Below are 57671 nucleotides of genomic sequence, written 5' to 3' on the forward strand. Positions count from 1 at the left end.
CGGCCCCAGAGAAATTCGCATTAAAGCCTTTAAGATTGAGCATTTAAGCCACCAGCAACGCTGGGAGTTAGCCGCGCAATTAGCAGCGAGAATGGCTTATTCAATGGCTGAAGCACACGAAATTGCCCAATGGCATGGTTACCGTAGTTGGCGTCCATGGTCAGAAGAAGTATCGGCCTATTCGCCAGAAGATCTTTACTCAAACATGCTAGGTGCAAAAATTGGCTTAGCGTTGGTGGTAAATAACTTAAGCATGACTAGAGAGCTCTATAACCAGCACATGAGCCAATGGTTAAGCGCGTCTATTGCGCAATTGGAGCCAGTATCAAAGCAGCAGACTAATGCCATGTTTGATGCTATAGACGGCCACTGGTGGGATTCAAATCAAGCGCTGCCCAGTAAGTTTATGCTACTAAAACGGCACTATCGCTTAGGCAAAGAACAGCATCCGTACTTAGTGCCCGAGCAGCTTGCTCAGCAAGATGCTAACTGGCCATTGCTTGAACCACTCTTTGCCAAAACAGCTAGCCCTATGCCACTTTCGCTGCCCGCGATTGTTCATGGTATCGATATGGGCGGCGTTGCCCAACAGTGGCTAGAAGTAGCACCCAAGTACCAAGCAAGCTTTAGCCATATACCCAGCCACCTTTGGCAAAACGGTTTTAGCAACCGCAAGTTTTTGGCGATATCTGCTTATAACCAGCTGCAAGATGAGTTAGAACTGCAAGCCCATATTGGCGGCCAGTTAAATGATTAAACTGGTTTATTTTATTGCCGCTGTAAGTGGCGGTGCCTTAGCTTCAGCAGATTTAGCCGAACAGCAGCAAAGCCAAGCCGATGGCAGCTTTATCGATAACATTCTAGAAAAGCTTGGTGCCGACGGCGGCTACGATAGCAGTAAAGCCATCGACTTTAGCGTACTGCCCGGTCCATTTTATAATCCAGAGCTGTCATTAGGGGTGGGCATTTCTGCCATTGGATTGTACCAAATTGATGAAAGCGACCAAGTTAGCCAAACCTCTTCTTTGGTGATTAACGGCTTTGCTTCGATTAATGGCTCAATAGGCATGACCATCGACAACCGCAGCTTTTTCAAAGAAGACCAGTGGCGCCTTTATATTGATGCAGATATCGCCGACGCTCCAGATGTTTTCTACGGGGTAGGATATCAGCAAAACCATCAAGACAATAACCGGGTTGATTTTAATCATCGGGAATTTTCGTTACGCCCTATGTTACTTGGTCGTGTGGCTGACTCAGCCTTTATCGGCGCAGGCTTTGACTTTAGCTACGCGAAAGCCAGCGAGATTGACCCATCTCAAAGTGAAGTAGATAACAGCATTCTTGAATCCAGCTCTAGTGCAGTGGGCCTTACTCTCCAAGCGAACTACGACACCCGAGACGTAGTTCGTAATCCCTATGAAGGAAGATTATTGCAACTTGATGCTGGCTGGTATCACCCGCATATTGGTAGCAACGATAGCTTTCAAACACTTAGCTTTAATTACAGCGAGTATTACCGTTTAGGCCCACGAGATAGTGTGCTTGCTTGGCAATATAAAAGCCGCTTTAGCTATGGTGATGTGCCTTGGCACATGCTGTCTACCGTTGGTGGTGGCTCGGCCCTACGTGGCTATACCTCAGGCCGATATCGTGACAAACAAATGATGATGAGCCAAATAGAGTATCGCTGGGATTTACCCAGACGGCACGGCTTAGTATTTTGGCTAGGTGCCGGCGCAGTAGCCCCGACATTGGATGAATTTAGCAGCCAAGAAATACTGCCCAACGCCGGCTTTGGCTACCGCTTCGAAGTAAAAAGCCGAGTGAACTTGCGCTTAGACATGGGCTTTGGTGATGGTGAAAGCGGCTTCTACTTTAATGTAGATGAGGCTTTTTAAACCATAAAGGCATAACCTCAAACGATTTACGATTAGGAATTGCTTTGCATTTGGTATAATGAATTTATACACTTCGCCCTCGCCATAAGCTGTAGTAATGGAGCGCTTAAATGAAATCAGCAGAAAAACTAAGTAGTATTCGCACTCGCGTCCCCTTTCAGGTGGGCCGACGTAGCGATATTCCTGCTGAAATGCTCTCATTTACTGACCTAAACAGCGACAAAGAACACGTTGCTTTGGTATTTAAAAATGCCGATAGCCAACAAACTACCCCATTGGTGCGGATCCATTCAGAATGCCTAACCGGCGACGTATTCGGCTCATCTCGCTGTGATTGTGGTGAACAGCTAAACGAAGCTATCGAAAAAATGGCTGAGCAAGGCGGCATTATTTTATATATGCGCCAAGAAGGCCGCGGCATTGGTCTGTACAACAAGCTAGATGCTTATGAACTACAGATTAAAGGCGTAGATACTTATTCGGCGAATAATCAATTGGGCTTTGATGACGATTTACGCGACTTTAGTGAAGCGGCACAAATGCTTAAAGCTATGGGTGTGTCGGAATTAAAGCTACTTAGCAATAACCCCAAAAAACAAGCCGCTTTAGAGCAAAATGGTATTGCGGTAAAAGAGCTGCAAAGCACCGGTGTATATCGAAAAGTAGATAACCACTACTACTTAGAAACCAAAGCCAGCCGCGGCAAACACCGTTTAAAACTTACCAAAGACATGCAACCGTCTTAAAAAGCGCAATAATCTATAAAAACGACTAGCACTGCGCAATAATCCGAAATACTTCCTAACGACCACCTGAGACACTACGCTTTTAGTGACACCAGCAGGAGGCTGTAATGATAGGCTTTATTTATTTCGCAACCGTATTTATATGGGGCACCACTTGGTTAGCCATTGCCTATCAAATTGGCGACGTGCCGATTGCCAACTCTATCATGTACCGCTTTGCCCTTGCCTCCTTGGTATTGGTGCTGTTTCTGCTTATTACCAAACGCCTGCAAAGGCTTAGCTTAAAACAACACGGCAGCTGCTTATTGCTAGGTTTATGTTTGTTTAGCTGTAATTTTATGCTGTTTTACCATGCTGCCCAGTACATCCCAAGTGGCTTAATCTCAATAGTATTTTCCATCGCGACCATTATGAACATGGGCAACAGCTGGCTGTTTCATGGGCAAAAACCTAGCTTGCGTTTAATCTGCGGAGGCATATTGGGTATAAGCGGCATTATCCTGTTGTTTTACCCTGATATCAGCCATAGCGAAACCGCCGGCCAACAATTGCTTGGTCTAGTAATGGCGCTAGCAGGAACCTACTGTTTCTCACTGGGTAACATGCTCTCGGCCAAACAACAAAAACAAGGTTTATCGGTACTCTCTGTGAACGCTTATGGCATGGCTTATGGCGCAGCGCTGCTATTAGTTTGGGGCTTGTTAAGTGGCCAAGAGTTTGGTTTTAGCACCGAGCCGCTGTACTTAGGTAGTTTGATATATCTGGCGATAATTGGCTCGGTATTAGGCTTTAGCTTTTATTTGGTATTAGTGGGGAAATTAGGCCCGCAAAAAGCCGCCTATGCCACTGTGCTTTTCCCAGTAGTGGCGCTAGGTTTATCAACCGTTTTCGAAGGCTACCAATGGACATTAGTAAGCTTAAGTGGCGTTGCAATAGTGTTACTTGGCAACTTACTGGTATTTACCAAAGCCAGCCCATGGCAAAAGTGGCGCTTAAAGCTCGCTAAAGTTGAATGAATGGACAACATTTTTGAGCATCCCTGCACTTTAGTAACATACAAATGTGAGCATTAGCAGAATACACCAATAGTATTATTAAATATCACTTACAAGTTGTTCTATACTGATTAAGTTATTAATTTGCAAGGATAGCTTTCATGCTCAAATCTATATCGATTCGTAAAAAACTCTTTGTTCTTCCTTTACTGCTAGCAGCAGCAATGATGGGTGAAGTAATCCTTGTAACAAGCTCTCTGCAACAAAACCATGACGACGCACAAATAGTAAATATTGCCGGTCGCCAACGCATGCTTACTAAGAAATATTCTGCTGAAGAGTTGCATAGAAGCTACTTAAAAGAACAAGAATTTCCAGGCATTCTTAGTGCCGACAACACGGTAAAGCTATATGAAGCTTCACTCAGTGCGTTAATGAGGGGCGGTCAAACCTACGCAGATTTAGGCCTCAAACAGCCTATAAACTTACCCGCTCCCAGTTACCAACCCTTCATCGACCAACTTCAACTCGTTGAACGTTTATGGAAACAACAATTAACTGCAGCACATAAACTGGAAAACGACCCTACAGGCGCCAATGCCAACGCTTTTTTGGAAATAAACCACAAGAGTATGGCGGCCATGAACAAAGCGGTACTCATTTACGCCGATTACGCAGAACTTAAACTAAACAACCTCGTTAATAACAGCATCGGGCTCGCAGTGATTATGGTGATTTTGGCCTCGCTAGTAGCTTGGATCGTCATTAGAGACACCACTCAGCCAATTAATCTATTGGTAGGAATTAGCCGAAAAATTAGCCGTGGTGACTTAAAGTCATCAGCTGAACTTACCCAAATTATCAGCAAAAATGAATTAGGCATGTTGGCGCACCACATCGAGTTAATGCGTGAGTCGCTGCAAGAAGCATTAAACGAAATTCAACAGGCTTCTAGCAGCATTAACTTGTCGTCAAACCAGGTGTCGGAGTTATCCAGTCAAATTAGCCAAGCTAACCGCAACGAGCAACAACGCTTTAGCAATATGTATGAGAACTCTCAAACTCTTGAAGAATCCACCGCTCGCTTAAGCGAGATTGCCGCCGAAACCTTAACTATGGTGACCCAGTGTAACGAGTTATCCACTAACGCCTCAGCCTTAGTGGGCGAAAACATCACCATGATGACCACCACCTCGGAAGAAACAGTTAAAGCCAGCAGCTTTATTAAAGATCTAAGCAACACTGCTGAGCAAGTTTATGGCATTGTGGATGCCATTCGCGCCATTTCAGAGCAAACTAACCTACTTGCACTAAATGCCGCCATTGAGGCCGCCAGAGCCGGCGAACAAGGCCGCGGATTTGCCGTAGTTGCCGACGAAGTTCGCAGCCTTGCAGCCAGAACGGGAAGCTCCACTGATGAGATTGCCAAGTTAATTACCCAGCTTACCGAAGGGGTACAGCAAGTCGTTAACAGCATGGGAGAGGTAACAGAAAAGGTTGAGCTAAGCCGCGAAACCTCGAAGCAAACCGAACAAGGCATTCTCCAGGTAACCGATAAAATTCAATCTGTGGCGCAAGCGCAGCAAAGCATCGATGAACAAGTAGACCGCCAAAATCAGCAATTAGATATATTGAAAGAAACCCAAGCCGAGCTACAGGAAATCATTGAGGAAAGCCATAATAAGTCGGAAACCTCATCACTGGTTGCCGGGCAATTGGCGAGAGTATCTAGCAATGTCACCGACTTACTACAGCGCTTTTCTATCGAAGCGTCGCTTAAAGCAGAAACTAAACACGAAGACGAAAAACGCAGTCATCCACGCGTACCTACTGGCTTACATTTCTCACTAAGCCAAGGGCATTTAAAAACCCAAGGCTTAACCAAAGACATTAGTAAAGGCGGGGTAAAACTGGTTATTCCTGGCAGCATGCATTTAAACAACAAGCAATCAATTGTGCTCAATTTGGCTTACTTATATAAGGGAACCAACAAGCAATTTGATATAGCCGGTAAAGTGATGGATGAAACCAAAGACGAATCTGGAAAACTTCAGTTGCACATCCGTTTTGAACAAGCAAATACCGAGCAAAACAAAGCGTTAGACGAAATTTTTGAAGAGCATGGCCTGCAATCAAACTTCAATAACAATGGAACAAAACAGCGCTACTTAGACCCACACACCGATACAGTGCAATACAGCTCTTAGCTACCGCTAAACTAAAAAAGCCAAGCCTTACTGCAAATAGTAATGAGCTTGGCTTTTTCACACTTTAGGGAGTTTACAGCGCTAAAACGCTTAAGTGGTTATCCCACTGCCAAGCAGTTTGTTGGCGCTGCAGTTTATTGCTTGGCTGAATAAGCTGACCTTGCCCGGTTGAGGCGAACCACGAGTGTTGGCTAGCTGCTAAGCCACACACATCATCAATTTGCATGAGTTGCTCAAGCTCTCGGCTTTGTTCTGACCATACAGCCAACTTAGCACCGCGTGGAGAACTGGCGATAAGCTTGCCATTGCTGCTTACTATGCTGCCAATATATTGATTAAACAAAGCCCAATAATCGGCATCAGCATCCAGCGCTTGGCATTGCTCATTACCTTTGTGCGAGTATATGAGCGACGTAACTTCTTGCTCAGGGTTTTGTCCTTGGCAAGCTAACCACACGGTATCGCTGGTTTTAGAATAACTTAGATGGCGAATACTTAACTGCGGGTTGTTGAGTTCTCGGCGTTGCAGCAGTTTTCCGCTTGGGCTATCCAGATACAATAGAGCAGGCTTCATACTGTCGAGATTAAGCTTTTCTCGCCCTTGGGTATGAATGCCACCCACCGCAACCACCAAACGCTGCTGCGGCAATAACAGTAACTGGTGTGGGCCTAATCCGCCCAATGACCACTGAGCGCTTAAACTCCACCCGGAATCTTGCTGGCGATACACTAAAATCTGCCCTTCACTGCTAGCACTTAACCCCGCGGTCACGTAAAGCTGTGTGGCGTCTTCCGAAAAAACCGCATGCCCAAAAAAGTGTATACCTTGTGGCGGTGAAAGCTGTTGAATTACCTCACCAGACTCTGGCGAAAACAACATGATGTATTTGCCTGGCCGGCGAGCAACACAAGCGGCTACGGTCTGTTTAGGTTTGGCCAAGGCAACATAGTGGCCCCGAGCAGGCAAAGCTAACTGGTAACGCAGTTCACCTTGTATATTCATGGCTGCGACATAGTGCTTATTTGCTTGTTTGGCACAAGCAATCAGCAAACTTTGCGGGCTTAGGTCTGGCTCATTGCTTAAGCCTTTTGCTAAGGTGGGTAAGCTTAAGCAACTAGCCGAAGCCCCAAAACCCAGCAGCTGAAATAGCACCTGTCGGCGATTAAACTTAGTCGCCATCGTTATTGTTAAAGCCCAGTTCAATCGATAAAGCTTGAGGAATTTGGTTAGCAAACAAGCTATCCAGCTTGGCTAAGTGAGGTTCGGCTTGCTGCCAAACGGCAAGTTCGACTTTTTCATCACTGGGCTCTTGGCCTGGCATAAGTGGTATTAAGGCTGTAAATTGCTCACCCACCTGTTTTGCTAACTTACTGTCGCTGCTGGCTAAAAACGGCGCTAAATCCTGCTGGTAACGCATTTGCAACAGGCTTAACTGCTCGGCTAATAACTCAGCGCTAATGTTAGCTCGCCATGCCTCGCCTTGGTATGGGCGCAAGCGTTGGTGCTTGGCTGAATACATCGCGCGAAACTTTCGCAGCATAGTACTAGTTTGTAAGCGGTAGCTATTTAGCACATCACTGCGCAGCTGCTCTACTTTCAGCTTTTCCAATTCAGCGCTTTGTAGGCCGCTACTCACTAGCTCAGTTGCACTCACATAACGGTTCACCGCACCCGGCAATAATGAACAGCGTTGTTGGTCGCTTAAGGTTTCAAACAGTAAGTACTCTTGAACCCGCAGGTTACTGTGGGTATCGCTTAGTGGCATAGGCGCATTAGATAAAGCCGCTTTTACCTTACGCCCAGTGGTATCTTTTTTATCTGGCCAATAGCTAATCGCCCAATTAAGCTTAAGATCAACCAAAGGACCAAGGGCGCTAGATTGCAGCGGCAAATAGGCCAAATAGTTTTGCTTCCATAGCAATTGGCTAGCTAACAGAGCCTCTTGGCTAGGATGGGCACAGTAGCTCTCGATGTGTTGCTGATAACTACGCGCCTGTTCAAGCAGCTGCGCGCTAACCTTAGCAATTGACTGCTTTTCTTGCTCAAGCCATTGCTGTTGAGAGGTTGTGGCGCTGGCATTAGCACAACTTAAGCCCAATACTCCCAGCAAGCCCATGGTTAGGCCACGCAAAAACTGCTTCTTCATACTTCGTCCTTACAATGAATTCACAAAAGCCACTAGCGCTTCGCGCTGCGACTGATTCAAGTTAGCAAAGGCTTGTTTTGCTGCTTCGGCTTCGCCGCCATGCCATACAATCGCTTCGGTAACATTACGCGCACGCCCATCATGTAATAGCTGGCTATGGCCATTTACCGTTTCGGTAAGCCCTACGCCCCATAGTGGAGGGGTTCGCCATTGCTGGCCGCTAGCCAAATACTCGCCACGACCATCGGCCAAGTCTGGCCCCATATCGTGCAACAGCATATCGGTATACGGGTAAATAAGCTGCTCACTTAATGCCGGCAATTGTTCACGTTTTGCAGTGGTAAAACTGCGTTTGTGGCAACTGTCACAGTTAACTTGGCTAAACAGTTTATCACCTAATTCAACTTGTTCAGCATCCTTAATACGGCGTTTAGGCACCGCTAAATGCTGGGTATAAAACTCAACAAAACCAAGCAGTTTATCACTCACTTCCGAACCATCGGGGTCGACTCCAGAGGTCGCGTTTAAACAATCCTGTTGCGCAGCAGTACAGTGATCTTTAGTGAACATTAAACTGGTAATGCCAATGTCGCCGTTAAATGCTGCAGCGTTTTGCTGCATCAAGCTAGGCTGTCCTGCTTTCCAACCAAAGCGGCCTAAATTAAAGGCTTGTAGTTGAGCGTCCCACACTTGGTTAGCCACACCTCGAATACCGTCGTTATTGCTATCCTCGGGATCGGCATTGGCTAAAATGTCTCCGGCACTAATGCTTTCAAGTAAACCTAAACCTATCATCGGTGAAGCAATACGCGGAGAAAACATCGTATTGGGGTGCATCTCGCCATAGCCTAGCTGGTCAACAATCAACTGTGGCTTGCGTAATACAATACTGCTGCCGTCGGCAAACTTAAAAGGTTTATCGGTATAGGCAAAGCGAACCCGCGCTTCTGCGGCAACACCGGGTATGGCTTGGTCTTGAATTTGCCCGCCATAAGTAGGCTCTGGTACTACGCCGTTTTGAGCTTCTAGGGCTTTTTGTTGCTCTGTTTCTGCAGGAATGCTAATCCGCACCAACATCGATACAGCATTACTTGCCCCAACCGGTGCAGGGTGGCCTCGACCATCTTTAATGTGGCAGTTTTGACAACCATTGGTATTAAACAAAGGGCCTAAGCCATCTCGGGCGATAGTGGTAGCTGGAGCTACAACCCAAGGGTTACGGAAGAAGCTGTTACCAGTACTAAAGTTAAGCCGACCTTCAAAACCTAAATTCGCTGCCGGCATAGAAAACGCGTTGGCATCAGTTTGGGTTGTTGTGGTATCACCGCCCGGTTTTTTGGGGTTGGCTAACACCGCCGAACAAAACACAGCCGCTACAGCAATTATTATTGTTTTTGTTGGGTTAAATTTCACACTCACTCTCTCCATAGAATGGTACTTCAGAAAGCACAAAAGGGAGCCTAAGCTCCCTTAAATAAACAACCTATAATTAGAACTCGTGATCTGCAGTATCTGGGTTTAGGTTGTCTATACCTAATACTTTGGCGCTCGCTTCAATAGCGCGGGTTTGTTCAACCAAGGCTAAAATGGTTCCATTAATTAGTGCATGGCCATCACTATTGCTAGCAGCAATAAGTTGGTCGAAGTATACGCCTTGTTGCTCGGCGCTCGCTACCAATTTGGCTGTTTCTGCCATAGATTGCTCAAACATCTTCTTGTTGCTCTTTGCAACACTTGGGTCTTTTTGGGCAACTAACTCAGCTAAGCTTGGACCAGTTAAGGTTGAACCATCTAAACGCTCAAAGCTGCCAAAGTAAACATTGCTAATACCTTGGTTATTGTAGAAGTGAGAGTTGTGCGTATTGTCGCTGAAACAATCGTGCTCATCTTCGGTTGAATTAGCTTCTAAGGCTACCTTCATACGCTCGCCTGCTAGCTCGCCTAAAGACAAGCTGCCCATGCCAAACATCATACGGCGTAGCGCTTGTTCACTTGGTTCTGCCACTAGCTGCTGCTGGTATTCGCCATCTTTAGCCCACTGCTTGCTCATCCAAGCCAAGTCATCAACTAATAGCTGAGTTACAGCGCTTAGATATGCGGCGCGGCGCTCACAGTTCCCATTAGTACAGGCATCGCCTTTAGCAAAATCGGTGTAAGCACGTTCGCCTGCACCTGCTTTGGTGCCATGAAGATCTTGACCCCATAACAAAAATTCTACCGCGTGGTAGCCAGTAGCAACGTTAGCTTCTGAGCCCGCCAATTCATTTAAAGAAGCTAATAGCTCTGGAGTGATGTTGCTTAAATCAACCTTGTCTTCACCTACTTGCAGGCTAGTGTTGGCAACAATATTTGCGGTAGCGCCAGGGTTACCAAGCTCGTATTGGTAATCGGCGGCAACGTAATCGATTAAGCCTTCATCTAAAGGCCAAGCATTAAGCTGCCCTTCCCAGTCGTCAACAATTGGGTTACCAAAACGAAATACTTCACTTTGCTGGTAATACACGCGAGCCACTTTCCAAGCGTCTTTCGCTGCTAATAAGCTTTTTTCTGAAGGCGCTTCAATAAGCTGCTGTGTTGCTTGCTGTAGCTGTAAAGCACTGGCGTGCGAATCACTAAACACTGCATGAGCTAACTCTGCATAATGCTCTACGACTTGATCTTGTTTTACATCTGCAAACGATGCGTTTGCCAACAATACTGTTGAACCTACTACTACTTTAAATAAGCGCATTGCCATCCCTTTCAAAACACACATGATAATTATTCTCATTATCTTTATCATTGATAATAAGTAAACAAAAATATGTCATTTTGTAAAAATTAATAAAAAGTAGCGCCATTTAACAAAGCACAAAATCACCATATTGATGTAATTAAGTTGTCATATAATTCTCGTTAAATACCCGCGCATGAGAAATTCAGCATCTGGTGAGTAGGAAAGGTTGCCAAGCCTTTATGAACTATTTGGCAACATTTCCCGTTCTAATGATTTATACCAATTACACTAAGAAAGTGTTCAGAAATAACGCAGGGAAATACTCGAGAATAAGGCAGGATTATTCGATAAGTAGTTATTCTACAATCAAAAATTCTAACGCAGTTATCGAGTATTTTAACCAGATAGAATGAACAGTTATTTAGTACGATTGGTATTAGTTCACACACTTAAATGAGGGTAAAAAAGAGTATGAGCACGCTTAATGGAAAGCAGTTTTGGAAAGCATTACGCAAAAAAGGTATCCCACCTTCGGTATTTGCGATGAAAGCCAATTGTTCGTTAAACAGTGTCTATAACTTGAAAGAGCGCAACCAAATCCCAGAAAAATTTGCGCTGGTACTAGATAGAATAAATTAAGACATTCTGGCGAGTTAATCAGTACCCAGATTAACTCGCTTACTAAAGTTGTGTCGCCAGCTATGCCCTTATCAGGCTCACTTCTTTAAGCTCAGCCTTGTTCTCAAAGCTAACTTACCGCTGATTAAACGGCTGCAGTTACCGACATCTCAACCAGTATCTCTTCTCGCGCCATATGGGCTTGCACACATGCTCGTGCAGGCGGAGTAACATCGGCTATCCAAGCGTCCCACACTTTATTCATTTCGGCAAAATCATCCATGGTGCGCACGTAAATAGTCACGCTTAGTAACTTCGACTTATCGGAACCAACCGTTGCCAACAGCTCTTCTACTTTTTCTATAGTGGTACGGGTTTGTTCGGCAATCCCTTGGCTGGTGTCTTTAGCCACTTGGCCACATAGATAAACGGTATTGTTATGCACCACTGCGCGACTCATTCGCGCTTTGCTCTCGAAATGTTGAATAGACATGTTTGCTCCTTATAAAAAAGGCTAGCATCGCTAGCCTTCACACTATTAAATCATAGCGCTTAACGCGCCAAAGACAGTGGATAGTTACGTTGTTCTGCTAACTGTTCCGCTAATGTTAACACTTGTTGATAGGCTAAACCCTGAGTACTCTGTAAGGTATTAAGATCGCCGCAAGCGGCAGGGCTAAGCAGGCCTAGCTCTCGTATGTTTTCAATAATTTGCTCGGCAGCACTTAAGGCCGAAGAGAACTTTACAATCTCGGTACGTGCATAGTGGGCCTTATCAAAGGAAACGCTAGCTGCGCGCAAACTTGGGTCACTACCTGGTATTTGCTGGGCACCAAATAAAGGCCGACCAGCCACCTTGGCATTGCTAAAGCTTGGTAAGTAGCGCGACATATGTTTTACCGCCTCGACAGTGCGTTGCTCTACTTCTTCAGCTTGCCAACCTTGGATTAACTTGCGACTTAAGCTTGCATCTAGCTCTGGTTGGGCACTGCTTTCGCTGGAGCTAACCAAGCCGCCTTTAAACAAGGTTACGGTGTCGGTCATGCCATGCAGCTGAAACAAGCCATCGGGATAGGGCGTTAGCTGCGCCATACCATTGAGCGTACCGCGCTCTCCATGAACAATAAGCTCTGGCCAGCGCCCTTGTGGATTTGGCCAAGTAGCTAAATATGCAGCTTTAAACTCAACCATTCGGCTACGGCTTAGCTTGGCCATATCGTCAATACTGCCACTGCGATATCCACAAGCGTTAATGAGGTAATCCACCTCTATGCTATGGCTACCCTGCGGACTGCTGTAATCCACCCGCCAACGCGGTGTAGCACCTGGCAGTAGCTCTATATGCGTGACTTTAGACTGGGTAAACACTTGGCAATTGGGCAAGCGCTCACTGGCTAACTTAACCGTGGCGGCAATACGCAACAGGCTTAAGCCGTATTCCTGCACCTGTACAAAGGGAAACTTAAAGGCCGATAAATCTAAGTTTTTGGCAACCGGAATCATCCACTCGTCTGGGCTTTGTGGCTGAGCCACTAACTCTTGCTTTGCCAGTGCCTCTAATTGTTCGCGGCTGTAAAGGCGATAATAATCTTCGGCTGGGCCTAGTTTTTGATTGGCAGGGTCTTGTTCAATAAGTGCAGCGTAATGAGCTTGCACCTTGCGTAAACGGGGGAGTAATGCTTCTGGCTCGCCGGGGTCATTAAGTGGCACACTAATAACCGTAGGGCGCTGGTTAACAGCGTGCGGAAATACCCGTAAGGTATGAATGGATTGCTCAAGCAGCTTTAAGCATTGCTCATCGGAGATTTCTCGATACAGGTTACCACCGGCATGTAAATGACAAGCTGGCGGCCCGTTCACTAAACTGGGCCCTGCTTCAAACAGGCTAACCTTGGCGCCAAGCTCAGCCAGCTTAAGGGCTGCTGCGCTGCCGGCAATTCCACCACCTACTACGGCGACTTGAGGCGAAACAGAAGAGGTCGCCGTCACTGGGTGCATTTGCATCACTAAAATTTCATCCGCTAAAGAAAAAAACTATAACGTGAATATTCTAACTGTCGATCAGTAACAATGAAACAGAATTTGCCCTAATCGAGCAGAGCTAAGCTACAGATAAATCGAGTAAAGAGGTTCGCATAGCCAAACAGGAGGTATTGAGGTTTAAAGAACTAAGACCATTTTGCTTTAACCAAGTAACATAGGCTCGCATATCATCGTCATAGGTAAAAGTATCATGCCGATTGTTACCACGCTGAATGACGTGTACCGTCACACCGGGCTAGGAAACACGAAGTTTTCGAGCTATTTCAACACCGAAAGCAATATGTTTACTTTAGTGTAGGAAAAATAAAATGACTCTGGCCCCTTTTATTTTTTCTATTTGATATACGCCACGCCGTCTTTAATACCAAGTGGGCTCTCACCTAGCGCATCTCTTAACCAAAGCGGATCACCATTAACTGTATCGTATGCTGTTAATGGAAGCATTTTATAGGTCATACATTCAGGAATATCGGCCACTACAATTTTCACAGCCTGATAGAGTTGCCAGTCTTCATAAAAGTCTCTTGCTGACTCCACTACATCTTCAAATTTTGCAAAATAATCTGAAAACACTTCAGCTAATGTCCGCTTCTCAAAAGCAAGTCTAGTTTGTACATCCAGCTCTCGATTATAACTAAACTCCGCAGAGCTAATCTGCGCAAAGGTTTTACTAATGTTCTCCATTAAATGCAAAGCTAAATCTAAATCATGCAAAGGTATATAACGCCTGAATAACTCTTCTGTAATCAAATCGTATTCGTGACCACTCTTTTTAACAACAAATTCATCAATGCAATCAAAAAATGCAAGCACATCGTTTTTAGGACCTAAACCTGCGGTAGTACTCCCACCAGCAAAACCAATTGTTTTCATATTACCTCAACCACCTTAATTTTATTCAACTGCAAAATCTATCGCATCTGGAGCAATTGCCCCATTTGACTTGCTTACAATCTCTTTGATGATTTCTCTTCTAGTCTCACGACTGACATTTTGACCGCGGATATCTATCACCACTTTTTGTTGCATACCATCAGCTAAATAAAAGGGGGCAGAGTCACTTTAATTTAGCTAACATACTTTCGCCACTCTTTACTCCTGCCTCGAATGCCTTCTGTTGCCCGCCGCACCACAAGCCTTGCAACTACCTTTTGTCTAGTTACACAATAAACTGAAAAGGAAGCCTTAATAAAAAGGAGGTTTAAAAATTGATAGCGGCAGTTTAAGAGCAGCGCATGAACAGCACAGAAACGAAAAAAGGCCAGCTAATTAGCTGGCCTTTAAAATTTGGCAGGGGCGGAGGCTGTCGAATCGCCCCGTCAAACCACTAATAAATAGCTTAAAAGTTATAAAACTTAACTCTTAGGGTTACTAACAGGGTTACTAAAATAAAACGTTACTCTGAACTGAACTGAACTGAAGCGACCTAAAACTCTGCTATCAGTATTTGAGCATGTTTCGTCGCGCTACGTCCAAAAGCCAGTTCATTAGATTGAGCGGCAACTTCTTTAGCCTCCGGCAGCAACAACTATATGACCTTAGCTTTTTCGAACAAGTAATTTTCTTTGGCATTTTGACCTCGTTAGTCAAATAAATTCTACCTCTAACGAAGTCTCTACTTAAATCACGCCGTTACACTTTAACTAAGGGTTACATATGGGTTACTTAAACTGAACGCCAACATAAAATAATAAACCACTCCCAGATTACTCAATTTAAATGTATGCGTATACATCACCCACACATTACTAATCTGCCTTACAACTTCTATCATTGGTTTTCTGTCGGTGCAGCAACAAAAAATTACTTAGCAACCAATAAAACAGCCTTTGCTCAACTAAGCCTGAACAATCCTTTTACAATCGCAGTGCAGCCGTCACTTTCTGTTGCTCATTACACAAATAACTCACCCGATAATAAGATGCCTCAAAGCCTGCTAGCGAAATAACCTGATTAGCCGGAATAACCTCTCCAGCAGTATTGGTGATCTCTTGAGCGAAACTGACTGAATTGGCCGCTTTTAAGTTAGCAATAACCGGCTCAGGCAAGCCGTGGCTTAAATCCACCACTAAAGCCTTACCATCGAGGTACAAGGTTTTATGTTGAGCGCTTAAAACGTTGTGATCGACCCTTACCCCACCCTCGGCAGCACAACTAAGTTTGAATATGCCGTAATGCTTAACCAAACCGACTAAACCATGAATGTTCGATTTAAGCACTCCCGCACTAGTGAACAGTTCTTTATAGGTGATTTGCGCATTGTTACTAATGGTTTCGTTGGGTTGGTTTTTAACCCTAAAGCTGTTGTAGGCAAACAAGCTAGGAGACACAAGCATTGCGAATAAGCCCAGCCAAATAATCGATTTCAAAACCCATTCCTTGTAATGACCAATTTGTTGCATGTTGCTTCCCTAGTTGATAACGCTTAGTTCAGGCTATCAACCACTGAGCCTTGCTTTACCTAACGCAGCACATCCTTGTGCTTTATCTGACGCTCTTTACACTTTAAAGCCCAATACCAGCTCATTTTGCTGATGGGCTAATTCGTCGAGCTTATTACTCACTTTGGCTACAAGCTTCATTGAGTGAGTATTGGAATCAGCAACGTTATTAATATCCTCCAAGCTACGAGCAATCATATTGGCGGTAGTTGTTTGCTCTTCAGCGGCATGAGCTATTTGATAGCTCATTTGGCTAATTTCGGCGATGCTGGTTTGAATATCATTCATGGCTTTATTAGCTTGCTCTGAATGCTCCACGCTGTTTTGCATTTCACTCACACAGCGTTGAATCACTGCGTTAGCATCTTCTGATTTATCTTGTAAACCTTGGATCATTTCTTCAATTTCGCTGGTTGCATCAGTGGTGCGTTTTGCCAACACTCTCACTTCGTCGGCCACTACCGAGAAGCCACGCCCCTGCTCACCCGCCCTAGCAGCCTCGATGGCGGCATTTAGCGCTAATAAGTTGGTTTGCATCGCTATTTGCTGAATTACGTCGAGAATAGAGCCAATATCTACACTCATTTGCTGCACTGCAGAAACCGCGTCTACCGACTCATTAAGTTGACCAGATAGGGTATTAATAGTGGCGGTGTTGTTGCTCATTACTAAACTACCGGTGCGCACTGCAGACTCTACATCGCCCACCTTTTGCATCGAGCTTCTCGCACTTGCCTCTACATCTTTAACTGAGTGTTCCATTTCGGTCATGGCGGTCGCGACAGTTGCCGTTTGATGGCGCTGCTCGCCAAGGCGATCACTTGATTCCGACATAGCAGACTGGTTTTGCGCAGACACTTCGGCCAGGTTAGTAGAAGTTACCCCAAGCTTTTGCAAAATGCTCTGCAAGTGACTCGCTAAGGTATTAATGTGCGCGCCCAATTGTTCAAATTCGATAAAGCTATGGTTATCCACGCGCTGGCGCATATCACCAGCGGTAAGCGCTTCTAAGGTCTGCAGCATACTGGCTAAAGGCTTGCGCACGTTACGAGAGAGGATCCACGCCAAAAACAATAAGAAGACACTCACCACGCCACCAATAACAAAAGCATGCTGGTAACTATCGCGGTAAATAGATTCGGCACTATCTATAGCGCTATCTTTGAGTACGTTAGCCGCTTGTCTAAACTCGCCTAAAATGGCTAGCGCGCTATCTACCTCTTCGGCCAGCACTGCAATATTTTGATACAGTAAGTTGCGTGATTTAACCGAGCGGTGATGTAAGTCTAATACCCCACCCTTTTTGCCTACGTCTTGAATAAACTGTTCAGTTGCTTGGTCAAAATGCTGGCTAAGTTCGGGCAATTGTGTGGCTAGGCCTTGGTAAGAAAAATTAAGCCTGGTAACACTTCGCTTATTGTTTTTGATTGCCTCGGCAATGGCTTTCACATCATCACTAGCCAAGGCATCTGAGGTAATGGTTTCGGTTTGTTTTAGTTTTTCAAAATAGCTTTTAGCCATTAGTTTTATGGCTAGATCATCTTGGCTATTTACAAACTCGCTCATGCCTAAGCGCAATTCGGTTTGCAGTTGTTGAAAACGGCGAGCGGTTATTCGGCGCTCACTTTGAGCAGAAAGTTGGTTACGGTAGTTAGCCATAGCCAGTTTAGATTCGGCAAAATAACGTTGCTCTAGTTCTTCTAATGCAAACAGTTGCTCAGTTAGTGAAGAACCTTTAGGTGTAGCTTGCTTAAGCTTTGCCAGAGCTGCTAAAAATGCTTGATGGTCTTGCTCAAATTTATCGGCAAACTCTTGCTGCTTGGCGCTGTTTTCCGTGGTAAGAAAATCTTTAAAAGTTTTATCGGCAATCAGCAAGTTTACACTGGTGAGATTGGAATAGGTGACTAGAGGAAGTGCATCGGAGTTCACCATCAGCAGTTGCTGGTGAACCCGACTAGTGCCATTAAGCATTAAAACAACAGTAACAATAAACAGCGACACCATTACCGCAAAGCCTAAGTACATACGCCTTACCAACGAGGTATTACGGGCTTTTTTATTTGAGAACAATCTAATCATACATCACCAAGAATTTACTATGTTGACAATATCCATAACAACGACATAACTAATTACCAGTAAAATAAATACTCCTATCAAAACCATTATCTGACTCCTAAGTTGGCAAGTAGCTAAAAAAGGACGAGACAAAAGCGCTACTAAATACGGTCCTACACAAACAGTATTCGTGGTTACTTAAGCTAGCGAGCGCTTGTTCAGCTCTCTATTGCTCGCTACCTAGTTAACCGCGTTATTGCCTCGCCTACCCCAATAAAAAGGTAAAGAACGAAAGGAAACGTTTTGAACTAGCTAGAGCCTCTAACTAAGTAGAGGCTCTAAAGGGTTTACCACCACACGTCGGCTTGGAAACCTAAGATGAAGTCACTATCTGACTCACCCGATTCGTTTGTGTGAGTCCATGACTTAGGCAGATATGTAGCTAAGAAACGAATTTCTGGAGCAGGTCCCATACCGGTAGGTAAGATAAAGGTTGGCGCAACAGTAATTTTAGACTGGTTAGACGTGGCGCCACTCCAGTTGTTGTGCACATAACCTAATTCACCCTGCACGTAGAAGTGGTCGCTTACTGGGAACGTTGGGCGAACCATTGCAGAAATCCAGTAGTCGTAGCTACCTAGATCATTTTCGTGGTGATCGTTGTATTGGCCTTGAATAGACGGGAAGAAGCCAATGCCATTATCGAGGGTGTAACCGCCCCACAGTAATAAACGGGCCGAGGTATCTTTCTCATCAACCATGGTTAACAAGCGGTTCGCGTCACCACCAGCAGACGCTGAACTCCAGGTCCAATCGGGGTGCTCACCTTGGAACTGCGAACCAGGATGGTAAGCGTTATAAGAAGTGATAGTACCTGCTAGCAAGTTGCCCGAACCTAAACCTTTACCTGCTTGAGCAATAATTTTAGAGAAGCCATTGCCAGGAATACCAAAGAAGCTATTAAGGGTATAAATAGCGGTTAAATCGTAGCCCGTTTCGGCCCACTCTTTGCCATCCATATCCCAGTTATCTGGCATGGTTTTATACATGGCAGACAGTTCAAGCGCGCCATAAGTCACACCAAATTGAAAGGCATGCATGATGTTATTAAGATTTTCTAAATTACCTGCATCGTCAGTCGCCCAACGGTCAATATCAGGGTCTACGCGATCACTGGCAATGTAGGCAAAATCTAGCAGTGCATCACCCACTTCGTAGCCAGTAATACCTACACCGGTACCCGACATATCACTGTAGAAAAAGTCGGTCATAAAGATGTAGTTATCTTTACCGTATTCTCGTTTACCACCCCAGAACACGCCACTTGAGGACATGCCATCAAACTCAATAAATAACTGGCCAAAACCCATTTGGAAGGCATCGGCGCTGGCGCTTAGAGAACTCTCCTGGCCGTAGTCGCCTAAGCCAACATTTACTTTAACTGAGCGGCCATCATCAAAGGCCCAAGTATTAGCAAAGTTAAGGCTAGCATCGTTATCGGCTTCCAAGCCTAAACGACCTAAGGTTTCTTTTTGGCCTGCAAAATTAGATTTTTTAAAATCGTTTTCGGCACTTGTTAGTAGCCCTGCACGAAAGTAGCCATGAAACTCAAAACCTTCGGTAGACGCATTAGCACCACCAGAGAGAGACAAGCTAGACACTGCAGCTAAGCACGCAAGCGATAGTTTAGACAATTTCATTTTAACTCCATTAAAAGTCAGTATTTTCCATATAAAACAACCATCAAAAAGTAAGCGCTTTCTTTTCTTGGCTAAAAAAATGAAAATCTCTAATGCACAAAGCTCACAAAACAGCCACAAACGGCTTAATGAGACAAAGACCAGTAAAAACACATTAAAAAACTTTCATTTTTAGTATAAATATTTAGCAAATAACATAATGTGACCGCCCCCACACAAAAAGAAAGCGCTTACTATTTGAATTGAAATGAATTAAATATATATATAAATCAAAGAATTATATGAATAAAACCAAGCTAAGTGGAGATAGGTTAAGAATTTTGTAGCAAATTCACACTCTACGTTACCAGCGGGCGCAGTTAACTAGAGTGTGAAGAAGGTTATAACTAAACTTTACTGTGCTTTTACAGCCTTAACAAAAACCTCATTGGCATTCACTAAACCTGCTTGCTCAGCGTCTTTAACTATTTTTAGAGCTTTGTCATAGTTCCCATCGGCAACTGCTTGCTGAATAAGTTGCTCAAACATGGCCGCTACCTCTGGTTCTATGCTAGATATTTGCGTATTGCTACTGGCTGAGTTAGCGGAAATACTATCGACACTAGATTGACTAGGTTCTACTTTTACAGCGCTATTGCTAGTTGTAACTACCGCAGCTGCAGCAAGCGCATCAGCATTTTGCTTCTCTGCTGGGACATAATCAAAAGCGAGGCGAGCGGCGCCAATGGCAGTATGTGGTACAGGCTTGTTCATATGAATCTTCATATTTACATCTACTCTGCCAGTTTCTGCGGCCTTACTGTCTGGTGGGTTCAGCTTAGTTTGCTGCTGCATTGCTTCGGTGGTAGTAAACACCAATAGGTATTTCGCCTTTTGCTGGTCTCCGTAGCGGCTCGGCAGCAATATATTGCCGTAATAACGATCTACGCTAACAATAGAGCTGGGATCGTAGTTAATCGTAGTGTCGTCGAATAACTGCAAAGGTTGATGATCTTCATCAAGCACCAAAATCGATGGTACAAACACACTATTTACTATAGGGGCCGATACATCAATATTGGTTACTCCTTGCGCATTAGGTAGCTCAAATGCCTTTACAAAGGAGCGCCCAGAGCTAAAGTTAAATACCGGGTCACTGGCCGTAATAGTAAAATCTAACTTGCCTGGCGCAGTAACTAATTGGTAATCAAGCTGCTTTAAAGATTCACAACATATTGCAGCTTGCTTTAAGGCTGCATAACCTTCTTCTGGCGCAATTTTCTGAATATCTTTGGTATCGTCAGTTCCGTAGTCAACAATCATGCTTTGATTATTACTACAAGCGGTCAAGGCTAACACTATACTTGCGGCCAAAATTGTTTTCATAACAGTTCCCTTTATCTCTAGCAATGCACGCCACACCGCGTGCTACGGGCCTTCCAGCCCTGCCACTTAGTACCTATAAATGTGTTCCGCTTAGCATTTTAGAGTAAAAACACCGACAAACTTCACGTTCAACACACCAAAGTAAGCGCTTTCTTTTTATCAATGTAATAATTCTGCTGCCAAATACAAGGCAAATATTAATCAATAACGCGTTTTGTGAGATGCCTACCAGATAGCATTACTGCGCCAAGCAATACCAGAGGTAACAAAAGTAATGAAGTATTGTCGACAAGAAATCTACTATCCCTTGTTGGTGGTATTCACCATAAGCCTTATGTTGTGGCAGCAGTTTGGTATGAACGTGTCGCTAAACTACCCGATTGATCAGCACTTTAATGCGACAGCACTTAACGATGACATAAATGGGGGGGCATCTGTTGGTACTCTTATGGTTAACGATGCCAATGTCACTTTGCACTGCAAAACCGTAAACTCTCATACCTTTCCATTTTGCAGTATGTTAATTCCACTTAAAGCTAAGCTAAAACAATATGCCGACTTATCTAAGTTTGACACTTTAACGATAGACTTAACCACCGTTGATCTAAGGCGCGACACTGTGCTGATTTACCTGCTCAATAATGAGCAAGACTTACCAAATGGTAATGGCAGAATCAGCCATACTCGCGCCAATATTCAAGCCATCAACCCAACCATTGGACGCGCTCAATATCAATTAGCGTTAAATCAGTTTTATGTGCCATCTTGGTGGGTATTTGCCAAACCCTACGGTATAGACACTGGTGCTAGGTTAGATAATGTAGAGTATTTACAAATTGCGACTGGCGACAATCGTTCACTTAAAGATTTAGAAATTACCCTGCATGCCTTTAGCTTTAGTGGTAAGTGGATAAACGCTAGAGATCTGTACTTTTTGCTGCTGTCGCTATGGATTGCCAGCATAGTGGTACATGCTATTTTCCTTGCCGGAAAAATGCGCAATAAATACATAATATCGAAAAATAAAACTGAAGAGCTTAATAAAATCAATAGCTTTTTGAGCATTGAGCGCGATAAATATAAAACCATGGCAAAGCACGACCCCCTCACTAAATTGCTTAATCGAGCCGGCTTAAGTAGCACACTCTCCACATTGATGAGTGAGTTCTCCCATTCATCTAAAGCAGCCAGCTTAATCATGTTTGATATTGACCACTTTAAACAAATAAATGATCAACATGGTCATGATGTGGGAGACCAAGTATTAGTATCTATCAGTCAGCAAGTAGCAGAGGTTATTAGAGACCAAGATGTATTTGCCCGCTGGGGCGGTGAAGAGTTTGTGATTGTGTGTCCTAATACCCAGTTAAAAGGGGCCTGTGTCTTAGCCGAAAACATTAGATCACTTATCGCGAACAGCCCGCTAATAGAGCAACAACAAGTAACCAGCTCCTTTGGCGTTGCGCAGCTAAACTCGGCCAACATTGATACTTGGTTTAAGCGTGCGGATGAAGCGCTATATAAGGCCAAAATGAATGGCCGAAACAAAATAGAATTTAGTTAAATATGATGCGAATACTCATGCGGCCTTGGGCACAGCCAACACTCACCACTGCACTATTGCTAGGTCTATTACAACCCTATAGTGTTATGGCGAATAGTCAGCACTTCATTAGTTATCCCAAGTTCAGTCAACGCTCAGAGTATTTTGAAAAAGTTTTGGCACTTGCCCTAGCCAAAACCGAGCAAGAGTATGGCATTGCCAATCTTCAAGCCTATGAGCGAGAGCTAAGCAATGAGCGCTTGCGCCGCTATTTACAAGACAAGCAATACATAGACGTAATGTGGTCCACAGCCACTAAACAGCGTAATCAAGCGCTGCGCCCAGTTAAGTTCGACTTATTAAAAGGCCTTGGCCAATATCGCTTTTTGTTAGTACAAGCAGGCGATAGCAAGCGCTTTGAAAATATAAAGACCTTACGCCAACTTCGTCAATTTAGTGCAGGCTCTGGTACCTATTGGAGTGATACTAAAGTAATGCGTTACAACGGCATCGAGCCTGTTACTTCGGTAAACCATAGCCTATTACCTATGTTGGCCGCAGGCCGCTTTGATTACCTTTCACGCGGTGCGCATGAGGTATGGTCTGAGCTTGCAGCTCATCCCAATCAATTTGAATTACTGAATAACGTGGTTCTGAAATACTCTTGTCGTTACTTTTTCTACGTGAATAAAGACAATGTTGAGCTTGCAGAACGTTTAGAAAAAGGGCTTTATCTAGCTCTAAATGACGGCAGCTATAACCAGCTGTTTTTTAGTGAAAGCGACTTTAAGCAAGGCTGGGATAAACTCAACCAACTCGCTCCAGCAAGCATAATCACACTTAATCCACCCTAGGATTAAACGCGCATACCACAGAACCAAAAAAGGAAGCCAAGGCTTCCTTTTTGCTGAGTTAAGTTAGCTTTTCTGGCTAGTAGAAGTAGATGTTGTCTAGATATACGCTATCACTGGTGGTACCCCAAAGCTGCACACCAAGTTGTGATAAACTGGCGGCGTCAAATGCACCGGGTTGAACCATATCTGCAAATACCAGCTCAACACTAATCCACTGCTCGGTTGCCACAGGTAGCATGGTATGGATAACCGGGCCACTGGCAGAGACAACCTGGAATACCGCTTGGCTAACACCACTGGTAGCATACATATCAAAGCGCAAGCCAGTCATGCCAGATGCATTCACAACCCCATCTTGAATACCGTATTGAATGCCCGTTACGCCGCCTTCAACGCCATCTGGAATAATCTGTAAGCGAGCAACATTGTTACCTGCTACTTGAATCTCACTATGGCTTGGCGCATTCCACCAGTTATCAGACCAATAAGAAATCGGTTTATCTACTTGTAAACTATCACTGTATAAAACCAATACCTCATCATCACTCACACTAGGAACGCTTGCCGCAACGCTTGGCCCAGGGTTTTCTGCTGCCAGTACAATCTCTAGGCTGGCATCAGCTCCCAATAACTGCTGATTTTTTTGCGCAGCTCCATAACCGCTAGCATCGGCTTTAACCTTGTGCTCGCCTTCGGCAAGGCTAAGATAAGCCACACCACTGGCGTTAGTAGTTGCACTTTGCTCACCCACGCTCACCTGCGCTCCAGCAATGACTTGAGAAGATTGGTTTACAACACTTACTGCTAACTCGAAGGTATTTGACTGGCCAGAGAAATACAGGTTATCTAAAAACACTGCTTTGCCCTGCTCTCCCCACAACTTAATGCCAGCCATAGTTAACGTGGCTGGGTTTAATACACCGTCACCGTCGCCATCAGCATCTTGCATATCCGCGAAAGGTATTTGATAAGACACCCATTGCTCAGTTTGAGGAGAGATAACGCTATACAAAGCTGAGCCATCACTGGAGACTAAGTGGATCTCCAGTTGACTAATGCCCGCCTCTAAATACAAATCTAGGTTCATATTCACGTGAGAAGAGGCATCTACGCTGCCATTTTCAATACCAAATTCGATACCAGTAACACCGCCTTCTACGCCCAATCCGGCAATCTCATAACGGGCATAGTTGTTATCATCAATCACTCCAGGCGAGTAAAATGGCGCATTCCACCAGTTGGAGTTCCACACCGATACATACTTGTCTTCATTCAAGCTATCACTAAAAATCACTACTGCTTCGTTATCAGCTAGGGCTGGCGGCTGCGGTGCGGCGCTGCTTGGTTGGCTAGTCACTAACTCTTGGCTTAACATGTAAATATCTGTGAGTAACAAGCTGTCACTAATTGCGCTTTCAAAAATTAAACCCAGCCAAGTTAGCTGGCTAAATCCATAGGGCAGAGGAACTTCCATTTCTACCCATCCATCATCCAATGGCGTGCCGCTGCTCAAGGCGTAAGCGACTTTAGATTCAGGATTGCTTGGCCCTTGCAATACCACCTCTACCGCAGTAAATGAATTGGCTTTTATCTTAAATCTAAGGTGGGTATAAGCATCAATCGCTACCGCATTTTCAGGCTCATTCCCCCAGGCAATAGACGCTTTATTGCCCCAGGCGGTGCCACTGGTGATATTAACAACGCGACCCATACTTGCATCATCAAGGTCACTAATTACACTGCCAGATCCCCAGTTATCTCCCCAGTGTTCAATGTTATACGAGCTATCATTGTCGGAGTGAAAAACATATAAAGGCCCGCTAACTGTTGGCAGCGCTTCTAGATTGATATTTAAGCTTAAGCCTTGCTCACCAAGCTCTATAGATTGTTGGTGAGTTTGATATCCAGCCAAACTCACGCTCAAGGAATAGCTACCAGCAGCTAACTCAAAGCTAGAGTAACCTTGTTGATCACTTGTTTGAGCCTGCTCTGCAATGCTTATCTGAGCATCTGCTAATGGTAATTGGCTATTTGCATCCACTACCGTGACAGCAACTTGATAAGCGTTTTGTGGCTCGGGGTCTGTCTCGCTGCTGCCTCCACACCCTAGCATTAAGGCACAACATATTGCCAAAAAGTAAATTTTGAGCATTTCAATCATCACTAATATCCTTATTAATTTTAATAAATTTCAGGTGCAAAAGTGCCTACCCGATTGGGGACAGCAAGGCGAAAGGTAAAGCTTGGCTAAGCGCAAAAAGGCTTAGCCAAAAATGAAATTGCGCTTAAATCAGCGCTTATTTGAAATGTTTACGACGAAAAACCAGCAGACCAGCTAAACCAAGCAAAGTTGCTAAGCCAAAGCTGCCACCACCCGAATCACCATCTGATTGACCATCAACAGGCTCACTGCTTGCTTGCACAGTAAAATCTAAACCATCGCGGGTGCTAAGTTGGTCATCAGCGTTATGCTCTAGACTTACTTGCAGGGAGTAGCTGCCATCAAGCATTGACGCAGGGTCAAACTGCAAAGTGGTTCCCTGCATAATTGGACTAGGTAGTTCATCGGTTTGCCAATACAAACTGTAATTGTCGAGTGGCTCTTCACCCTGCTCAATGTTGGCAGTTACCGTAACCATGCCGGCAGCAGGGTCGACTAAGCGAGTATCATTACCTGCTTGAGTAAGGCTAAGTTCAACACTGGCTAAACTGTCGCTAGGCTCAGAATCGTCGGCTCGGGGTGCATTTTCATCACAGTAGCTAGCATCGCTGCTATCGCTAAATTGGCAATGGGCAATGTAATCGACTTCCATAGTGGCAAGCGCTAAATTGGGATCGATAAAACCACCTAAATTGCCGCCCATAGCCAGATTAAGCAGTACAAACATAGGCTCTTGATATTGGTTGCAGCCACTAATATCCTGGCTAACTACCAAGGTCTCATCAACGTAAAAGTCTATTTTGTCTTCGCTCCACTCCATGGCGTATTTGTGCCAATTTAATACATCGCTACCACCGTTTGGATAAGTATAACGATGCTCTTCACCACAACCTGATACATTAAAGAAGTTGGTAATATAGGTATTTGGCTCATTAGAAAACCATTCCCATACATCTATTTCACCAGCCCCAACATTTGGCCAATTTACATTATCGCCATCACCCTTTATTGGCTGCTCGGCAATGCGGTTTTCTAACATCCAAAACGCTGGCCAAGTACCCGCTTCTAGGTTGTGAAAACGGATCCTCGATTCAATACGACCATACAGAAACTCTCGTTTGTCTTTTGAATTTAAGCGCCCCGAGGTCCAGGTTTTTTGTTGACCGCCTAAAGTTGCACAGTTTTGAGTCTTTTTGCGGGCGATAATTTTTAAGCTACCTTCCGATACCTCATAGTTGCGCTCATCAGAGTAATCATCGTCGGTATAACATTGCACTTCGTTGTTATAGTTTGCTTGAGTTTGAGCGGTCCAATTGCTCCAATTTACCCGGCTACCATCAAAGGTGTCGATCCACTGTACTTCCCAGCCGGCTTGCGCCGATGAGGAAGCTGCAAAAAACAAACCGGCCAACAGCGTTGCTTTTTTAGCAACTGTAAAACGGCTTACTGCATCGTCTTGAGAAAACATCTTGCTTACTATCCTTGAGTTAAGCTGAGCCGTTTTGCTAACCGCGCAGATCGCAGCCTAGCAAAGGGCTAAATAAAAAAGGCGATGATCAAACAGGTTTAATCATCGCCTCTGGCTTACGCGCTAACGACTGGTACGCTAGCTAATGGTTAGAGGCGCTTTACTCCAACCAAGAAATGTTACGAATTTCTATGTTGCTTAAGGTTGGCGCACTGCCACCTGATTCAGCATAAAGATCCGCAATAGTGAACGGTGAGTTAACCACGCTAAGATCAGCAGCAGCAAAATTAGAGAAGCTGCTTAAGCTAATAGTGTGTTCAACCCACTGGTCAGTTAGGGTGTAACCTTGGCCATCGTTAAAGCGAACCCAATGATTAGTGCCGCCCGAGGCCGTAGTTTGGAAACCAAGGTAGAAGCCATAAGCAGCGTCGCCTTTAATTTCAAAAGTGATTTGGGTAGAGCTTGAAAGGTTACTAGTTTGTCCAGGAATACCTACGCCAGCGCCCCAACCCCAATCTTTGGCAGTAGCAGGATCTGAAGCAATGGTTAATACGCCAGTGGCATCATCTACGCCAGCCCAAGCGGTAGCTGGGCTATCCCAACCATAAGCAACAGCACCTTCGTATAAAGCAGTATTCAATACTACAAACTCGCCCTCTTCAGGAGGAGTAACAACAGGAGCATACGGAGGTGGCAAAATAGTTGCCATTAAAGTATCAAAGTCGCCACCAAAGCTAGCTGTAAACGAAGATACATCACCACGGGTTAAACCAGCGCTGTTTAAGGCATCTACTTTATCCCAGGCTAAGTACTTAACGTTGCCGTCAATATCAATTAAGCCAAAGTGTTTTTCTGAGTGACCAGGGTTGCTCTCATCGCCCTTCCATGGCTCGTCAAAGGCTTGGAAGAAAAACAGCGACGCACCAAATTCGTTGGTAAATGTACGCATTGCATCGTAAAACGCTTTTTGCTTGTACTCGTCGGCAGCTTGAGTGCCACCCGCACCAAAGTTTTCATTTGAAACCGTAGACCAGCCAGTTTCACCAATGTGAATCTGCTTGCTTGAATCAATGGTGTTGATAAAGTCTTGAGCCACTTTAATTTGTGACACGGTATGCAAGTAGGCTTTATCCATTGCTGAATCAACTTGCTCCTGCACGGTTAAATCTTGCTCGCTGGCAGGTACTTTCCAATCAGCAGAAAAAGTTGGGTCGTAAAGCGTGTCGTGGTGAGCATAGGTATGTAAAGACACGTAGTCTACCGCTTCAATTAATGCGATAAGATCTGCTTGTTCACCAATGTTGGCACTGTCGTCTATGCCTGCCCATACCGCATGGTTATCAGAACTGGTAATCCAAATATTGGCTACCGATGGGTTCTCAGATTTCCATTGCTGGAAGTCGTTAACGTGGCCAAGGATAATGCCAGGTACCACATGGTATTCCGCCCAATTAACCATTGCTTCATTACCTACAGCAATCACTTTGATGATTTCTGGGTAAGCTAAGGCAAGCTCTTTGGCTTTAGCCATTTCTAAAGCGTTTTCTGGGTTCTCTTGGTCGTGAATCACTGGTTGATCAGTCCATGAGTTTAGGGCATCAATCCATACCCCTAACTGCACGTACATTTCAAAAGATTCATCTTCGGCCATTAGCTCGGCAATGGCTTGCAATAGGTTCTCGGTATTGCTTTTACCATCAAGGCCAATGAAACCTTGAGTATTGTAGGTGCGGAGCATTTTGATGCCCATGGCCGATAAAATTTGCATGTCTTCTTTATGCATATCAACCGTTGGTACATTAACGCCACTTTCTCTTACTGTTGAACGCCAAGCACCATAAGAAATCGCTAAGTAATCGGGGTTACCCAAGATTACATCGCCGTTTAGAGCGCTAGGATAAACGCTACCGGGGCCAGGTTGAGGAGCAAGCTCGGTGCCAGTTCCTGGACCAGTGCCCGGATCACCCGAATCATTCAGTGGCTCATCGGCACAAGCCACCATTAATACCGACATGGCGGCCAGCAAAATTGATTTTAAACTACATATTTTCATCTTTTTTCCACCAGTTAAATTGAAACAATTAACCTGATACTTCCTTGAAAAATGAGAATACGTTTAGCGCATTCTCGGTGACTGATAAATGCAGGGGCACTTAGCAAAATGCCCCTGCAATCTAAGCTTACTGCTGAGCGCTAAAGCTGATGTTGTCGAAATACATAACAGTATCAGCAGGGCGAACCTCTACGATGGGGTCATCAAAGTCTGGGAATACCACAACTTCAACCATATCTCCTTGTGCAGCAGCTGCGGCAAACTCTGGGTGCTGACTAAAATCAAAAGTCAGCTCTTCCCATTCGCCCACCTTAGTATTGCTCGCAAGAATCTCTGCTCCCCATTGGTTAGCCGCTGCTAACTTAAGGCGTACTGCGCTGATTTTGTCTTTATAAACCATCATTTTCACAGTGCTGTTGCTAGCGTTAAGCTCAAAACCTTCTACTGATCGAGTCACTGTGCCAGCCCATGGTGCCCCCGCTGCGCGAGCGGTGATTTTGGCTACCGTAGCAGAGCCGTTAATGCCAGAAGTATCAGGGTTAGCAACAAACTCAATAACTGGGTTGTCGTCATTTTCAAATACTTCCCAACTTAGTGTTTTGGTTTCGAAATCTATGCCTTCATCGATAGTTACCGTGTTGTCATCACCAGCGATTGGCGCTTCGGTACCGCCAGTGGAAGAGACTTGAACGTTGTCGACTAAGTATTTAGAACCGATGCCCGTTCCCCATGCTGGAAAAATCATCACCACGTCAATAGCGCTTGGATCTAGTCCTGCATTTTGTAACTCCGCTAAGTCAAAGCTGTAGTGCTTCCAAGTATCTAGCTCTGGAAGCTCGGCTAAACTCAGTTCTGCGAAGTTAGCTCCGCCGTTTGATTCAACTTTAAACTTCCAATCGGTTGCGCCACCTTCAGCGGTCAATTTCAAGTCAAAAGATATAGACCCACCGTTTGCCCAAGCGCTCGCATCAATAGGAGCTCCGTTGGTAGCGCCGTGATCGGCACGGCTACTAAAGCCATTAACCTGTTCGCCAACTACTTCAAACTCGGTGGCTGCTCCATAGCTATCATCGTTATCGGTCACCACGGCTGGTGTGGTACCGCCACAACAATCCCAGGCGATCCAACTTGGGTTAGCGGCATCATTGAAAATTACCACTGAGTCACCTTCAGGCGGATCAACTGGGTCAACTGGGTCAACTGGGTCAACTGGGTCAACTGGGTCAGTAGTGTCTTCTTGCTCTACAAAGGTCACGTCATCCCAGTAAAAAATTTTGTCTTCACTGGCGTCCACTAAGAAGTCGAAGAAAATTGATTTTTTGTTAAAGGTAAATTCTGGATTAAGTTGCTGGGTACCATCTGCAACATTGGTAAAGTCGAAGCTAAGTTTTTCCCAAGCTTCCGCGACGGTTGTATAAACAAGCACCTCAGCGGTTTGTGTATCATCGTCAGCGTTTTCTACTTTAAGTAGTACTGGTACGCCCGATTCAGGTGAATACACCCACACACTGATGATGCTGCGATCTTGGGTAATGGCTAAGGTGGCCGTATCGCCCAGTGTGGTGCCAGCCCAGTCTTCTGCAGCCGCTGCTTTGGTAGTTTTAATTACCGTAGCACTAGTGCTGTAAGCGGTAATGCCATTTAAGGCTGGATTAGCTGCGGCTAACTCGGTTACCGCACCACCAAAATCTGTCATGGGTAAATCTAATGATAGTTTTGTTCCGCTGTCAGCATCTGGGTTAGTTGGTTCTACCGGATCAACAGGGTCGGTGGTATTACCGTCTGCCACAAACTCTACATTGTCTACGCGGTAAACTGCGCCTTCACCTTCTCCCCAAGCTGGGTAGATTAAGATGTTATCAATGCTGCTTAGGTCTAAACCTTGGGTCGCTAAGTCTGCAAGGTTCACACTAACGTGCTGCCAAGTATCTAACACCGGCGCGGTGATCATTATTTCAACTTCTTCACCACCGGCGTCATTTTGAATGCCGCCATTACTTTCTAATTTTACCGCCCAGTTCACATCGCCTGGGCTGGCTGTCATTTTAAGGTCAAACTCCAAAGTACCAGTGCTTTCCATTGCACTTGCATCTAGAGCACCACGCTCACTATCACGTACAAAACCTAAAACCGCTGGCTGAGCATTAATCGCAAACTCGGTGACCATGCCGTAGTCACTAAGCTCTATTGGATTCGTTGGTGTGGTGCCACCACAACAGTCCCATGCAGGCCAATAAGGGTTCACTGCATCATTAAACACCAGCAGGTCGTTGCCTACTGGATCAGTTGGCTCAACTGGATCGGTAGGCTCTACTGGATTTGCGGGGGTTTCGCCATTTACTACTTCGTCAGCACAACCACTTAACGCAAGAGCCAAAGCGGCAGCTAATACCGTATTGGCCAGTTTGAATTTGCTATTTGTCACTGTCATTCCATGTGTCCTTGATAGTTATTAACATCATGTTTTAACTAAAAAACGGATTATTTTCGGCTCCCAAAAAAGAAAGCGCTTACTTTTTATTGCTAAAAAAATGACTTTTCAGCCAGTATTCTTGTCCATGAATTTGTTTAGAGCGCAATGCTACATCGCCATTACACGTATAAATAAACAACAGCTAACGGAATCTGTACAGCGTTACTGCAAGGCTTAATTAAAAATATTGAGGCTCATCACGAAAAGTAAGCGTTTTCAAAATATTATTCATACAAATCCTATGAAAAGCTTATCAAGATCCAACATGCACGACTTAAATTCCAAGAAAATCGTGTACTTTCCACTCATAAACACCCCTAATTAGGTAAAAATAGAGCTAAATGTGACCTAAGTAGAAAAATAACCGCCTTTAGATTGCCTACATTTCGATTCTAAAATAGAGTGCCTCAAAAGAAAGCGCTTTCTTTTTGGTTTTTAAGACTTATAGTATGGGCCTTAAGGATTAATAAGAAAGCGTACCTAGCGAGAGTGCCGATAAAAAAGGATTATCTAATGCAGAGTAAAACGGTTTTATCTTCAATTATTTGCGGTTTAATGTTGTCATCAGGAAGCGCAATAGCCAGCGATGTTAAACAAGGCGGAACCCTTACCGTACCCATCATTGGTACTGGTTTTGTAGAAAACTACAACCCTTATACTTCTAAAGACTTATTACATGGTGTGATGTTTGAACCATTAATGGTCTTCAACAATATGACCGGTAACACTGAGTGGCGCCTGGCTAAATCAGCTGAATATTCCGACGATCTTAAAACCATTAAGCTCACCCTTCGTGATGGTTTAACCTGGTCTGATGGCAGCCCTCTTACTGCTAAAGATGTAGCTTATAGCTTCACCATGACCAAAGAAAATGGTGCATTTGACCAACGGGGTATTTGGACCGAAGGCAACCTAATTAGCATTGAAGCAACGAATGAGACAACGGTAGAGTTTAAGTTAAACCAGGCTGATTCAACCTTTATCTGGAACCTAGAGAAATACCATATCATTCCAGAAAAGGTGTGGAGTAAAGTAAGTGACTTAACCACCTTCACAAACCCCAACCCTATTGGTAGCGGTCCAATGACCGAAGTGAAGTATATAAAAACCCAGCAAATGGAGTTGTGCCGCAACCCCAACTATTACCTGGAAGGTTTGCCTCACCTAGATTGTATTACCTACCGCTCTTACAACGATAACTCGCAAATTCAGCCCGCTTTAATGAAAGGCGAAATTGACTGGGGTTCAAACTTTATTGCTGATATCGACAATACCTTTGTTGCGGCAAGCCCAGAAAATCATCATTACTGGTACCCAGCAAACGATGCTATTCATTTATACGTAAATACAAAAGAAGCGCCTTTTAGCGATTTAGAATTACGTAAAGCCTTATCAATGGCTTTAGATCGTGAAGCGATTGTAGATATCGCGGCCTATGGTTACCCAACGGTTAACTTTAATGCCGGTGGTATTGGCGAACTATACAGCACTTATATTGATGCCGACGTTACCGCTAAGTACAAAGACTTAACCACTTACAACCCAGACAAAGCTAACCAAATGTTAGATGCAGCTGGCTATGTAGATAAAAGTGGCGATGGCTTCCGCCAAACCAAAGACGGTAAGCGCATCGAGTTTGATATTGAAGTAGTAAACGGCTGGACCGATTGGATCCAAGTAGTACAAATGGTTACCGAATACTTCGAAGAAGTAGGCATTAAAGCCAATGTGAAAACCGTTGACTGGGCAGTCTATGACTCGTCACTAAAAGACAGTAAATACAAAATGTCGATTAACTGGTCGCTAGTAGCTACCCACCCTATTTTGGCTTACCAAGATTACTACTCAAGTTCGCGCATTGGTAAAACGTGGCATGGTGGTCATGGTGTTCACTCACCAGAAATTGACGCCCTAATTGATGGCTTTGGCAAAACTAACGACACTGCAGAACAGGCCGACATTATCAAGCAGCTGCAAGTATTTAGCGCAGAGAACTTACCTTTCATTCCGCTATTTTCTAATCCAACTTGGTTCCAATACAACAGCTCTAAAATTGTTGGTTGGCCAAACGCAGAAAACCCATATGTACAGCCAGTATGGTACGACGGTGGTAAACGAGTGTTAATCATTAACAATCTTCACCTTAAGTAACACAACTGTAGAGAGCCACTGGTTGGCTCTCTTACTTTGGAAAATATTATGAGTTTTTTATTACGCCGACTGGGCTTTTACTTCACAGCCTTCTTGATCGCCATCTCCTTTAACTTTTTGTTACCCCGGTTAATGCCAGGCGATCCAGTTGACGCATTATTTGCAGCAGCTCAAGGCAGAATGGATCCCGCGCAAATGGACGCGGTAAGAGAAATGTATGGTTTTATGGATGGCTCGGTTTTTGAGCAATACATTGCCTACATTAAAAGTGTATTTACCTTGGATTTAGGTCCTTCAGTATTAATGTTCCCAGTGGGAGTAACTGAAGTGATAGGTATGGCCCTGCCGTGGACCATGTTCCTAGCCCTAGGTTCATTGATTGTAGCGCTAATTATCGGGGTATCAATTGGCACCTACGCTTCTTATCGACGTGAAGGTTTTTTTGGTCAGGTATTTCCGCCGGTACTCGCCTTTATTAGTAATTTCCCGTACATCGTAACTGCATTATTGCTGTTCTACTTTTTTGGTTTGCAGTTAGAGCTGCTGCCACTGGCTTATACCTACGACCCTACCTTAGACCCTGCTTTTAGTTGGGAGTTTATTGGTAGCGTACTTAAACACGCCATATTACCCATGGGCTCCATGGTTGTGGTAGGCATTGCCACCTGGGTATTTAACATGCGTAACGCCATGATTAATGTGCTGGGTGAAGACTATGTGACGATGGCAGAAGCCAAAGGTCTATCGAGCTTTCGGGTAATGTATCGCTACGCTGGGCGTAACGCGATCTTACCGGTAGCTACCGCTATAGCCATGGCCATTGGTTTCTCATTTGCCGGCTCAATCATGACCGAGGTGGTGTTTAACTACCAAGGCTTAGGCAACATCTTGCTTAAAGGTATTGTGGCGCGCGACTACCCACTTATTCAGGCTATTTTGCTCATTCTTGTTACTGCGGTACTAACTGCAAACTTCATCGCCGACTTGTTGTATGTCTGGCTTGATCCCCGTATTTCGAAGTAGGTTTTACTATGGAACATCATCACAACTCAGCTAAGTGGCGCCAAGTATTAGCCAAGTGTTTAGCCTTTTTTCATGGTAATCCACCGGCAATTATTGGCGGATTACTAGCTACAATTATTTTGCTCGGTGCACTATTTGCTCCAGCAATTGCAACACACGATCCACAAAAACGTGTATCCAGACCTCACCAAGCGCCAAGTGCCGAATACATTATGGGCACAACCCGTAACGGCCGCGACGTTTTTAGCCAAGTGCTTTTTGGCGCCCGTAAATCACTAACGGTTGCGATTACTGCCGGTATTATTGCCATGAGCATTGCGGTAGCCGTTGGCGTTAGTTCTGGTTACTTTGGTGGCAAAATTGATGAATGGTTAAACTTCATCACCAATGTATTTTTGGTTTTTCCGCAACTGCCCTTATTGATTGTATTAGCCGCCTTTCTTGGGCAAGTGGGCTCCTTAGTGATAACCGTGCTGCTGGGGGTCACCTCCTGGCCATGGGGCGCTAGGGTTATCAGAGCCCAAACAATGGCAATACGAAACAAAGAGTTCATCATCTCGGCCGAGGTAATGGGCGAATCCAAGCTGCGCATCATCTTAGTGGAAATTCTTCCTAACTTAGTTTCTATCGTATTTGGTGGCTTTTTGGGTACGGTGATTTACGCCATGGGCTCTGAGGCCGGTTTAGGCATATTAGGTTTAGGCGACGCCACCGAAGTTAGCTGGGGCTCTATGCTCTACTGGGCGCAAGTTTCTTCTTCTCTCTACACCGGCGCATGGTGGGAGATGTTAGTACCAGCCTTAGCTCTAGCCTTTACCGGTGGTGCGCTAGCGCTAATTAACATGTCAATTGACCAAGTAAGTAATCCAAAACTTAAAACTGGTCCGCACCTAAAAGTATGGAAAAAACTGCAAAAAGCAGCCAATCAACGTCGAGGTTTAGCATGAGCCAAGCATTACTAGAGATTAACAACCTAAGCGTTGACTATGTTTCACCCAATGGCATTGCTCGCGCGGTAAACAATGTAAGTTTAAGCATTGCCCCAGGCGAGACCCTTGGCCTAGCCGGTGAGTCGGGTTGCGGTAAAAGCACCCTCGCCTTCGCGATTTCTCGTTTACATAAAGCACCCGCGCTAATCCCTGAAGGAGAAATCCTTTATAAGGGCAAGGACGTGCTGAAAATGAACGATAAACAGCTACGGGCATTTCGCTGGAATGACACCTCGGTAGTATTCCAAAGTGCCATGAACTCACTTAACCCGGTTATCACCATTGGTGAGCAGTTAACCGATGTTATTTTGGCTCACAAGCAAGTCAGTCTAAAACAGGCTAACGAAAAAGCCACTGAGTTGCTGTCGGTAGTGGGTATTCATGGCGACCGCTTAAAAAGCTTCCCTCACCAATTAAGTGGTGGCATGCGCCAACGTGTCGTTATCGCTATCGCCTTAGCGCTAGAACCAAAGCTAATCATTATGGATGAACCAACCACGGCTCTAGACGTAGTGGTTGAACGAGAGATCCTTAATGAGCTTTACGATCTAAAAGAGAAGTTTGGCTTCTCGATTTTGTTCATTAGCCACGACTTAAGCTTAATGGGCGAAATAGCCGACCGTATTGGAGTTATGTACGCCGGTAACTTGATTGAAATTGGCGACGCCAAAACAGTATTTAACCAGCCTAGCCACCCTTATACCAAAGGTTTGGTTTCGTCGTTCCCAACCATTCATGGGCCAAAAGAGCGCTTATACGGGATCCCAGGCGACCCTGTAAACCTGCTCAAATTACCTAGCGGCTGTAACTTTCAAGCGCGCTGTAACGATTGTGTAGAAAACTGTAAAAGCGATGAACCTATTTTGCGCGCACAAGCTAGCGGTGTTCATGCTGCTTGTCATATTTTGGAGGTTCAAAAATGAGCGTAGTAAGCGAAAATCAAACCGTACTTGCGGTCGAAAACTTAATTAAAGACTTTCCCATTGGTTTATCGTCTAACCCAAATAACCTAATGCGGGCAGTTAACGATGTATCTTTTGAGCTTAAAAAGGGCCAAGCCTTAGCGATTGTTGGAGAGTCTGGCTCCGGTAAAAGTACCGGTGCTCGGGTGCTAACACGCATCTATGAGAAAAATGGCGGTGACATCCTATTTAAGGGCCTGCCTTTGGATGAGTTTGTAAAACAACATGGTTCGCTAGAATATGCTCGCCAAGTACAAATGATCTTCCAAGACCCCTTTGGCTCACTTAACCCGGTACATTCAATCTACCACCATATTGCTCGCCCCTTGCTAATTCACAAACGCGCCAGCAAAAAAGAACTGCGCAACAAGGTTTACGAGTTGCTCGATTTAGTAGGCCTTTCGCCAGTAGTGGAAACCGCCGAGAAATACCCCCATGAGCTAAGTGGTGGTCAACGCCAGCGGGTTGCTATTGCCCGCGCACTAGCGGTTGACCCAGAAGTTATCTTAGCTGACGAGCCGATTTCAATGTTAGACGTATCGGTGCGCTTGGGCATTTTGAACCTTATGGCCGATTTAAAAGACAAACGTGGCATCAGTTTCATGTACATCACTCATGATATTGCTACCGCGCGCTACTTTGCAGAAAAGACTGCTGTTATGTACGTAGGCCACATGGTGGAATGGGGCAACAGTGACAAAGTAACCCAAACGCCACAGCACCCTTACACCAAGCTATTACTGTCGGCGGTGCCAGAAGCAAGTAAAAGTGGCCGCCGTGAACTAGGTGCGAAAAAGGGAGACATACCTATGTGGCACCCTAACTCAGTGGGTTGCCCATTTGCTGCGCGTTGCCCAAATGCATTGGACAAGTGTAATCAAGCATTTCCAGAAGTGACTCAAATTGCCGACGATCACTTCATACGTTGTTTTAACGTTTAACAAGAATTTTTTTGCGCTGAAAAGTAAGCGCTTACATGGATTTTAAGCTAATGAAAGAAGAAAACATGGATACATTAACAAAAGACATCACCGGAGAGTTTGTCTCTATTGATGGTGATAAATACTACCAAATCAAAAACGTCGATCAGATGGCCCCGTTTTTTATCAGTGTGGTTTCAGCCAGCGACCATTGGTTATTCATCTCTTCAACCGGTTGTTTATCGGCAGGGCGCATTCGCCCAGAGAACGCTTTGTTCCCTTACAAATCAGTAGATTATATTCATGAGAATGCTGAAAACACCGGCAGCAAAACTATTGTAAAAGTAACGAGCGAAGCAGGCATCCAACAGTGGGAACCCTTCAATCAACACCACGATAGCTTGTACCAATTGCGTCGCAATATTTATAAAAACGTTGCGGGAGACAAAATCATCTTTGAAGAGCTCAACTTTGATTTAGGTTTAAGCTTTAAGTACCAATGGAGCAGCAGCGAAAAGTTTGGTTTTGTTCGTCAAGCAACACTCACCAACACCACCCATAAAACACGTGAAATTGAGCTAGTGGATGGTATTCAAAACTTACTGCCGTCGAATACGCCGTTCTCGATTATGCAAGGCAGCAGCGCCCTGCTTGATGCCTACAAATGGAATGAGCGCGAAGCCAACTCTAGCCTAGCCACTTACAGCTTATACGCTAAATTGAGCGACCGCGCCGAGCCTGCAGAATCACTGTTAGCGACTAGCGTATTCTCGCTAGCAGAAAACTGCCAATCAATTCTGCTGTCTAGCCAGCAGCTAGCTGCATTTCGTCGTGGTAGCTCAGTAGAAGACGAACAACTAACACGTGGAGTAAGGGGCTCTTATTTCATTCATAAGAAGCTAACACTTGCCGCCGCTGCTCAGGATAGCTGGAGCATTGTCGCCGACGTTGACCAATCACACGCTCAGTTAGCAGAGTTGCAGCAGCAAATCAGCAAGCCGCAACAACTTGAGCAAGCGGTTATGGCATCGGTTGAACAAAACCACCAAGAGCTGCTTAAGCTAATGGCGGGCAGCGATGCTTACCAAAAAACCGCAGAAGATGAGACCAGCGTACACCACTACGCCAACGTTTTATTTAACAACATGCGCGGCGGCGTAGTTGTTGACCAATACTGGGTAGAAAGCGCTGATTTTGTGAAAACCCTTAAAAACGCCAATACCCAAGTTGCACTAGACCAAGCAAGCTTCTTAAATAGCTTGCCAGCTAAGATTAACTACGACGAGCTATTATCCTTAGCAGCTCAGCAAAATAGCCCGCAATTATTACGTTTGTGCCACGAGTATTTACCGCTTACTTTTGGTCGTCGCCACGGCGACCCGAGCCGCCCCTGGAACCATTTCGAGATAAAGCTAAAAGATAACCAAGGCAATCGTTTGTTGTCTTACCAAGGTAACTGGCGTGACATTTTCCAAAACTGGGAAGCACTAGGTGTAAGTTACCCAAGCTTTATTAAGAGCTTTATTGCCAAGTTTGTGAATGCCTCAACCATTGACGGCTACAACCCTTACCGCATCACTAAAGCTGGGGTAGATTGGGAGTTATTGGAATCTGACGATCCATGGAGCAACATTGGTTACTGGGGCGATCACCAAATCATCTATTTGCTTAAGTTTTTGGAGCAGTCAGACAAATACCAACCTGCTGAGCTAAAAGCCCTGCTAGATACAGAGATCTTTAGCTACGCCAATGTGCCTTACGAGATTTCTTCAGCAGAAGCCATTTTTGCCGACGCCAAAAACACCGTTGAATTTAACGAAAACAAACAAAAAATCATTGAAAGTCGCCAAAGCGTAATGGGTAGCGATGCTCGATTGTTACTAGACCAGAACCAAGAAGTCTACTTAGCAAACTTGGCTGAAAAACTATTAGTTCCACTGCTCGCTAAGCTAGGAAACTTAGTACTAGACGGCGGTATTTGGTTAAATACCCAACGCCCAGAATGGAACGATGCCAACAACGCGATTGTGGGTACTGGCTTGTCTATGGTAACCCTTTATTACATGCGTCGTTATGTTGCCTTTATGCAAAAACTATTTGCCGACAACAAGCAATACGCCATGTCTAAAGAGCTCGCGGAATGGTTAAGTACTAGCAGTAAAATTTTACAAGAGGCTAGCCAACTAGTAGCGGCTGCGCCAGTAAACGAAACTCAACGTAACAAGGTATTACGTGACTTGGCCAAGGCAGCAGCAGATTATCGCCAGTATGTATACCAACATGGCTTCTCAGGCAAAGTAACCGTAAGCGCTGAAGACATTCAAGCGTTGCTTGCTCCAAGCCTTGAGATTATGGACAAGAGCATTGCCAGCAACTACCGTAACGACGGTTTGTACAACGCTTACAACATCATTAACTATAAACAAGATGAAGTGGCTGTAGATTACCTCTACCCTATGCTAGAAGGTCAAGTCGCGGTATTGTCTGCCGGAGTACTCACGCCAGACGAAGCCGTTCACTTGCTTGATAAGCTATACAACAGCAGCATGTTCCGCGCCGACCAAAACACCTTTATGTTGTATCCCGATCGTGATTTAGCGGGCTTTGCCAACAAAAACCGCATTGTCGCGGCACGTGTTGCAGGTAACCCTGCTCTGCAAACCATGCTTGAGAAAAACGACCCACGTATTGTTGAGCAAGACAATCAAGGCCACTGTCATTTTAATGCAGATTTCGAAAATGCCGGTGCATTAGCCGCAGCCATCGCGGTTGCAAAAGCAGATTACCCAGAGATAGCCAACCAAGCTTGGCAAGACATTTTTGCCATTTATGAAGAAGTATTTAACCACCAAGCCTTTACAGGTCGCTCTGGCACCATGTTTGGCTATGAAGGCTTAGGTTCGATTTACTGGCATATGGTATCTAAGTTATTGTTAGCGGTGCAAGAGAACTACTTTGCCGCCTACAACCTTGACCCGCACTCCTTAGCGACTCAACAACTAGCTGAGTACTACTACAAAGTGCGAGCGGGCATTGGCTTTAACAAATCGCCAGAGGTGTATGGCGCCTTCCCAACCGACCCTTACTCACATACCCCTAAACAAGCCGGTGCACAGCAACCAGGCATGACTGGACAAGTGAAGGAAGAAATTCTAACCCGCTTTGGCGAGCTGGGTATTCTGGTAGAACAAGGTAAAATTAGTATCAAACCTTCACTACTTAAAAGCCGCGAGTTTTTAAGCGCTGCCGATGAATACCAATACATTGACCCACAAGGCAATACACAAACCCTAGCACTAGAAGCTAAGCAATTAGCCTTCACCTATTGCCAAGTACCGTTTGTTTACGCCAGCACAGAGCAAAGCCAAGGCCAAGGCCAGCTTGTGGTGAGCTATAAAAACGGTGAGCAGTGGTCGAGCGAGTCTTTAGAAATGAGCGAAGAACTCAGCAAACAAATCTTTGAACGCAGTGGCGAAGTAGCCAAGGTATTTGTATCGGTGCCTAGCCAAATGTTACTGAGTTAAAAAAGAGGAAAAGCAGTGAACAGCCACCTAGTAGAGGTGTCTGATTACAACGCGGCGGGATATGCTCCCGTCGTGGATTTTCAGACCTGGCGAGTCGCCATACTAAACTACATTGATGAGCTCGAAACCGAGCTCATCGACAACTTTCAGTGTCACTTAGAAACCGATGAAGTATTTGTTTTACTTGAAGGAAAGTGCATATTATTTTGCGCCGACACCCCCCAAGGAAAGCTCGGTAAGATTGTTGCAACCAACATGCAAGCCGGAAAAATTTACAACATCAAACAAGGGGTTTACCACACTCATACGCTAAGCCAAGATGGCAAAGTGCTGATTGTAGAAAACCAAGATACCAACGATAGAAACTCGCCCAAAATCGCAGTTTCGGGTGATATTCAGCAACAACTTAACCAACTAAAAGGCCAGCTTTGGGGCAGCTAAGCTCTTATTAATCACTTAGCAGTATGGCTAAGTGATTACTCCGCCTTATCACCTTTTAACTGCTTAACCGAATTACGAATGATTAACTCTGGCGCTAACTTCTCAGTGACTTCGTGGGCTCTGTCATTGATTAAGGCAAGCACGCCTTGAGCAGCTTCGTAACTAAGCTGTTCGATGGGGAAACTAACCGTAGTTAAACGAGGACGGATGTGCTGGCTGTAAGTATCGTTATCAAAGCCAACAATTGAAATGTCTTCACCAATGGTTAACTTAGCATCACTGCATACATTATAAACTGCTAATGCAATATTGTCGTTTTGACAAAAGATAGCGGTAAAGCCTTTATTGCGAGACATTAAACGCTGCACAGTTTCGTGATTACCTTCGTGATCAAAGCGGCCTTCAATCACTAAATTTGCATCATAGGCAATGCCCGCTTCGGCTAGGGCGTTGCGATAGCCCTGCAAGCGATCGCGGCTTTCCACTTTACTCATTTGCCCAGTGATGCAAGCAACCTTGGTATGGCCGCTATCGATTAAGTGCTTAGTCGCTAAATAGCCACCCAACTCATTATCGATCCAGATACAACGCCCTGCTAGCTCAGGAATATTGCGGTTTAAGATAATCGATGCAGGCGTATCTTCGGCAATCTTAATTAGTTCGTTGTCTGACAACTTGTCTGAGTGGATGATCAACCCATCAACCTTTTTCGAGGCCAAAAACTCAATCGAATCAACTTCTTTAGTTTTAGATTCTTGGCCACTGGTAACAATAAGGTGCAGACGTTCTTCACGAATAATGTTTTCAGTGTTGTGCATTAAGGGGCCAAAGTATGGACCATCTAAACTACCCACCAGCATGCCAATACTGTTTGAGCGATTAGACGCTAAAGCCTGGGCGAAAGTATTAGGTTTATAGCCGAGTTGTTCTATCGCATTAAACACTTTAACGCGATTTTTTTCCTTTACTGAAGAGTGACCGTTAATCGCTCTTGATACAGTAGCCTGAGACACTTTGGCCAGCTCAGACACTTCCTTTATTGTTATCAACTCATTAACCCTACTGTTCAATACCTGCTTTACTCATGCGCATAGCGCAATGCATGTTACTTTTTACTAAATATCGCCGCAGCTTGCTAGTAATATGAGCGGAAACGGCGATATAGCCAGCAAAGTAAACGCTAACAAAATAAACCTGCGCATATTTTGAACACATTATCACACACTCAACCAAGCCAAATGCTATCACCATACATGTTCACTCACTTCGTGTAGCTACACGTTTACTGAATAAGTCGACCGAAAGAAGGTTTTGCACTTACAGAACACCCAACAAAAAGAAAGCGCTTGCTAAAAAGTCGAACAAAAAAAGAACAGCCCGCACCACAAAGCCAACTAAGCAAGCAAAACCAACACTATGCCAAACTCGCCCAAAACCCCTTTAAACACTAGGTTTTGTGAAGCAATACGCAAATATGAATGACAATTAAGCAGATCCCAAACGACGATATTTAAAGCAATACACACAAATGCTATAAAGAAAGCGCTTACAAAATGATTTTAGCTTAGCAAGGAAGAATAATGATGATTAAGCCGAGTTCTGTTGGAAAACTCTCAGCACTAGCGCTAGCCACCACACTTACAGCTTGTGGTTCCACTTCGTCTTCTTCAGACGGAAGTAGTGGCTTGGTTCAAACTAAACCAGCCAAACAAATTACTGGCGAGCCGGTTACTCCAAGTGACAAATGGAAACTAATTTGGAGCGACGAGTTTGAGGGTGATGAAATTGATACCCGCAAATGGGGCTTTGAAGAAAACTGTTGGGGTGGCGGCAACAACGAACAGCAGTGTTACACCAACCGCAAAGTAAATGCCTTTGTTGAAGACGGCAAACTTAACATTGTTGCCAAGAAAGGAAACTTCACCGGCCCTGACAATCCCGACGGTAAAAAAGGCTTAAACAAAACCCTTCCATTTACTTCTGCCCGTTTACGCACCCTAAACAAGAAAGAATGGAAATACGGTCGCTTTGAGATCCGCGCTAAGTTGCCATCGGGTCAAGGGACTTGGCCAGCTATTTGGATGCTACCGTCTGACTGGGTATATGGCGGCTGGGCTGCATCGGGTGAAATTGACATCATGGAAGCAGTAAACCTAAAAGCTAAATCTGATGAAACGGGCGCTATTGGCGAGCCTGAATCACGCATTCACGGCACCCTACACTTTGGTAAAAAATGGCCCGATAACGCCCACGTAGGCCAAGGTGTAAAATTGCCGAATGGTGCTAACCCAGCAGATGATTACCATACCTATGCTATTGAGTGGGAAGAAGGTGAAATTCGCTGGTACGTTGATAACTACCACTACGCAACACAAACTCACGAGGGCTGGTATAGCCAATATGAGAAAGATGGCATGCTGGTTAATGCAGAATCAGAAGCGCCGTTTAACCAAAAATTCCACTTACTGCTTAACCTTGCGGTAGGTGGTAACTGGGCAGCCAAGGCCAATGAAGGCGGCATTGATGAGTCAATCTTTCCACAGACCTTCTCGATTGATTCAGTAAAAGTATATCGCTGTACAGTAGACCGCTGGAAAGGCAAAGGTTGTGCTGCAAAATCTGACAATGCAGTGTTAGTTGCTGGCGTAAAACCACCAGCTATTTTGGCAGTAGATGATGCCTATGCAGATGGTCCACTATTAGACATTTACAGTGATAGTCTAAACAAGTCTCTAGCGTTTGAAAGCTACAACCCGGTAGACACAGTTAAGTATTCGGAAGTTGACGAAGCAAGTCGCGGTAAAGTGATTAAAGTGAGTAAGAGCAATGGGGCCGGCAATATTTACTTTAGAGCACCTCTTACCGATTTAAGCCACTGGCTAGAAAGCGGCCAACTCATCTTTGATATTAAAGTTGAAGAGCAAGCTAGCAACGCCAAACTACTGGTGAAACTCGATAGCGGTTGGCCCCACACCAGTGATGTTGAAGTACCATTACCAGCGTCCGGTGAATGGAAGGAAGTTCGCTTAAATATTAAAGATATTCTCGCTGGCGGAAATAGCCATGCAGCAGGTAAGAAAGCTGACATTGCTGCAATCAGCAATCTATTGGTATTTGAACCAAGCGACAAAATGACCTTCAAATTAGATAACATTCGATTTGAAAAAAAATAGCCATGTAAACTGGCACAAAAAAGGGGGGAGAAGCTTAGGCTTCTCCCCCCTTTTTACTTAATAGCACTCAAGCAATGTTAGCTGCCTACCTTCAGTTGGTCCCAGTAGAAAACTTGTTCTCCAGCTTCTGCTCCGCGTACACCGTAGTTAAAAAATAAAGTCACTTTGTTGTAGCGAGTATCACTCTGCCAACTTGGCGTGGCTTGGCTAAAGTCAAATATTAGCTGCTCCCACTGCCCTTGGCTTTGAGTAAGCACTTCAACTTCGGCAAAACTATCTGGCTGCTTACTGTCGGTTATCTTTAACCTTACTGGGGTTGCCACAGCAGGAGAGTACACCCACAAGCTCATGGTTGGCTTAAGCTCATCTAATTGGATAGCCTGGCTAAAACCGGCTCCCTCTCCTAAGCTGGTTCCCGCCCAACCAGCCGCATTGGCTGATTTACGAGTAAGCGCCACTCGGCTACGTTGCTTGCTAGGATCTTGGATTAGTTGACTATTATTGCCGCCGAAATCTGAGAAGTAGTAAGCCAAGCCACGTTGGCCAAAGTTAAAGGGCAAACTTGCTTCAGGGTACTCAAAGCGTAGTTTGTCAACTTGCAGATCCATACTGGCTGTTGGCTCGATAACAAACAGATTAACCACTTTGGTCAAATCTACCGACTTGCCAGACACTAAGCTGTTTCCACCAGCGGCTAGATCTGCCACGTTTATCCTCACTTCAGTCCACGTATCTAGCGCTGGTAACTCTACTTCATAATCGCTAGCATTAGGCCAGCCGCTATCCATTTTCACCAACAATTTAGCGCCTTTAGCATGACTAAGTAGCTTTAAATCAAAGATGAGTTGTCCACCCTCCTGCCAATGGTTCATGTTGGTTTCAGGTGCGGTCAAATGCACATTACCGGCTTTGCCGGCTTTACTAATCTCAATCACCTGCCCGCGGTAAGGATCCGCAGTTAGTCGATAGCGCATCGCATTTCTTGGGTCATAACTGTTCAACATTAAGCTGTAGTCCAGTTCATCATCAAATAAGCTAAATCGAGGCCCTTCTGCAAATTGCGTATCCACAGCTACTGTAATCGGAGGCCTAAAGCCTTCAACTAGGTTTGCTTCTTGCGGTACGCTATTGCAACCTTTGCCACTACTTCGCTCCACAGTGCACTGATATACCCGCACAAAGTCCACTTCTAATGCCTGCGGAAAAATATCACCATCTACGCCTGTGGCATTAGCGTTTTCAGCCCAAGAGCCGCCAACATCGAGGTTCAAGCCTAAGTAAAATGCTTGGTCAAAAGGAGCAGCTCCTTCGGCGGTAACCAAGTGACCATTGTTGCGGTATTGGCTATACCACTCATCTTGTCGCTGAGTTGCATAGTGCACATTATCAATAAACCAGCGGATCTCTCCTTCTTCCCATTCCACTGTGTATGTGTGAAAACCATCAGCCGGGTTAATGCCATTAGGCAACTGATAGTCTTTTCCAGAACGTAAATTTTCAGGCACCGCTCGTCCATAATGCAAACTGCCATACAAACGGTCCTCTAAAGCAGAGCTATCAACTCCCTTAGCATCGCTAGGCGTTTTTAAGTTTACTGCCTCTACAATACCAATCTCGCCAGATGCGGGCCATTGCCCGTACTTTTCTTCAGAGGGTAACATCCAGATAGCAGGCCAGGTACCTTGTCCTTGAGGCAGTTTTGCGCGCACTTCAACTCGGCCATAACGCCAATCGACCTTACCTTTAGTGCTCAGCTTTGCCGAGGTATAAGCTTGTGTTTTTGTAATTCGTTTATCACCACTGGGTAAGCGAGGCCCAGTAAAACTGCCCTTTTTTGCCAGCAGTTTTAGGCTACCGTCAGACACCTGTATATTGGCTTTTCGTTTGGTATAACATTGCTGGCTAGCGCCTCCACCACCCCAGCAATGTTCTTCTACATTCCATTTACGCTGGTCAATCTCATCAGAATCAAACTCATCATTCCATACCAATTGCCAATAGGCTGCCGGGCTGCCTATTGGCTGTGGTAAAGCCTCTGCCGATTGCTTAGCTTGCTCTGTAGAGCCACAGGCAAGCAACAACAACGGCACAGGAAGCGCCGCTACCTTACAACAAAACTTAACATTCATTTTGTCATCCTTGTCTTGTTAATTTTGAAAGCGCTTTCTTTATAACATTGTTGATATCGGCTTAAAACCATACAATCAACACTAGCCTAACCTCTCTGCATATATGCGAACAAACTCACACTTAACAACAACTTAAACAAAATACCGCCTTCCTAAAATAGAACAAACAAGAAAGAAGGAACTAACAATTTAGGCGAGGAAAATAGAAAGCGCTTACTAAAATAAGTAAATATTGCTTTAGTAACAGTGAGTAAATTGCAGGTGTATCGGTATATTCCTACTCGTTGTTGACTGACAACTATCAGAACGCACTGGCGTAGAGGATAAATAGAATATTGAAAAATCAATTACTTGCTTAAGTACAAAACGCCCGAATTACATCGAGCGTTTTAGTCAATCAAGTGCCAATTAGTATCCGGATGCATCTCAGCGATAAAGCTCACTAACCTAACAAGTGACTATGCTTTTAACACAAAAGTGCTGATCGAGTTATTCGCTAAAGACAGCTCCGCACCTAAGCCATCCACCACCAAAGTAAGCTTGGCCACATGCCCTTCATTTTGTACTACGACGACTCGATCTCCATTGCCATTTTCAAAACTCACCGCATGCAAATTTTCGCCGATCACTTGAGTTTTAATTCGCCTAGCGCCAATCTCAACATAGCGAGATAAATGGCCAATGTAGTAGTATGAGTTGTTATAAATCAGTAACTTAGCCTGGCGGTTATACATAATGGGAGCCTCGCAGAAGTTCTCTACGTGATTTGGACCACCCTGTTCATTTAACAACAAATTCCAGTCAATCCAACCTTCAGAATAATTATTAAAATCTCCAATTATGTTTCTGCCATAACGCTCACCATTACCCCAAGCGCCTAAGTAGCCACTTTTGTCATTCTTATCTACTGAGGTATCGGTTAGCTCCACACAACCTTCGGTAAAGATAATATGAGTATCTGGGTAAAGGTGATGCACCATAGAAAGGTTTTCGAAATCTTCACTCACATACCAATGATTGCCCACGCCCCATACATATTTAGCGGCCTCTGGGTCACTTAATACAATGGCTGTTCGCTGAACCATAACATCACGATTATGATCCCAAATGACAATCGCTTTATCTTGGTAGCCTGCAGCATGCATAGTTGGGCCTAGGTAATCTTTTATAAAATCGCGCTCTTCCTCTGCGGTATAAAAACATGAGTCCCAGATTTGGTCGGCTTCTGGCTCATTTTGAATACTAATGCCCCAAATAGGTACGCCACGCAGCTCCATTTGCTCGATGAATTTGGTGTAATAATTCGCCCAAGACTGCTGATATTCGGCCAACAGTTTTCCTCCGTAATTCATTTCACCATTAGATTTCATAAATGCCGGCGGACTCCAAGGCGATGCCAACATAGTGATCGGCTCACCAGCCTGTTCAGCCGCCCTCTTAATCATGGGAATAACCCATTGCTCTTCGTGAGAAATATCAAAGCTATTAAGCTCACTATCCCCTTCTTCGATATAGGTATAGTTGCCTAAGGCAAAGTCGCAGGAATGAATAGCCACTCGCCCTAATACGTAACCCAAGCCCTGTTCTTTATCAAAATAGGCCTTAATAAATTCCTCTTGTAAGGCTTCTGGCATCTCGTGAAAAATACTAGCAGCGGCTTCAGTAAACGCGCCACCGAAGCCGATATGGCTTTGAAATTTTTCTTCCGAGTTAACCGCAATCATCGATTGCTGCACTTTATAAAGAGGCTTAAATTGCACTGCCGCTTTTTCTGCCCATCGCTCACCGGTGCGCTCAAGTGTTCTATAATGTGTTGCTTTCATTTACTCACTCAACTTTGTTTATCTAAATTGTGCACAGGTTACAATGAAAGCGCTTTCTTTTTCAATCTACCTAAATCACAAAATAAGAAAACCAAAAAGAAAGAAAAATCACCCAAAAATCCATCTAAATTAAGGAATAAATAGAGAATTCATGAGTATGTTTTTATATTACCCCCTGTATTTTGGTTACAAAAAAAGGAAGCGCTTACAAAATGTAATGTGTAAATGCTGCTCTGTTTAAACAATAACACTAGGCCTTATCACATAAGGGGTTACATAAAATCAAGAATTTTGCTGGATATTGAAAGATGCCGTTGGACGACGAATGAAAGATTTTCTTTATTTTTTGGAACTATAAGGCGTTATGGGATGTTAAGAGAAAGGAAATTGGCAGGGGCGGAGAGATTCGAACTCCCAACATTCGGATTTGGAATCCGACGTTCTGCCATTGGAACTACGCCCCTGCAACGGAAGCGAATTATACATAAGCCAGTTTAAAGGTAAAGAGTTTATCGTGTGCTTTTGTTCAAGCGCACAAAGAACCAACAATTTGCAGATAAAACCCGCTAAAGTGTCGAAAATTCAAACAAAAATGAGCTTGTTTATTTTTTAACTCACGCACAGTTCTTTTTTTAGCATGTTGCAAAGTTGTTAAACCAAGGGCAGCATCAAAGTGGACAGACCTGTTAAGGATAACAAGAGCCTAATTATGCTAAACCCAGTTGAGATATTTGCCAGTATCTTTAAGCCTAGAACAAAGGTTAAAGACGAACACCTACAAGCGGTAAAAACCTTGCTGTTTTACTTATTTTTTGGCTTATTAGTGGGAATATATAGCGCATTTAAATGGCAAAAATATGCCCATAGCGATCTTATAATTAGTTCCTTAGCTTTAATCGCTAGCACCCTACTCGCCAGCACTATGTTACGCGCTGGTTGGCACTACCTTGTAGTAGCCAATATAGCCTTAGCCGGCATGGCGCTGCATGCCATGAACATTGTTTATCAATCTGGGGGCTTATTGCACTCGCCGCATATCTTTTGGCTGCCTACCCTGTCCTTATTAAGCTATTTAGTAAGTAATCGTTTTTGGGGAAACCTTTGGACCGGTGTTTTATTTAGCATTGGCTTGGTAATGTTATGGGCCGACTACACGGGGATGCAGTTCCCGCAAATGCAATTACCTGCGCGTGCAATGACCATTGAGTTATTCTCTGGTTTCTTACTGCCTTTAATATTGTTATGGCTAGGGCAAAACTATGCGCTAGGGCTGCGCGACCAAGCTTTTGAGCAAGCGAAGCAAGCGCAATTAAGTAATCAAGATATGATGCAGGCTTCAGAGCAATCCAAACTACAACTTCAACAGGTGGTTGAACACGCTAGTGATAGCTCTACACAATTGGTTAGCTCTGCCAGCGATATGTCGAACACCGTACAACAAATGAACAATAAAGCAGCTCAAATTGCCCAAAGCTCCGCCCACCAGCATCAATCTATTTCTCAAATTAATCAAAATTTGGCGCACATGGAACAGGTGTTAGCGCAAGCTAATCACTCAACGTCGCAGCTATTATCGCTCTCGCAACAAGCTTCTGGCAATGCAGAACAAAGCGCTCTGGCCATTAATCAAACCGAACAGTCGATGCAAAAAATTCTTAGTAGTAACCAGCAAATAAACAGCGTCACCGACTTGATTAGCGACATTGCAAATAAAACTAACCTGTTAGCTTTAAACGCTGCTATTGAGGCTGCTAGAGCCGGTGAGCATGGCAGAGGGTTTTCTGTGGTGGCTGACCAAGTTCGCGAGCTTAGCCAGCGTAGTAGCCAGTCGACCCAACAAATTCGAGGTTTGTTGGAAACCTGCTCTGCCGACGTTCAGCAAGGTTATAAGGTGGTTGAACAAAGCGGTGAAATTCTGCATAGCATCATTGGCTTGGTGCAGGATATTTCTGATGGAGTGGCGCAGATGGCTGCGGTAATGCAGCAACAAGCAGAAACCGTAGCAGAAGTAATTAATGCCAGCTCAGAGGTATCGAGCTTTAGTCAGCATAATTCACAGAGCAGTTCGGCATTATTAGACAATACCGAACAACTTACCGACATTGCCACTCAATTAGAGGGCATGGCTGAGCAGCTTCATCAAACCGTTGCTCGTAGCGAGCTTTGACACTCTATAAAAAACTCATACTAACAATAACTAAGTATGAGTTTTTGGTTTGATTGAATGCTGCTCTGGGGCGTTAAGCAGAAGGCTGAGCCGACATTTTGGCTTTTAAAAAGTCACTATGGCTAAGGTAGATTAGATCAGACACTTGGCGAATAAGTGCCTCTTCTTGTGGATCGATAACGCCGTCTGCGTAGGCCACCTTCCAAAGTGCTTCGGTAAACTGGTAACGCAATTGGTAGTCCAACTCTTTAACATGACGGGTGAAGTCAAATACCGAGATGGCTTGATTAGCTTGAGTTTGCGCCTGCAAAAATAAATTCTCAGCTTCTTTGTCATCTAGCTCAAAAAGCCGCTTTATTTTACGCAGTATCACCGCATTTTCGGCATTACTTTGTTGGTTATCGCTCTGGCTTAATTGCACTAGTAGGGTGGTTGCTGCGAGTTCTACATTGGGTAACTCACCCTCACTGCTAGTCTCTAGCGTGGCCTGTAAGAACTCTTTAAGGGCTTTAAGCATGCGCCTTCCTCTTTACACTCTTGAAGAAAAGCAGAATAAACTAGCCCAAGCAAAATGCCAAATAACCAACAAGCAAGCGTTAGAAATGAAAAAGCCCCGTCATAAGACGAGGCTTTAAAAGGATGGTGCCGATTGCCGGAGTCGAACTGGCGACCTACTGATTACAAGTCAGTTGCTCTACCAACTGAGCTAAATCGGCACACTGTTGGTACTGCTGATACGCTGTATCGAGCGAGCGCTATTAAACGGATTTTCACAGTGCTTGTCAACGGCCAGAGTGAAAAAATTTTTAATCCGCGCACAACTGCCAATTTAATAACCAATTAAGCTACTTTTTCAGCACTTAGTACTTGAGGCTCAGCAAGGTTAATCGATTCAAGTTCTACTGTCGTTTTCAAACGATCATCCCAGCGGCGTAATTGCAGCTGACCATCCATGGTTTCACACAATAAGGTGCAGTTTTCAATCCAATCACCATCGTTAGCATATACAACGCCCTGTTGCTCACTTAGCTCAGGGTGATGAATGTGCCCACATATCACCACATCTACTCCTTGGCGCACAGCCTCATTCACCACTGCTTGGCGATAGCGAGCGATAGCCTCGGTGGCTTTGGCAATTTTAGACTTGATATACCCCGCCAACGACCAATAGGGATAACCCAGCGCATGGCGAATTTTGCTCGAAGAGCGGTTTAGAAATAGTAAGAAGTCATAAAGGTGATCGCCCAACTTGGCGTAAAAACGGCCAAAACAGACTTCTTCGTCGAACTGATCACCATGCACCATCAAAATTTGTTTACCGGTAATGCTGGTATAGCGGTACTGTTTGCTCACTTTCACATCGGCGAGATCCATGCCGTAATAAGCCTTAAACAGTTGATCATGATTGCCGGGAATGTACACCAGCTCACAACCGGATTTAGCCAAACTCATCAAGTATTGCAGTACTTGGTTGTGAGACTCTGGCCAATATACCCGGCGCTTTAACGCCCATACATCAACAATGTCTCCCACCAAAAAAATTCGCTTGGCTTTAGTTTGTTGTAGTAGCTGCAGTAGCATTTCTGCCTTGCAATCTTTACAACCCAGGTGAATATCTGAGAGCCATAGGCTTTGATAGATCTGTTTTGTTGTCATTACTTACGCCACATCATCCCTGTTATGGCTAATCTAAAAGGCATATTTGACCAAAAAGTGACGCTTTGATGTCAAGACCATGACAGAATTATCATTGCTAAGCTAAGAGGCTTTGTTTAGTGTACTAAACTCAATTAGGCTAGTGAGAGTACTTAGGATTTAGTAGCGCTTAATCTAGTTAATTGGAATGCATAACCATCACGGAGTAGATAGTGAGATCGAATTCCCCACAACGCCCATTATCAATTGCCACCATTGGCGGCGGAAGCGGTCACTTTGTATTGTTATCGGCTCTTAGAGATGCAGATCACCTAGCGATTAGCGCCATTGTATCGATGACCGACAGTGGCGGAAGCACCGGCCGCCTGCGTGATGAACTAGGCATTTTGCCACCTGGGGATATTCTTAAATGTGTATTAGCCCTCTCTCCCTATCGAGAATTAGCCCGTAAGCTTTTGTTAAAACGATTTACCAAAGGCAAGCGTTTGTCTGGTCATAGTGCCGGTAACATGCTGCTTACCATGCTCTCGCAATACAGCGGTTCTTTTTCGGAGGGTATTCAAGGCTTAGCGCAAATGCTTGACGTTGAAGGTGAGATTTTGCCGGTCACCATTGATAAGTCCACCTTAGTGGCGGAACTTACCAGCGGTGAACGTATTTTTGGTGAGAGTGCCATCGATTTGCCTCGCGGCGATCAACGAGAAAAAATAGCCAATGTATTTTTAGTTCCTCATCACGCTGAACAAGTGCGAGTTTATCCACCAGTGATTGAGCGCATCAACACCGTTGAGGCGATTGTATTAGGCCCTGGCGATCTATTTACCAGCATTATTCCTAATTTATTAGTACCGGGCGTTAAAGAAGCGATAAAAAGCAGCAAAGCTAAGCTTGTGTATGTAAGCAATATTATGACTAAGTTTGGTGAGACCGACGGTTATAATCTAGAGCATTTTATTTCGGATTTAGAGCACTACTTAGGTCGCCCTCTAGATGCTGTTGTGGTGAATAACCATATACCCAGTGACGAAATGATAGCTAACTACAACCTGGAGCGCGCGCAAGTAGTAGCGGTTGATGATCTAGAAGCTATTGGTAACAAATATCAGCTGATTTATGCCGACTTAATTGATGAAGACAGCGACATAGTGCGCCACGATTCAGAGAAACTTGCCAACGCCTTGCTGCCCTACCTTAGTAGTTTAGACAGCCAAACCTTGTCGCTGGTAAAGGCTAGCGGAACTGAGGGTTAATATTGGCTCCGCCCGCTAAGGCTGAGTCAGGCATTCTGCGCATCAAATCATCCAGCTGAGTAAATACCGGACGTAATGACGGGTCGTATTTATCCTGCCAACGCCACTGCCATTCATTGTCACCTTGGGTCCAACGTATCAGCTTTTCTGAACGGTGCTCTCCCGAGTATGGCGAAGCCAGTTGCTTAGGTACTTGCTGCAGTAGCGCATAAATATCTGAGCAAACCAACATCGACAGCTGTTGCACCGCTTCACTAGCATTGTCCTGTTTATGGTAGGTTTGACGAATAGAATAATGCAGATTCTCACAATCTACATTCACGGTTGTCATTCCATCAGGGCGATGGAACATGAAGCTTAGCTGATAAGAAGGAGCAGCTTTATCAAACAACGCTACCCAAGTGGTTGCGCCGCTTACTAGAACAATAACTGCGCCTAGTACAATACTTCCCCAATAGCGTGACTTTTTCGCCATAGCTTGCTCGCTCATTCCATGTGCCTATGGTTTATCAACAAAACGCAAAAACGCTTTATTTTGCCACCAATCTTTCTTTTCTCACTTTAAAGGTAGGGCAGATTTAATCGCTTGCAAAGCTCTTTTTTGATAAATAAATCAATTTAAAGAAGAATGTCCTTGTGGATAAAATTGATTAGTTCAGTGAAAAGAGTTGCTTAGTAAAAAGCACCAGTTTGGGGCTAGAATATTTGCATTCGAAAAAACATAAAAAAAACTTTTTATACTGATATGACCACCCTTCTATTAATATTTGCTAAAATCGCCGCTCGCCGCATCATGCAAAGAAAGTGAGTTATGAATTTAAACCAATATTTTAGTCGCGAAGATCAACAGTTTGTATTTAGTAGACAACAAGCTTGTGATTTTGCCAAAGGCGTCGCCAACGACTTTAATGCCATTCACGATGCAGACTCTTCGCGTTTCTGTGTTCCTGGTGATTTGTTATTCTCAGTTATGCTAAACGAGCTTGGTTTAAGCCAAGACATGCAATTTACCTTTGCCGGCATGGTCACCGATGGCGTACCACTAAGTATTGAACAACAAGAACAACACTGCTTACTCGTAGATAACAACGGCAAAGAATATCTGCAATTAGAACGCAGCGGTGAAAACCTAAAAGATGCTGAGATTATTGGCGATATTATTGCTGACTATGTGCGTTTCTCTGGGCGTAACTTTCCGCACATATTAGTCCCCCTACTCGAAGAACAAGGCTTAATGCTGAATCGTAAGCGCCCACTAGTGATTTACGAAAACATGAGCCTGCATTTCGAGCAATTACCAACTCGCTCTCCACATTTAGAGTTTGTTGGCGGTGAGTTTATTCCCAACGGAAAACGCGGCGTAGCCTTGCTTAAATTTACTATCAGCGAAGATGGCCAAGTTATCGGCAAAGGTCAAAAACGCATGGTGCTAGGTAGTTTACTTCCGTACGAAAAAGCCGAAAGTGACATGCTAATTGATAACTACGAAGGATGCCGCCAGGCCTTCTTAAAACGCCAACAAGCGTAAACAACTAAAGCGCCAATCGGCGCTTTTATTTTATCTGCGATAAAGGCAAGGCGGTGTGGCTAAACACCTGCTGCAGCACAAAGCTAGAGCGCACGCCAGTAACCCCTTCTATCCGAGTTAGTTTGCCCAACAAAAATGCCTGATAATGCTCCATATCTCTAACCACAACTTTAAGCTGGTAATCGGCGTCGGTGCCAGTAACTAATGCGCACTCCATAACTTCTTCATAGGCACTAATTATTTTTTGAAAGTTTTCGAAGCGCTCTGGGGTATGCCTATCCATAGAGATATGAATATAAGCGGTAAGGTTAAGGTTGAGCTTTTTTTCGTTAAGTAAGGTTACGTGTTTAGCAATGAGCCCGGCGTCTTCCAAGGCTTTTACCCGCCGTGAACACGGTGACGGAGATAAACCAACTTGCTCAGCTAACTCTAAATTACTAATTCGCCCATTGTTCTGCATCAAATCTAAAATCTTTCTATCGGTGCGATCAAGGCGCATTACTTACCTCCAAATTTAAGCATCATATCAACCTTGGTTTATTTCACCCCAAATAAATCCAAACTACAACAATCATTGCCAACAAACTCTAAAAATACGCAATATAGACAAACACTCACCCTTTTATATTAAATATACTTATTACAGTGAAAAATACTCGGGAACGGCAACAAATATACCTATTTGCTAGCCAATAGTTTGCTCACCACGTTAACTAGCCCCACTCTAATCGGCATTTACCCTTTGCCAGTACAGAGAACAGTGAAACCCATCACTTAAGTATCCAAACTATCTAAAGGTGGCTTAGGCCACCTTTTTGTTTATTCTTTTGCCAGTTATTGTGCGCCATTTAATCGAAGCTCAATTATTTCATTTTTTTTACTGATTTCGGTTGACTTAAACCGGCAAAATTCGTTTAATAGCGCCCGTCGCCCGGATAGCTCAGTCGGTAGAGCAGAGGATTGAAAATCCTCGTGTCGGTGGTTCGATTCCGCCTCCGGGCACCACCTTTAAAAAGCCTGCATTTATGCAGGCTTTTTTCGTTTTAGCTTCCCATACTAAATACCGCAAAAGGCTATCGCTTTAGTTGGCGAATAGCTAAACTCTAAATAAGTGTTTGATCTCACATTGCCCACTATTTCAAGGAATGAAATATGCGCCTTTCTTCTTTAGCCCTAGCTTTACCGCTAGTTCTTTCTTCTGGACATAGCCAAGCTGATTTTTTCGAACAGTTTGTTGACCCTACCGACGGCCGTATGGATGCTAGCCAATGGCTTATGGATAACGCAGTAGGTTTTCTGCCGGTACCAATTATTATTACCGACCCCGCGGTGGGTTACGGCGGCGGTTTAGTATTAGCTTTTTTTCACGAAAACGAAGAACTGCAAAATGAACAGCCAGATGATCCCAATGCCCCGCTAAAACTTACGCCTAGTGTGTCGGGTTTATTAGGGCTAGCGACAGAAAACGGCACTCGAGGTGCGGGGGCGTTTCATATGGGCATATGGAAGCAAGACAGTATTCGCTACATCGGTGCAATTGCGGGTGTAGATGCCAATATTGATAGCTTTCGCTTGCCCAGCGAGGGAGGAATTGGCGACATTCCCATTAGAGTTAATTTAAAAGGTACTTACTTACTCCAACAAATCCGTTTTCGCTTGGGCGATAGCCCGTGGTTTGCTGGAGCCAAATACACCTTTTTAAATAGTGACAGTGAGTTTTCTATTGGCAACCTGCCTGATTACTTAAAGCCTCAGTTGAGCATGAAAGATGGCGGAGTAAGCCTGCTGCTTAACTACGATACTCGAGATAACTCGTTTAGCCCTAACCAAGGTCTGTATGGCAACATTAGTTACGCTAAACACGCCGACTACTTTGGCGGCGACAATGATTATTCAATCGCCTCTGGTGAGTTTTCTGGCTTTAGTTATCTAGGCAATAGCTTCCAAGGCTCTATGCGTTTATCGGCCTCCAGTGCCCATGGCGATACGCCTTATTATGCCCTGCCCTTTATTGATATGCGCGGCATACCGGCCATGCGCTACCAAGGCGAGCGCATGGCGACTTTGCAAGGTGAGCTGCGCTACGACTTTGATGCACGCTGGTCTGCGGTTGTATTTGGCGGTGTTGGGCAAGCATTTAGTTCAGAGCAAAACCTAGGTGATACGCCTAACCGCTATGCTAAAGGCCTAGGCTTTCGTTACCTAATGGCTAGGCGCTTTAATTTACGCACCGGGATAGATGTTGCCAGAGGCCCTGAAGATACCACCCTGCACTTTATTGTGGGTGCTGGTTGGTCAGATTTTTAATCCGCCAAACAACAAATGTTGACTTTTTGTTAACAACAAGCTCTACTGGTAAGACCTCTTAAACAAGGAAAAGTTATGCTTCCCAGTGTTCGTAAAGCCAACTTGATGTTGAGTTTGTTTGGTATGTTCAAAGTACCCT

The 57671-nt window shown here is 44.6% G+C and carries 44 protein-coding genes and 3 tRNA genes (2 of these 47 cut by a window edge); 22 read left to right on the forward strand and 25 right to left on the reverse strand.

Translation table 11 applies throughout. The features are described from left to right. The 5 genes from ACYFDN_RS18360 to ACYFDN_RS18380 all read left to right on the forward strand — a co-directional run. Nucleotides 1–757, forward strand: partial view of a DUF4056 domain-containing protein gene (locus ACYFDN_RS18360; protein WP_483512265.1) — the 3' portion only. Its footprint begins 545 nt before the window's first position; only the last 757 of its 1302 coding nucleotides appear in the window; its start codon lies off the left edge, out of view; its stop codon occupies nt 755–757. Beyond that, nucleotides 750–1901: a BamA/TamA family outer membrane protein gene (locus tag ACYFDN_RS18365; protein WP_483512266.1), complete on the forward strand. Its 1152-nt coding sequence runs from the start codon at nt 750–752 to the stop codon at nt 1899–1901. Before ACYFDN_RS18360 ends, ACYFDN_RS18365 begins: the two co-directional genes overlap by 8 nt. 110 nt (nt 1902–2011) lie before the next feature. Then, nucleotides 2012–2647: a GTP cyclohydrolase II gene (locus ACYFDN_RS18370; RefSeq protein WP_016403003.1), complete on the forward strand. Its 636-nt coding sequence runs from the start codon at nt 2012–2014 to the stop codon at nt 2645–2647. A 107-nt stretch (nt 2648–2754) separates the two neighbouring features. Then, entirely contained in the window at nt 2755–3663 is a 909-nt protein-coding gene (locus ACYFDN_RS18375; RefSeq protein ID WP_483512267.1) for a DMT family transporter, read from the forward strand. A gap of 140 nt (nt 3664–3803) precedes the next feature. Next, a complete protein-coding gene (locus ACYFDN_RS18380; RefSeq protein ID WP_338624505.1) occupies nt 3804–5849 on the forward strand; it encodes a methyl-accepting chemotaxis protein in 2046 nt (681 codons plus the stop codon). A 73-nt stretch (nt 5850–5922) separates the two neighbouring features. Here the strand turns inward: ACYFDN_RS18380 and ACYFDN_RS18385 are convergent, their stop codons facing one another. From ACYFDN_RS18385 to ACYFDN_RS18400, 4 genes are all read right to left on the reverse strand, one after another. Continuing rightward, a complete protein-coding gene (locus ACYFDN_RS18385; RefSeq protein ID WP_483512268.1) occupies nt 5923–7029 on the reverse strand; it encodes a DUF1513 domain-containing protein in 1107 nt (368 codons plus the stop codon). After that, nucleotides 7019–7996, reverse strand: a complete 978-nt coding sequence (locus ACYFDN_RS18390; RefSeq protein WP_483512269.1) for an imelysin family protein — start codon at nt 7994–7996, stop codon at nt 7019–7021. The genes ACYFDN_RS18385 and ACYFDN_RS18390 overlap by 11 nt, the downstream gene beginning before the upstream one ends. 9 nt (nt 7997–8005) lie before the next feature. Beyond that, on the reverse strand, nt 8006–9415 hold the full coding sequence (locus ACYFDN_RS18395) for a di-heme oxidoreductase family protein (protein ID WP_483512270.1): 1410 nt from the start codon (nt 9413–9415) through the stop codon (nt 8006–8008). A gap of 70 nt (nt 9416–9485) precedes the next feature. Continuing rightward, nucleotides 9486–10727, reverse strand: a complete 1242-nt coding sequence (locus ACYFDN_RS18400; protein WP_483512271.1) for an imelysin family protein — start codon at nt 10725–10727, stop codon at nt 9486–9488. Nucleotides 10728–11183: 456 nt separating this feature from the next. Between ACYFDN_RS18400 and ACYFDN_RS18405 the strand changes: the two genes are divergently transcribed. Beyond that, nucleotides 11184–11351 carry a hypothetical protein gene (locus tag ACYFDN_RS18405; protein WP_016403909.1) on the forward strand — a complete coding sequence of 56 codons (168 nt, stop codon included), beginning with the start codon at nt 11184–11186 and terminating at the stop codon, nt 11349–11351. 124 nt (nt 11352–11475) lie between these two features. Here the strand turns inward: ACYFDN_RS18405 and ACYFDN_RS18410 are convergent, their stop codons facing one another. The 8 genes from ACYFDN_RS18410 to ACYFDN_RS18445 form a co-directional block, all read right to left on the reverse strand. Then, nucleotides 11476–11823, reverse strand: a complete 348-nt coding sequence (locus ACYFDN_RS18410) for a RidA family protein (protein WP_016403908.1) — start codon at nt 11821–11823, stop codon at nt 11476–11478. Between the two features lie 59 nt (nt 11824–11882). Next, nucleotides 11883–13328 carry an FAD-dependent oxidoreductase gene (locus ACYFDN_RS18415; protein WP_483512272.1) on the reverse strand — a complete coding sequence of 482 codons (1446 nt, stop codon included), beginning with the start codon at nt 13326–13328 and terminating at the stop codon, nt 11883–11885. 378 nt (nt 13329–13706) lie between these two features. After that, the gene (locus ACYFDN_RS18420; protein ID WP_483512273.1) at nt 13707–14246 is read right to left on the reverse strand and encodes a hypothetical protein; all 540 of its coding nucleotides are present in this window, start codon (nt 14244–14246) and stop codon (nt 13707–13709) included. A 21-nt stretch (nt 14247–14267) separates the two neighbouring features. Then, the gene (locus tag ACYFDN_RS18425) at nt 14268–14402 is read right to left on the reverse strand and encodes a hypothetical protein (RefSeq protein ID WP_483512274.1); all 135 of its coding nucleotides are present in this window, start codon (nt 14400–14402) and stop codon (nt 14268–14270) included. An 827-nt stretch (nt 14403–15229) separates the two neighbouring features. Next, a complete protein-coding gene (locus ACYFDN_RS18430) occupies nt 15230–15775 on the reverse strand; it encodes a hypothetical protein (RefSeq protein WP_483512275.1) in 546 nt (181 codons plus the stop codon). 96 nt (nt 15776–15871) lie between these two features. Continuing rightward, a complete protein-coding gene (locus ACYFDN_RS18435; protein WP_016401620.1) occupies nt 15872–17893 on the reverse strand; it encodes a methyl-accepting chemotaxis protein in 2022 nt (673 codons plus the stop codon). A 326-nt stretch (nt 17894–18219) separates the two neighbouring features. Further along, a complete protein-coding gene (locus tag ACYFDN_RS18440; protein ID WP_016401621.1) occupies nt 18220–19572 on the reverse strand; it encodes a carbohydrate porin in 1353 nt (450 codons plus the stop codon). Between the two features lie 393 nt (nt 19573–19965). After that, complete coding sequence (locus tag ACYFDN_RS18445) at nt 19966–20937, reverse strand: MalM family protein (RefSeq protein ID WP_472589158.1); 972 nt, start codon at nt 20935–20937, stop codon at nt 19966–19968. Nucleotides 20938–21211: 274 nt separating this feature from the next. On the opposite strand from ACYFDN_RS18445, the gene ACYFDN_RS18450 reads away from it, so the two are divergent. Together ACYFDN_RS18450 and ACYFDN_RS18455 are read left to right on the forward strand one after the other, a co-directional pair. Then, nucleotides 21212–22501: a GGDEF domain-containing protein gene (locus ACYFDN_RS18450; protein ID WP_483512277.1), complete on the forward strand. Its 1290-nt coding sequence runs from the start codon at nt 21212–21214 to the stop codon at nt 22499–22501. Nucleotides 22502–22503: 2 nt separating this feature from the next. Beyond that, nucleotides 22504–23334 carry a hypothetical protein gene (locus tag ACYFDN_RS18455; RefSeq protein WP_483512278.1) on the forward strand — a complete coding sequence of 277 codons (831 nt, stop codon included), beginning with the start codon at nt 22504–22506 and terminating at the stop codon, nt 23332–23334. A gap of 76 nt (nt 23335–23410) precedes the next feature. Here the strand turns inward: ACYFDN_RS18455 and ACYFDN_RS18460 are convergent, their stop codons facing one another. From ACYFDN_RS18460 to ACYFDN_RS18475, 4 genes are all read right to left on the reverse strand, one after another. Then, nucleotides 23411–25495, reverse strand: coding sequence for a carboxypeptidase regulatory-like domain-containing protein (locus tag ACYFDN_RS18460; protein WP_483512279.1), 2085 nt, complete (start codon nt 25493–25495; stop codon nt 23411–23413). Nucleotides 25496–25631: 136 nt separating this feature from the next. Beyond that, nucleotides 25632–26963, reverse strand: coding sequence for a glycoside hydrolase family 16 protein (locus ACYFDN_RS18465; RefSeq protein ID WP_483512281.1), 1332 nt, complete (start codon nt 26961–26963; stop codon nt 25632–25634). Between the two features lie 160 nt (nt 26964–27123). Continuing rightward, entirely contained in the window at nt 27124–29016 is a 1893-nt protein-coding gene (locus ACYFDN_RS18470) for a glycoside hydrolase family 17 protein (RefSeq protein ID WP_483512282.1), read from the reverse strand. Between the two features lie 127 nt (nt 29017–29143). Then, nucleotides 29144–31447: a hypothetical protein gene (locus ACYFDN_RS18475; protein WP_483512283.1), complete on the reverse strand. Its 2304-nt coding sequence runs from the start codon at nt 31445–31447 to the stop codon at nt 29144–29146. Between the two features lie 555 nt (nt 31448–32002). On the opposite strand from ACYFDN_RS18475, the gene ACYFDN_RS18480 reads away from it, so the two are divergent. From ACYFDN_RS18480 to ACYFDN_RS18510, 7 genes are all read left to right on the forward strand, one after another. Then, a complete protein-coding gene (locus tag ACYFDN_RS18480; RefSeq protein ID WP_152784225.1) occupies nt 32003–33640 on the forward strand; it encodes an ABC transporter substrate-binding protein in 1638 nt (545 codons plus the stop codon). 48 nt (nt 33641–33688) lie between these two features. Then, nucleotides 33689–34663: an ABC transporter permease gene (locus ACYFDN_RS18485; RefSeq protein WP_016401631.1), complete on the forward strand. Its 975-nt coding sequence runs from the start codon at nt 33689–33691 to the stop codon at nt 34661–34663. A gap of 8 nt (nt 34664–34671) precedes the next feature. Continuing rightward, complete coding sequence (locus tag ACYFDN_RS18490) at nt 34672–35610, forward strand: ABC transporter permease (RefSeq protein WP_221074779.1); 939 nt, start codon at nt 34672–34674, stop codon at nt 35608–35610. Beyond that, nucleotides 35607–36575 carry an ABC transporter ATP-binding protein gene (locus tag ACYFDN_RS18495; RefSeq protein WP_329774826.1) on the forward strand — a complete coding sequence of 323 codons (969 nt, stop codon included), beginning with the start codon at nt 35607–35609 and terminating at the stop codon, nt 36573–36575. Before ACYFDN_RS18490 ends, ACYFDN_RS18495 begins: the two co-directional genes overlap by 4 nt. Then, complete coding sequence (locus tag ACYFDN_RS18500; protein ID WP_016401634.1) at nt 36572–37555, forward strand: ABC transporter ATP-binding protein; 984 nt, start codon at nt 36572–36574, stop codon at nt 37553–37555. Before ACYFDN_RS18495 ends, ACYFDN_RS18500 begins: the two co-directional genes overlap by 4 nt. Before the next feature lie 65 nt (nt 37556–37620). Continuing rightward, complete coding sequence (locus tag ACYFDN_RS18505; RefSeq protein ID WP_483512285.1) at nt 37621–41058, forward strand: hypothetical protein; 3438 nt, start codon at nt 37621–37623, stop codon at nt 41056–41058. A gap of 15 nt (nt 41059–41073) precedes the next feature. Next, a complete protein-coding gene (locus ACYFDN_RS18510; protein ID WP_483512287.1) occupies nt 41074–41499 on the forward strand; it encodes a hypothetical protein in 426 nt (141 codons plus the stop codon). Nucleotides 41500–41534: 35 nt separating this feature from the next. Here the strand turns inward: ACYFDN_RS18510 and ACYFDN_RS18515 are convergent, their stop codons facing one another. Next, entirely contained in the window at nt 41535–42548 is a 1014-nt protein-coding gene (locus ACYFDN_RS18515; RefSeq protein WP_472589166.1) for a LacI family DNA-binding transcriptional regulator, read from the reverse strand. Between the two features lie 531 nt (nt 42549–43079). Here ACYFDN_RS18515 and ACYFDN_RS18520 point away from each other — a divergent pair. After that, complete coding sequence (locus tag ACYFDN_RS18520) at nt 43080–44672, forward strand: glycoside hydrolase family 16 protein (RefSeq protein ID WP_227981514.1); 1593 nt, start codon at nt 43080–43082, stop codon at nt 44670–44672. A gap of 77 nt (nt 44673–44749) precedes the next feature. Here ACYFDN_RS18520 and ACYFDN_RS18525 read toward each other — a convergent pair whose 3' ends face one another. From ACYFDN_RS18525 to ACYFDN_RS18535, 3 genes are all read right to left on the reverse strand, one after another. Further along, the gene (locus ACYFDN_RS18525; protein ID WP_483512288.1) at nt 44750–46801 is read right to left on the reverse strand and encodes a glycoside hydrolase family 16 protein; all 2052 of its coding nucleotides are present in this window, start codon (nt 46799–46801) and stop codon (nt 44750–44752) included. 458 nt (nt 46802–47259) lie between these two features. Continuing rightward, on the reverse strand, nt 47260–48624 hold the full coding sequence (locus ACYFDN_RS18530; RefSeq protein ID WP_483512289.1) for a glycoside hydrolase family 30 protein: 1365 nt from the start codon (nt 48622–48624) through the stop codon (nt 47260–47262). 388 nt (nt 48625–49012) lie between these two features. Beyond that, nucleotides 49013–49088: transfer RNA gene (locus ACYFDN_RS18535), tRNA-Trp, on the reverse strand. 245 nt (nt 49089–49333) lie between these two features. Between ACYFDN_RS18535 and ACYFDN_RS18540 the strand changes: the two genes are divergently transcribed. Then, entirely contained in the window at nt 49334–50791 is a 1458-nt protein-coding gene (locus ACYFDN_RS18540; RefSeq protein WP_483512290.1) for a methyl-accepting chemotaxis protein, read from the forward strand. Between the two features lie 73 nt (nt 50792–50864). Here ACYFDN_RS18540 and ACYFDN_RS18545 read toward each other — a convergent pair whose 3' ends face one another. From ACYFDN_RS18545 to ACYFDN_RS18555, 3 genes are all read right to left on the reverse strand, one after another. After that, nucleotides 50865–51308 carry a tellurite resistance TerB family protein gene (locus ACYFDN_RS18545; RefSeq protein ID WP_016403902.1) on the reverse strand — a complete coding sequence of 148 codons (444 nt, stop codon included), beginning with the start codon at nt 51306–51308 and terminating at the stop codon, nt 50865–50867. 123 nt (nt 51309–51431) lie between these two features. Next, nucleotides 51432–51507: transfer RNA gene (locus ACYFDN_RS18550), tRNA-Thr, on the reverse strand. A gap of 124 nt (nt 51508–51631) precedes the next feature. Next, the gene (locus ACYFDN_RS18555; protein WP_483512291.1) at nt 51632–52447 is read right to left on the reverse strand and encodes a UDP-2,3-diacylglucosamine diphosphatase; all 816 of its coding nucleotides are present in this window, start codon (nt 52445–52447) and stop codon (nt 51632–51634) included. A 212-nt stretch (nt 52448–52659) separates the two neighbouring features. Between ACYFDN_RS18555 and ACYFDN_RS18560 the strand changes: the two genes are divergently transcribed. Continuing rightward, the gene (locus tag ACYFDN_RS18560) at nt 52660–53697 is read left to right on the forward strand and encodes a gluconeogenesis factor YvcK family protein (RefSeq protein WP_016403900.1); all 1038 of its coding nucleotides are present in this window, start codon (nt 52660–52662) and stop codon (nt 53695–53697) included. Here the strand turns inward: ACYFDN_RS18560 and ACYFDN_RS18565 are convergent. Then, entirely contained in the window at nt 53678–54187 is a 510-nt protein-coding gene (locus tag ACYFDN_RS18565) for a hypothetical protein (protein WP_016403899.1), read from the reverse strand. The two genes, ACYFDN_RS18560 and ACYFDN_RS18565, sit on opposite strands and share 20 nt — an antisense overlap. 321 nt (nt 54188–54508) lie before the next feature. Between ACYFDN_RS18565 and ACYFDN_RS18570 the strand changes: the two genes are divergently transcribed. Continuing rightward, nucleotides 54509–55225 carry a DUF3581 family protein gene (locus ACYFDN_RS18570; RefSeq protein WP_016403898.1) on the forward strand — a complete coding sequence of 239 codons (717 nt, stop codon included), beginning with the start codon at nt 54509–54511 and terminating at the stop codon, nt 55223–55225. A 25-nt stretch (nt 55226–55250) separates the two neighbouring features. On the opposite strand, the gene ACYFDN_RS18575 is transcribed toward ACYFDN_RS18570, so the two are convergent. After that, the gene (locus ACYFDN_RS18575) at nt 55251–55724 is read right to left on the reverse strand and encodes an Lrp/AsnC family transcriptional regulator (protein ID WP_016403897.1); all 474 of its coding nucleotides are present in this window, start codon (nt 55722–55724) and stop codon (nt 55251–55253) included. A 430-nt stretch (nt 55725–56154) separates the two neighbouring features. Here ACYFDN_RS18575 and ACYFDN_RS18580 point away from each other — a divergent pair. From ACYFDN_RS18580 to ACYFDN_RS18590, 3 genes are all read left to right on the forward strand, one after another. Next, a tRNA-Phe gene (locus tag ACYFDN_RS18580) sits at nt 56155–56230 on the forward strand. A gap of 147 nt (nt 56231–56377) precedes the next feature. After that, nucleotides 56378–57532: a BamA/TamA family outer membrane protein gene (locus tag ACYFDN_RS18585; protein WP_152786275.1), complete on the forward strand. Its 1155-nt coding sequence runs from the start codon at nt 56378–56380 to the stop codon at nt 57530–57532. A gap of 75 nt (nt 57533–57607) precedes the next feature. Beyond that, nucleotides 57608–57671, forward strand: partial view of a DUF4442 domain-containing protein gene (locus ACYFDN_RS18590; protein WP_040307680.1) — the beginning only. 413 nt of this gene lie beyond the right edge of the window; the window shows 64 of its 477 coding nt (coding positions 1–64); it begins with the start codon at nt 57608–57610; its stop codon lies beyond the right edge, outside the window.

It is taken from the genome of Agarivorans sp. D1326, from assembly GCF_056958115.1.

What these genes read in the sequence shown, in the direction of transcription:
- ACYFDN_RS18365 (WP_483512266.1), top strand. Translation starts at nt 750, where the DNA reads ATGATTAAACTGGTTTATTTTATTGCCGCTGTAAGTGGCGGTGCCTTA.
- ACYFDN_RS18370 (WP_016403003.1), top strand. Translation starts at nt 2,012, where the DNA reads ATGAAATCAGCAGAAAAACTAAGTAGTATTCGCACTCGCGTCCCCTTT.
- ACYFDN_RS18375 (WP_483512267.1), top strand. Translation starts at nt 2,755, where the DNA reads ATGATAGGCTTTATTTATTTCGCAACCGTATTTATATGGGGCACCACT.
- ACYFDN_RS18380 (WP_338624505.1), top strand. Translation starts at nt 3,804, where the DNA reads ATGCTCAAATCTATATCGATTCGTAAAAAACTCTTTGTTCTTCCTTTA.
- ACYFDN_RS18385 (WP_483512268.1), bottom strand. Translation starts at nt 7,029, where the DNA reads ATGGCGACTAAGTTTAATCGCCGACAGGTGCTATTTCAGCTGCTGGGT.
- ACYFDN_RS18390 (WP_483512269.1), bottom strand. Translation starts at nt 7,996, where the DNA reads ATGAAGAAGCAGTTTTTGCGTGGCCTAACCATGGGCTTGCTGGGAGTA.
- ACYFDN_RS18400 (WP_483512271.1), bottom strand. Translation starts at nt 10,727, where the DNA reads ATGCGCTTATTTAAAGTAGTAGTAGGTTCAACAGTATTGTTGGCAAAC.
- ACYFDN_RS18405 (WP_016403909.1), top strand. Translation starts at nt 11,184, where the DNA reads ATGAGCACGCTTAATGGAAAGCAGTTTTGGAAAGCATTACGCAAAAAA.
- ACYFDN_RS18410 (WP_016403908.1), bottom strand. Translation starts at nt 11,823, where the DNA reads ATGTCTATTCAACATTTCGAGAGCAAAGCGCGAATGAGTCGCGCAGTG.
- ACYFDN_RS18415 (WP_483512272.1), bottom strand. Translation starts at nt 13,328, where the DNA reads ATGCACCCAGTGACGGCGACCTCTTCTGTTTCGCCTCAAGTCGCCGTA.
- ACYFDN_RS18420 (WP_483512273.1), bottom strand. Translation starts at nt 14,246, where the DNA reads ATGAAAACAATTGGTTTTGCTGGTGGGAGTACTACCGCAGGTTTAGGT.
- ACYFDN_RS18425 (WP_483512274.1), bottom strand. Translation starts at nt 14,402, where the DNA reads ATGCAACAAAAAGTGGTGATAGATATCCGCGGTCAAAATGTCAGTCGT.
- ACYFDN_RS18430 (WP_483512275.1), bottom strand. Translation starts at nt 15,775, where the DNA reads ATGCAACAAATTGGTCATTACAAGGAATGGGTTTTGAAATCGATTATT.
- ACYFDN_RS18435 (WP_016401620.1), bottom strand. Translation starts at nt 17,893, where the DNA reads ATGATTAGATTGTTCTCAAATAAAAAAGCCCGTAATACCTCGTTGGTA.
- ACYFDN_RS18440 (WP_016401621.1), bottom strand. Translation starts at nt 19,572, where the DNA reads ATGAAATTGTCTAAACTATCGCTTGCGTGCTTAGCTGCAGTGTCTAGC.
- ACYFDN_RS18445 (WP_472589158.1), bottom strand. Translation starts at nt 20,937, where the DNA reads ATGAAAACAATTTTGGCCGCAAGTATAGTGTTAGCCTTGACCGCTTGT.
- ACYFDN_RS18450 (WP_483512277.1), top strand. Translation starts at nt 21,212, where the DNA reads ATGAAGTATTGTCGACAAGAAATCTACTATCCCTTGTTGGTGGTATTC.
- ACYFDN_RS18455 (WP_483512278.1), top strand. Translation starts at nt 22,504, where the DNA reads ATGATGCGAATACTCATGCGGCCTTGGGCACAGCCAACACTCACCACT.
- ACYFDN_RS18460 (WP_483512279.1), bottom strand. Translation starts at nt 25,495, where the DNA reads ATGATTGAAATGCTCAAAATTTACTTTTTGGCAATATGTTGTGCCTTA.
- ACYFDN_RS18465 (WP_483512281.1), bottom strand. Translation starts at nt 26,963, where the DNA reads ATGTTTTCTCAAGACGATGCAGTAAGCCGTTTTACAGTTGCTAAAAAA.
- ACYFDN_RS18470 (WP_483512282.1), bottom strand. Translation starts at nt 29,016, where the DNA reads ATGAAAATATGTAGTTTAAAATCAATTTTGCTGGCCGCCATGTCGGTA.
- ACYFDN_RS18475 (WP_483512283.1), bottom strand. Translation starts at nt 31,447, where the DNA reads ATGACAGTGACAAATAGCAAATTCAAACTGGCCAATACGGTATTAGCT.
- ACYFDN_RS18480 (WP_152784225.1), top strand. Translation starts at nt 32,003, where the DNA reads ATGCAGAGTAAAACGGTTTTATCTTCAATTATTTGCGGTTTAATGTTG.
- ACYFDN_RS18485 (WP_016401631.1), top strand. Translation starts at nt 33,689, where the DNA reads ATGAGTTTTTTATTACGCCGACTGGGCTTTTACTTCACAGCCTTCTTG.
- ACYFDN_RS18490 (WP_221074779.1), top strand. Translation starts at nt 34,672, where the DNA reads ATGGAACATCATCACAACTCAGCTAAGTGGCGCCAAGTATTAGCCAAG.
- ACYFDN_RS18495 (WP_329774826.1), top strand. Translation starts at nt 35,607, where the DNA reads ATGAGCCAAGCATTACTAGAGATTAACAACCTAAGCGTTGACTATGTT.
- ACYFDN_RS18500 (WP_016401634.1), top strand. Translation starts at nt 36,572, where the DNA reads ATGAGCGTAGTAAGCGAAAATCAAACCGTACTTGCGGTCGAAAACTTA.
- ACYFDN_RS18505 (WP_483512285.1), top strand. Translation starts at nt 37,621, where the DNA reads ATGGATACATTAACAAAAGACATCACCGGAGAGTTTGTCTCTATTGAT.
- ACYFDN_RS18520 (WP_227981514.1), top strand. Translation starts at nt 43,080, where the DNA reads ATGATGATTAAGCCGAGTTCTGTTGGAAAACTCTCAGCACTAGCGCTA.
- ACYFDN_RS18525 (WP_483512288.1), bottom strand. Translation starts at nt 46,801, where the DNA reads ATGAATGTTAAGTTTTGTTGTAAGGTAGCGGCGCTTCCTGTGCCGTTG.
- ACYFDN_RS18530 (WP_483512289.1), bottom strand. Translation starts at nt 48,624, where the DNA reads ATGAAAGCAACACATTATAGAACACTTGAGCGCACCGGTGAGCGATGG.
- ACYFDN_RS18540 (WP_483512290.1), top strand. Translation starts at nt 49,334, where the DNA reads ATGCTAAACCCAGTTGAGATATTTGCCAGTATCTTTAAGCCTAGAACA.
- ACYFDN_RS18545 (WP_016403902.1), bottom strand. Translation starts at nt 51,308, where the DNA reads ATGCTTAAAGCCCTTAAAGAGTTCTTACAGGCCACGCTAGAGACTAGC.
- ACYFDN_RS18555 (WP_483512291.1), bottom strand. Translation starts at nt 52,447, where the DNA reads ATGACAACAAAACAGATCTATCAAAGCCTATGGCTCTCAGATATTCAC.
- ACYFDN_RS18565 (WP_016403899.1), bottom strand. Translation starts at nt 54,187, where the DNA reads ATGAGCGAGCAAGCTATGGCGAAAAAGTCACGCTATTGGGGAAGTATT.
- ACYFDN_RS18570 (WP_016403898.1), top strand. Translation starts at nt 54,509, where the DNA reads ATGAATTTAAACCAATATTTTAGTCGCGAAGATCAACAGTTTGTATTT.
- ACYFDN_RS18575 (WP_016403897.1), bottom strand. Translation starts at nt 55,724, where the DNA reads ATGCGCCTTGATCGCACCGATAGAAAGATTTTAGATTTGATGCAGAAC.
- ACYFDN_RS18585 (WP_152786275.1), top strand. Translation starts at nt 56,378, where the DNA reads ATGCGCCTTTCTTCTTTAGCCCTAGCTTTACCGCTAGTTCTTTCTTCT.